Annotated in this window: 47 protein-coding genes and 2 pseudogenes; 29 read left to right on the top strand and 20 right to left on the bottom strand. The window is 73.3% G+C overall.

Annotated elements, in window-relative coordinates; genetic code table 11:
- The 4 genes from ABT129_RS11595 to ABT129_RS11610 all read right to left on the bottom strand — a co-directional run.
- The coding region (locus ABT129_RS11595; RefSeq protein WP_351899671.1) for a chaplin family protein at window positions 1-425 on the bottom strand (425 nt) is incomplete at its 3' end.
- 231 nt (window positions 426-656) lie between these two features.
- Window positions 657-938, bottom strand: coding sequence for a hypothetical protein (locus ABT129_RS11600; RefSeq protein WP_351899673.1), 282 nt, complete (start codon window positions 936-938; stop codon window positions 657-659).
- A 222-nt stretch (window positions 939-1,160) separates the two neighbouring features.
- Window positions 1,161-1,994 carry a hypothetical protein gene (locus ABT129_RS11605; RefSeq protein ID WP_351899675.1) on the bottom strand — a complete coding sequence of 278 codons (834 nt, stop codon included), beginning with the start codon at window positions 1,992-1,994 and terminating at the stop codon, window positions 1,161-1,163.
- 273 nt (window positions 1,995-2,267) lie between these two features.
- Window positions 2,268-2,507, bottom strand: a complete 240-nt coding sequence (locus tag ABT129_RS11610; protein ID WP_351899678.1) for a chaplin — start codon at window positions 2,505-2,507, stop codon at window positions 2,268-2,270.
- A gap of 403 nt (window positions 2,508-2,910) precedes the next feature.
- Here ABT129_RS11610 and ABT129_RS11615 point away from each other — a divergent pair, with 403 nt between their 5' ends.
- From ABT129_RS11615 to ABT129_RS38040, 10 genes are all read left to right on the top strand, one after another.
- Entirely contained in the window at window positions 2,911-3,945 is a 1,035-nt protein-coding gene (locus ABT129_RS11615) for a DUF3344 domain-containing protein (protein ID WP_502981724.1), read from the top strand.
- A complete protein-coding gene (locus tag ABT129_RS11620; RefSeq protein ID WP_351899683.1) occupies window positions 3,911-5,083 on the top strand; it encodes a glycosyltransferase in 1,173 nt (390 codons plus the stop codon). Before ABT129_RS11615 ends, ABT129_RS11620 begins: the two co-directional genes overlap by 35 nt.
- Window positions 5,080-6,528 (top strand): exopolysaccharide biosynthesis polyprenyl glycosylphosphotransferase, encoded by a 1,449-nt coding sequence (locus ABT129_RS11625; protein WP_351899685.1) that lies wholly within the window; start codon window positions 5,080-5,082, stop codon window positions 6,526-6,528. Before ABT129_RS11620 ends, ABT129_RS11625 begins: the two co-directional genes overlap by 4 nt.
- Window positions 6,529-6,531: 3 nt before the next feature.
- Window positions 6,532-7,845 (top strand): O-antigen ligase family protein, encoded by a 1,314-nt coding sequence (locus ABT129_RS11630; protein ID WP_351899688.1) that lies wholly within the window; start codon window positions 6,532-6,534, stop codon window positions 7,843-7,845.
- A 346-nt stretch (window positions 7,846-8,191) separates the two neighbouring features.
- Complete coding sequence (gene murJ, locus ABT129_RS11635) at window positions 8,192-9,877, top strand: murein biosynthesis integral membrane protein MurJ (RefSeq protein WP_351899768.1); 1,686 nt, start codon at window positions 8,192-8,194, stop codon at window positions 9,875-9,877.
- The gene (locus ABT129_RS11640) at window positions 9,774-10,577 is read left to right on the top strand and encodes a polysaccharide deacetylase family protein (RefSeq protein ID WP_351899690.1); all 804 of its coding nucleotides are present in this window, start codon (window positions 9,774-9,776) and stop codon (window positions 10,575-10,577) included. The genes murJ and ABT129_RS11640 overlap by 104 nt, the downstream gene beginning before the upstream one ends.
- Window positions 10,574-11,707: a glycosyltransferase gene (locus ABT129_RS11645; RefSeq protein ID WP_351899693.1), complete on the top strand. Its 1,134-nt coding sequence runs from the start codon at window positions 10,574-10,576 to the stop codon at window positions 11,705-11,707. Before ABT129_RS11640 ends, ABT129_RS11645 begins: the two co-directional genes overlap by 4 nt.
- 14 nt (window positions 11,708-11,721) lie before the next feature.
- A complete protein-coding gene (locus ABT129_RS11650) occupies window positions 11,722-12,393 on the top strand; it encodes a YveK family protein (protein WP_351899695.1) in 672 nt (223 codons plus the stop codon).
- A 92-nt stretch (window positions 12,394-12,485) separates the two neighbouring features.
- Complete coding sequence (locus ABT129_RS11655; protein ID WP_502981727.1) at window positions 12,486-13,613, top strand: GNAT family N-acetyltransferase; 1,128 nt, start codon at window positions 12,486-12,488, stop codon at window positions 13,611-13,613.
- Between the two features lie 126 nt (window positions 13,614-13,739).
- Window positions 13,740-14,120: a hypothetical protein gene (locus tag ABT129_RS38040; RefSeq protein WP_502981728.1), complete on the top strand. Its 381-nt coding sequence runs from the start codon at window positions 13,740-13,742 to the stop codon at window positions 14,118-14,120.
- A 557-nt stretch (window positions 14,121-14,677) separates the two neighbouring features.
- Here the strand turns inward: ABT129_RS38040 and ABT129_RS11660 are convergent.
- Window positions 14,678-15,343 (bottom strand): annotated as a pseudogene (locus ABT129_RS11660) (glycoside hydrolase family 26 protein); the annotation flags it as partial.
- Window positions 15,344-15,501: 158 nt separating this feature from the next.
- Here ABT129_RS11660 and ABT129_RS11665 point away from each other — a divergent pair.
- A complete protein-coding gene (locus ABT129_RS11665) occupies window positions 15,502-16,839 on the top strand; it encodes a carboxylate--amine ligase (RefSeq protein WP_351899697.1) in 1,338 nt (445 codons plus the stop codon).
- 26 nt (window positions 16,840-16,865) lie between these two features.
- Window positions 16,866-18,122: an FAD-dependent oxidoreductase gene (locus ABT129_RS11670; RefSeq protein ID WP_351899773.1), complete on the top strand. Its 1,257-nt coding sequence runs from the start codon at window positions 16,866-16,868 to the stop codon at window positions 18,120-18,122.
- A gap of 66 nt (window positions 18,123-18,188) precedes the next feature.
- Here the strand turns inward: ABT129_RS11670 and ABT129_RS11675 are convergent, their stop codons facing one another.
- Window positions 18,189-18,422: a chaplin gene (locus ABT129_RS11675; protein WP_351899700.1), complete on the bottom strand. Its 234-nt coding sequence runs from the start codon at window positions 18,420-18,422 to the stop codon at window positions 18,189-18,191.
- 169 nt (window positions 18,423-18,591) lie between these two features.
- A complete protein-coding gene (locus ABT129_RS11680) occupies window positions 18,592-19,005 on the bottom strand; it encodes a rodlin (protein ID WP_351899701.1) in 414 nt (137 codons plus the stop codon).
- 218 nt (window positions 19,006-19,223) lie between these two features.
- On the opposite strand from ABT129_RS11680, the gene ABT129_RS11685 reads away from it, so the two are divergent.
- The 3 genes from ABT129_RS11685 (at window position 19,224) to ABT129_RS11695 (ending at window position 21,583) form a co-directional block, all read left to right on the top strand.
- The gene (locus ABT129_RS11685; protein ID WP_351899704.1) at window positions 19,224-19,634 is read left to right on the top strand and encodes a rodlin; all 411 of its coding nucleotides are present in this window, start codon (window positions 19,224-19,226) and stop codon (window positions 19,632-19,634) included.
- Window positions 19,635-20,040: 406 nt separating this feature from the next.
- Window positions 20,041-21,081, top strand: coding sequence for an LCP family protein (locus ABT129_RS11690; RefSeq protein ID WP_351899706.1), 1,041 nt, complete (start codon window positions 20,041-20,043; stop codon window positions 21,079-21,081).
- Between the two features lie 94 nt (window positions 21,082-21,175).
- On the top strand, window positions 21,176-21,583 hold the full coding sequence (locus tag ABT129_RS11695; RefSeq protein WP_351899708.1) for a rodlin: 408 nt from the start codon (window positions 21,176-21,178) through the stop codon (window positions 21,581-21,583).
- 79 nt (window positions 21,584-21,662) lie between these two features.
- Here the strand turns inward: ABT129_RS11695 and ABT129_RS11700 are convergent, their stop codons facing one another.
- The 3 genes from ABT129_RS11700 to ABT129_RS11710 form a co-directional block, all read right to left on the bottom strand.
- Window positions 21,663-23,684, bottom strand: a complete 2,022-nt coding sequence (locus tag ABT129_RS11700) for a thioredoxin domain-containing protein (RefSeq protein WP_351899710.1) — start codon at window positions 23,682-23,684, stop codon at window positions 21,663-21,665.
- 94 nt (window positions 23,685-23,778) lie between these two features.
- Window positions 23,779-25,329 (bottom strand): hypothetical protein, encoded by a 1,551-nt coding sequence (locus ABT129_RS11705; protein ID WP_351899713.1) that lies wholly within the window; start codon window positions 25,327-25,329, stop codon window positions 23,779-23,781.
- Window positions 25,326-25,958 carry an ABC transporter ATP-binding protein gene (locus tag ABT129_RS11710; protein ID WP_351899715.1) on the bottom strand — a complete coding sequence of 211 codons (633 nt, stop codon included), beginning with the start codon at window positions 25,956-25,958 and terminating at the stop codon, window positions 25,326-25,328. The genes ABT129_RS11705 and ABT129_RS11710 overlap by 4 nt, the downstream gene beginning before the upstream one ends.
- A 270-nt stretch (window positions 25,959-26,228) precedes the next feature.
- Between ABT129_RS11710 and ABT129_RS11715 the strand changes: the two are divergent.
- Window positions 26,229-26,595 (top strand): annotated as a pseudogene (locus ABT129_RS11715) (hypothetical protein); the annotation flags it as partial.
- 57 nt (window positions 26,596-26,652) lie between these two features.
- Here ABT129_RS11715 and ABT129_RS11720 read toward each other — a convergent pair.
- Together ABT129_RS11720 and mca are read right to left on the bottom strand one after the other, a co-directional pair.
- Complete coding sequence (locus ABT129_RS11720; RefSeq protein WP_351899717.1) at window positions 26,653-26,886, bottom strand: hypothetical protein; 234 nt, start codon at window positions 26,884-26,886, stop codon at window positions 26,653-26,655.
- 1 nt (window position 26,887) lies between these two features.
- Entirely contained in the window at window positions 26,888-27,769 is an 882-nt protein-coding gene (gene mca, locus ABT129_RS11725) for a mycothiol conjugate amidase Mca (RefSeq protein ID WP_351899720.1), read from the bottom strand.
- Window positions 27,770-27,867: 98 nt separating this feature from the next.
- Here mca and ABT129_RS11730 point away from each other — a divergent pair, with 98 nt between their 5' ends.
- The 4 genes from ABT129_RS11730 (at window position 27,868) to ABT129_RS11745 (ending at window position 34,004) form a co-directional block, all read left to right on the top strand.
- Complete coding sequence (locus tag ABT129_RS11730) at window positions 27,868-28,269, top strand: DUF4307 domain-containing protein (RefSeq protein WP_351899722.1); 402 nt, start codon at window positions 27,868-27,870, stop codon at window positions 28,267-28,269.
- Between the two features lie 189 nt (window positions 28,270-28,458).
- Window positions 28,459-28,956 (top strand): transcription elongation factor GreA, encoded by a 498-nt coding sequence (gene greA, locus ABT129_RS11735; RefSeq protein WP_351899724.1) that lies wholly within the window; start codon window positions 28,459-28,461, stop codon window positions 28,954-28,956.
- 140 nt (window positions 28,957-29,096) lie between these two features.
- On the top strand, window positions 29,097-31,646 hold the full coding sequence (locus ABT129_RS11740; protein ID WP_351899727.1) for a serine/threonine-protein kinase: 2,550 nt from the start codon (window positions 29,097-29,099) through the stop codon (window positions 31,644-31,646).
- Between the two features lie 33 nt (window positions 31,647-31,679).
- The gene (locus ABT129_RS11745; protein WP_351899728.1) at window positions 31,680-34,004 is read left to right on the top strand and encodes a protein kinase domain-containing protein; all 2,325 of its coding nucleotides are present in this window, start codon (window positions 31,680-31,682) and stop codon (window positions 34,002-34,004) included.
- 13 nt (window positions 34,005-34,017) lie between these two features.
- On the opposite strand, the gene ABT129_RS11750 is transcribed toward ABT129_RS11745, so the two are convergent.
- The 3 genes from ABT129_RS11750 to ilvA form a co-directional block, all read right to left on the bottom strand.
- Window positions 34,018-34,863 (bottom strand): ABC transporter permease, encoded by an 846-nt coding sequence (locus tag ABT129_RS11750; RefSeq protein ID WP_351899775.1) that lies wholly within the window; start codon window positions 34,861-34,863, stop codon window positions 34,018-34,020.
- Window positions 34,864-34,868: 5 nt separating this feature from the next.
- Window positions 34,869-35,897, bottom strand: coding sequence for an ATP-binding cassette domain-containing protein (locus ABT129_RS11755; RefSeq protein WP_351899730.1), 1,029 nt, complete (start codon window positions 35,895-35,897; stop codon window positions 34,869-34,871).
- Window positions 35,898-36,019: 122 nt separating this feature from the next.
- Window positions 36,020-37,249: a threonine ammonia-lyase gene (ilvA, locus tag ABT129_RS11760; RefSeq protein ID WP_351899733.1), complete on the bottom strand. Its 1,230-nt coding sequence runs from the start codon at window positions 37,247-37,249 to the stop codon at window positions 36,020-36,022.
- A 149-nt stretch (window positions 37,250-37,398) separates the two neighbouring features.
- Between ilvA and ABT129_RS11765 the strand changes: the two genes are divergently transcribed.
- From ABT129_RS11765 to ABT129_RS11780, 4 genes are all read left to right on the top strand, one after another.
- Window positions 37,399-37,983, top strand: a complete 585-nt coding sequence (locus ABT129_RS11765; protein ID WP_351899735.1) for a MarR family winged helix-turn-helix transcriptional regulator — start codon at window positions 37,399-37,401, stop codon at window positions 37,981-37,983.
- Window positions 37,984-38,014: 31 nt separating this feature from the next.
- A complete protein-coding gene (locus ABT129_RS11770) occupies window positions 38,015-38,494 on the top strand; it encodes a sigma factor-like helix-turn-helix DNA-binding protein (protein WP_351899737.1) in 480 nt (159 codons plus the stop codon).
- Entirely contained in the window at window positions 38,491-38,742 is a 252-nt protein-coding gene (locus tag ABT129_RS11775) for a hypothetical protein (protein ID WP_351899739.1), read from the top strand. Before ABT129_RS11770 ends, ABT129_RS11775 begins: the two co-directional genes overlap by 4 nt.
- Window positions 38,743-38,971: 229 nt before the next feature.
- Entirely contained in the window at window positions 38,972-39,163 is a 192-nt protein-coding gene (locus tag ABT129_RS11780; protein WP_351899741.1) for a DUF1059 domain-containing protein, read from the top strand.
- Between the two features lie 121 nt (window positions 39,164-39,284).
- On the opposite strand, the gene ABT129_RS11785 is transcribed toward ABT129_RS11780, so the two are convergent.
- Complete coding sequence (locus tag ABT129_RS11785; protein ID WP_351899744.1) at window positions 39,285-40,442, bottom strand: cystathionine gamma-synthase; 1,158 nt, start codon at window positions 40,440-40,442, stop codon at window positions 39,285-39,287.
- 71 nt (window positions 40,443-40,513) lie between these two features.
- Between ABT129_RS11785 and ABT129_RS11790 the strand changes: the two genes are divergently transcribed.
- From ABT129_RS11790 to abc-f, 3 genes are all read left to right on the top strand, one after another.
- On the top strand, window positions 40,514-41,620 hold the full coding sequence (locus ABT129_RS11790; protein WP_351899745.1) for a hypothetical protein: 1,107 nt from the start codon (window positions 40,514-40,516) through the stop codon (window positions 41,618-41,620).
- 130 nt (window positions 41,621-41,750) lie between these two features.
- Window positions 41,751-42,410, top strand: a complete 660-nt coding sequence (msrA, locus tag ABT129_RS11795; protein ID WP_351899747.1) for a peptide-methionine (S)-S-oxide reductase MsrA — start codon at window positions 41,751-41,753, stop codon at window positions 42,408-42,410.
- Window positions 42,411-42,651: 241 nt separating this feature from the next.
- Window positions 42,652-44,304, top strand: a complete 1,653-nt coding sequence (gene abc-f, locus ABT129_RS11800; protein WP_351899749.1) for a ribosomal protection-like ABC-F family protein — start codon at window positions 42,652-42,654, stop codon at window positions 44,302-44,304.
- On the opposite strand, the gene ABT129_RS11805 is transcribed toward abc-f, so the two are convergent.
- Window positions 44,287-44,643 (bottom strand): DUF1330 domain-containing protein, encoded by a 357-nt coding sequence (locus ABT129_RS11805; RefSeq protein ID WP_351899750.1) that lies wholly within the window; start codon window positions 44,641-44,643, stop codon window positions 44,287-44,289. The two genes, abc-f and ABT129_RS11805, sit on opposite strands and share 18 nt — an antisense overlap.
- A 76-nt stretch (window positions 44,644-44,719) precedes the next feature.
- The gene (locus ABT129_RS11810; protein ID WP_351899753.1) at window positions 44,720-45,772 is read right to left on the bottom strand and encodes an NAD(P)-dependent alcohol dehydrogenase; all 1,053 of its coding nucleotides are present in this window, start codon (window positions 45,770-45,772) and stop codon (window positions 44,720-44,722) included.
- Between the two features lie 128 nt (window positions 45,773-45,900).
- Here ABT129_RS11810 and ABT129_RS11815 point away from each other — a divergent pair, with 128 nt between their 5' ends.
- Window positions 45,901-46,773: a helix-turn-helix transcriptional regulator gene (locus tag ABT129_RS11815; protein WP_351899755.1), complete on the top strand. Its 873-nt coding sequence runs from the start codon at window positions 45,901-45,903 to the stop codon at window positions 46,771-46,773.
- A 77-nt stretch (window positions 46,774-46,850) separates the two neighbouring features.
- Here the strand turns inward: ABT129_RS11815 and ABT129_RS11820 are convergent, their stop codons facing one another.
- Both ABT129_RS11820 and ABT129_RS11825 read right to left on the bottom strand, forming a co-directional pair.
- Entirely contained in the window at window positions 46,851-48,119 is a 1,269-nt protein-coding gene (locus ABT129_RS11820; protein ID WP_351899758.1) for a L,D-transpeptidase, read from the bottom strand.
- Window positions 48,120-48,312: 193 nt separating this feature from the next.
- On the bottom strand, window positions 48,313-48,651 hold the full coding sequence (locus ABT129_RS11825; RefSeq protein WP_351899760.1) for a hypothetical protein: 339 nt from the start codon (window positions 48,649-48,651) through the stop codon (window positions 48,313-48,315).
- A 111-nt stretch (window positions 48,652-48,762) separates the two neighbouring features.
- Here ABT129_RS11825 and ABT129_RS11830 point away from each other — a divergent pair, with 111 nt between their 5' ends.
- Window positions 48,763-49,032, top strand: coding sequence for a hypothetical protein (locus ABT129_RS11830; protein WP_351899762.1), 270 nt, complete (start codon window positions 48,763-48,765; stop codon window positions 49,030-49,032).
- Window positions 49,033-49,138 lie beyond the last annotated feature (106 nt).

A 49,138-nucleotide genomic window follows, 5' to 3' on the forward strand; every position in this document is an offset into this window, starting at 1 on the left:
GGCGGAGTCGTCGGCGGCTTCGTCGGAGGGGTCGTCGGCGGCTTCGTGGGCGGAGTCGTCGGCGGCTTCGTCGGAGGCGTGGTCGGCGGCTTCGTCGGCGGGTGCGTCGGCGGCTTCGTGGGGGGCTTCGTGGGGGGCTTCGTCGGCGGGTGGGTGGGTTCACCCGGCTCGTCCCCGTAGCCGCCGGGCCCCTCCGCCTGGGCGCAGAGGTCACCGACGGCCGCGGCCACGTATCCGCCCAGATCCATGGTCCTGCCGCAGACGTCCGCCGGCAGGGGGGCCTGGACGTGCCCGCCGCCGACGGGGCCGGGACCGTCGCCCGTACCGGCATAGGAGTTCGCGGCCAGGGCGAATCCGCCGCTCAGCGACAGGATGCCGGTCGCTGCCGCCGCGGTGAGTACTTTCCTGCTGATGATGGACCGCATACCGCTCTTCCTCTGGATAAAGGGAGAGGCCGGCGAGGATCCCCCCTCGCTCCGACCGGCCTGACCCACGCAACGTTCGCGTGGGAATGGCCAGAGGGTATGGGTCGGCGCACCCCGCGCGAGGGGGCCACACGGCAGCTGATCAGAAAATCATTCGATCAGCCGACCGTGGGAAACGGCGGTACGGAACGCGCCGCAAGTGCCCCGGAGGGCCCGTGTGCTGAGGTGGCGTCAGCCGCCGAGCGGCAGACCGCCGGGGACCGGCAGGCCACCGAGAAGCGGGGCGCCCTTGGTGGTGTCGTTCAGCTTGGTCGCGGTGTCCGTGACGGTCTTGACCGGGGAGCCTTCCGTGGTGCTGCTCAGCACATCCGACTTCAGCCCATTGGCGGCGATCGCTTCGAGACCACCGTTGAGGCTGGTGGGGGTCAGCGCCTCCGTGGCCATGGCGGGCGCGGCGGCACCCAGCGCCATCAGCGAACCGGCGACGACCGCGGCGACCTTGGTGGGCTTCATGGGGTGAATCCTTCCTCTGTACTTCAAGTCACTTACAGCACAGGGCTCTTGGGCGAATCCCGTACTTTGTTCTGCTTCTGTAACGAGAGGTGCGCTCCCCGGAAACTCCGGGAGGAAGGATTTCTCGACACTGCACCCGATCGATGCGGGCCGGTGCTATTTGCCGATCGCACGCCTGTACCGGCCCGGCGGGTGCCGGGCCGGTACAGGACCTACGGGTGACTACCGGACCGGCAGCGGGAGTCCGACCGGCAGGTCGGGCACGTCGACCGGTGCGTCCGCCGGCGGGGCGACGGGGAGCTGGGGCGGGGCGACGGGCAGCTCGGGCGGCTCCACCGGCAGCGCCGGCGGGGTGACCGGCAGCGCCGGCAGCGCGGGCAGCCCTGCCAGGTCCGGTGCGGGCAGACCGCTGCCGAGGACGGTGGCGACGGCCAGGTCGACCAGCGAGGTCAGGGTCGCCGTGACCTGCGGCACGACTCCGCCGGCGTCGCCGGAGGTGACGGCGGCGAGCAGGGCGGCGACGGCCTTCTCGACGGTGGCGAGGGCGTCGTCCACGACGTCCGCCGGGGCCGCCGCCTTTCCGGCCCACGCGGCCTTCGCGCCCGCCGTGACGGGCAGACCCGCGGGCGGCTTCACGGGGAGGTCAGCCGCGGGCGGGGTCACCGGGAGGCCGGCGGGCGGCGTGACCGGGAGGTCGGCGGCGGGCGGCGTGGCGGGCGTGTCCGGCAGCGGGGCCGGGGCGGTGCCCTCGGCCCGCTCGACGGCTGCCGCGATCTCGGCCTTGAGGGCCTCGGCGTCGGCCGCCGGGATCTGACCCCCGTCGGCCTTGAGCGCGGCCTTGACGAGGTCGGTCACGGGGGTGGTCACCGAACCGAGCCCGCTGAGCGCCTCGGCCTGGGTCAGCAGGGCGGCGGCGTCGGGCAGGGGCGCGCGGGCAGCTCGGTCGGCCGCGGTGGACGGATGGTGTTCGCCGGCGACGGCGGGTCCCGCCGTACCGAGGGTGATGACGGCGGATATCGCCAGGGCGGTGATGCGGCGTGTAGCCAGGGGACGCATATGTGTTCCTTTTCCTTATGCGTCGGACAACTGCTCTCTCACCGTGCCTGCGGGTATAGCGCTCCGCAACCGTAGAACTACGGAGCGCCACACCCCCGTTCGAGTGAATCCTCCCGTCGAACCCGCCCTCCTGGGGGCGTACGCCGTTGCACCGGACGGCGCACGAGGGTGCGGCCGAACGAGTAACGGCCCCATGACGGCAAGGAAAAAGCCGGTGCGCCCACTCCGGGAGTGGGCGCACCGGCTTCGGAAGGACGGACCAGGCGTGTCGGATCAGGCGTTGACGCAGGCGTTGCCGAAGGTCGGGTTCAGCGCACCGATGACGCTGACGGTGTTGCCGCAGAGGTTGACCGGGATGTGGACCGGGACCTGGACGACGTTGCCGGAACCGACGCCGGGGGACTTCACGGCCGCACCCTCGGCGATCGAGTCGGCGGCGGCGGCACCGGCGGCACCGGCGACGGCGGCGGCGGCACCCACGGTCAGGACAACGGCCTTGGCGATACGGGACATGGAGAGGTGCTCCTCGATCGAAATTCAACGTGGACTGCGCGGACTGTTCGGCCCGGCTCCCTCAACAACGTCCCGGCTTTTCATCGGTTGCTCTCCCGAACGGGTGACGTTCAACCGATCTTTGGGCCATAGGAGGGCCATTGGAGGGACTGGGCGTGGAATGGCGCAACACGCTCAACGAGGAACCCGGCCCGTGGATACGGGAGTTAGCGTTTCCGGGCATCTAATGCGTACTATCGCCCCGCGCCGGGGTTATAACGTTCCCGAACGTTGCTTCCGGGCCCGCCGCGCGTTCACCCATTTCGTGCGGACGACACCTTCCCCTCTCCCGGCCTTCACGGGTCTTCCCTTCCTTCTCTCATCAAAGCGGAGAACCTGTATGCGGAATTCAGCGGTTCTTGCTGTGCGTCGCAGCGCGTTGTGCGCCCTGTCGTGTGCGGCGCTGTCCGCCGCGCTGCCGGTCGCCTCCGCCGCCGCACCCCAGCCGCGCGAGGCGAGCCGTGTCCCCTTCGCCGCGCGCCACCAGGCGGTGCAGCACGGTGGGATCGTGCGCGCCGCCAACTCCTCGGCGAGGGGCGTGGAGGGCACCGAGGCGGTCAACGACGGCGCGTCGATCGCCTACGTCGACGTGGACAGCGACCCCAACACGTACAACTCCAGCCGCGCCGAGCTCGCCGTGCCCGCGGGTGCCCGGGTCAGCTGGGCCCGTCTCTACTGGGGCGGCAACCTGCGGGTGGGCGAGCAGAAGCCGCCCGAGGACAACGGCCGGGTGCTGATCGCCGAGCCCGGCGGTCAGTACAAGGCGCTGCTCGCCGACACCCTGATCGGGCACCGCACGGCCGAGGGCGCCGACGCCTTCCAGGCCTCGGCCGACGTCACCGAGCTGGTCCGCTCGTCCCGCTCGGGGCAGTGGACGGTCGCTCAGGTCAACGTCGCCATGGGCCGTTCGGCTGTCGGCGGCTGGGGCGGCTGGACGCTCGTCGCCGCGTACGAGAAGGCCTCGGAGCCGCTCCGCAGGATCGGTGTCTGGGACGGATTCGAAACGGTCGGTCCCGGTACCGGCGAGCTTCGCGTCCCGCTCGACGCGAACCGTTACGGCAAGGCGACGGACGGCCGTCTGGGAGTGATCGCCTATGACGGCGACCGCGGTACTTCCGGTGATTACCTGGCGGTGGAAACGCGCCGCGGGAAGAGCACCCGGCTCTCCGATTCCGCCAATTCCGCGAACGACGTGATGAACTCCAGCATCACCGAATTCGGCACCGGCGGGCCGGTCCGATCTCCCGATGGTACGAACACCCTGGGGTACGACTCCGACGTCTTCGATCTGCGGGGGGCACTGCGCGATGGGGCCGACCGTGTCCACGTCCGGTCCGGGAGCCGGAAGGACACCGTCTGGCTCGGTGCGCTCTTCTTCCAGGCGGACGTCCGGCGCTGACGTGCTGTCATCACTCGACGCGGACCTCGCGTCCGTCACCGTCCTGCACGCGGTCCAGCCCGACGACGGCGGGGTCGCCCGCGTCGTCGTCGACCTCGTCCGCGCCCAGCTCGCCGCCGGCCTGCGGGTCGCCGTCGCCTGCCCGCCGGGCACCGTCCTCTCCGCCGCCGTCCGCGCCGAGGGGGCCGAGACCCACGACTGGCGGGCCGGCCGGAACCCCGGGCCCGGACTCGTCCGCGAGACGAGGGAGCTGACCCGGGTCATCCGTACCGTCCGCCCCGGACTCGTCCACGCGCACAGCGCCAAGGCCGGGCTCTGCGCCCGACTCGCCCTGCGCGGACGCATTCCGACGGTGTATCAGCCGCACGCCTGGTCCTTCGAGGCCGTCGAGGGCACGACCGCCGCGCTCGCCCGCCGCTGGGAGCGGTTCGGCGCCCGCTGGGCGGACCGGATCCTCTGCGTGAGCGAGGCCGAGCGGCGTACCGGCGAGGCCGCCGGGGTCACGGCGGACTGGTCCGTCGTCCACAACGGTGTGGACGTGGCCCGGTTCGCGACCGACGGTCCGCCCGGCAACCCCGCGCCCACCGTCGTCTGCGTGGGCCGGCTCTGCCGCCAGAAAGGACAGGACGTGCTGCTCGCCGCCTGGCCCGCCGTCCTCGCCGAGGTGCCGACGGCCCGTCTCGTCCTGGTCGGCGACGGCCCCGACGCCGAGCGGCTGCGGGCCGCCGCCGGGCCCTCGGTGCGGTTCACCGGGGCCGTCGACGACACCGTCCCCTGGTACCGGGCCGCCGACGTGGTCGTCCTGCCGTCCCGCTGGGAGGGCATGGCGCTCGCTCCTCTGGAGGCCATGGCCAGCGGCCGGCCCGTCGTCGTCAGCGACGTCGACGGGGCCCGCGAGAGCCTGCCGCCCGCCCATGAACCCCTGTGCCTGGTCCCGCCCGAGGACCCGGCCGCGCTCGCCACCGCTCTCGGCCGCCTCCTCGGCAGGCAAGAGCTCCGGCACCGCCTGGGCCGCGAGGCCCATGAGCACGTACTCAGCAGTTTCGATGTCCGGCGCACCGGCGCGGCCGTCGCGGACGTCTACCGCGAACTGGTCGTCGTGCGAGGCACCGAGCACAGAGAGCCGATTGCGCAGTGACCACCGAAAGCACCAGCATCCCCTCCTCGCCGGGCCCCTGGCCCACGGCCGGCCAGGCCTTCGGCCTCGCCTCCCTCGCGCCGCGCCGCGGCACGACCGACCGGCTCGCGCCGCCGCGCCGCCCCGCGCGGCCACGCTTCGGCGTGCTGCCGCTCGTGGCCGTCGACTGCCTGGCCGTCCTCGCCGCCGCCGTGCCGCTGAGCGCGGCGCACCACGACGCCCGGCTCCTGCTGCCGATCGTGGCGCTCGTCCTGCTCCTCGACGGGCACGGCGGCCTCTACCGGCCGGCCGCGCACACCCGGGCCCTCGACGAGCTGCCCGCGCTGGCCTCCCGCGCCGGTGTCGCCTGGTGTCTGGCGGCGGCCGGCGTCGCCGCGTACTCCCCGACGCTCGCGATCGGGCCCCTGCGGATCTGCGCCGCCTACGCCACCCATGTCGGTGTCGTGAGCCTGGTCCGCGCCCTGCTGCTCGCCCGGCGGCGCCGGATCGCGCGGGCCCACCCGAGGTCGGCGCTCGTCGTCGGCGGGGCGGGGGCCGCGCGCCGGTTCGCCGCGGCGGCCGTCCAGCACCCCGAGTACGGGGTACGGCCGGTCGGCATCGTCGGCGTGCCCGAACAGGGCGGCGCTCCCCGGACGGCCGGGGAGGCCGGGCTCCCGGTGCTCACCACGACCGAGGAGATCCACCGGGCCGTCATCCAGAACACGGTGCGCGACGCGGTGTTCCTCGACGACGACCCGGCGCTCGTGACGCTCTTCCAGCACTACGGCTGCGTCACCTGGAGGGTCGGCGCGCGCCAGCAGGCCGGCCCCATGGGCGAGCACATGTGGGGGTACGCCTGGCACCGCGTCGTCCCGCTGGGCGAGCGGCGCGGGCTGACCGCCAAGCGCGCCCTCGACATCGCCCTGGCCGCCCCCGCCATGGCGGTCGCGCTGCCGATCCTGCTGCTCTGCGCGCTCGCCGTACGGCTCTCGGACGGTCCCGGGGTGCTGTTCCGGCAGGAGCGGGTGGGCCAGCACGGACGCCTCTTCACCCTGCTCAAGTTCCGTACGCTCCGCCCCTCCGACGACACCGAGTCGGCGACCCGCTGGAACGTGGCCGGCGACCGGCGGATGAGCGCGGCCGGGAGCTTCCTGCGGAAGAGCTCGCTCGACGAGCTGCCGCAGCTGTGGAACGTGCTGCGCGGCGACATGAGCCTGGTCGGCCCGAGGCCCGAACGCCCTTACTTCGTCGCCCAGTTCAGCAAGATCCACACCGGATACGCGGCCCGGCACCGGATGCCGGTGGGGCTGACCGGTCTGGCGCAGGTGCACGGGCTGCGCGGCGACACCTCGATCGAGGACCGCTGCCGCTTCGACAACCACTACATCGACCACTGGTCGCTCTGGCAGGACGTCTGCATCCTGCTGCGCACGGCCGCCGGGCTCGTCCGGCCCACGGGGAGCTGAGGGATGGCCACGGCCGTGACGGTGCCGGCGATCGCCCCGGACGACGTACGGGACCTCGCCCGCAGGGCCGGGGTCCTCTCCCCGGTCCTCGCCGTGATCGCCCTGCTGCTCGTTCCGGGCGGCGGCGGCGCGGAGGGCGGCACCGGCGGTACGGGGACGGTCGCCGACGCGGCCTCCGGCCTCCTCGTCCTGATCTGTCTCGTCCGGGTGCTGCGCGGCGGCGCCCGGCCGCTGACCCGGGCGGCGGCCGTCGTCCTCGGTCTGCCGGTCCTCGGGATCTGCCTGGCCGCGATCGCCTCGAACGACCCGGCGGCGAGCCTGCCGGGCGTCGCCCGCTACCTCCAGGTCTTCGTCCTCGTCCCGGCCGCCGTGCTCCTGACGATCCGCGACCGGCGGGACTTCGCCGTGGTCGCCTGGGGCCTGGTCGGGCTCGCGCTGATCCAGGGCGCGGTCGGCGTCGCCCAGTACCTGACCGGTACGGGCGCCTCGTACATGGGTGAGGACATCCGGGCCGTCGGCACCTTCGGGCCGACCGACGTGATGGGCATGGCGACCGTCGTGTCGTACGGGCTCGTGGCCGTCACGGGCATCGCGCTCGGCAGCGGCCCCGGCCGGACGCGGACGGCGGCGCTCGTCTGCGCCGGGCTGCTCTTCCCGCCGCTCGTGCTGTCGTTCAGCCGGGGCGCGTGGATCGCGACCGTGCTCGCCTGCGGGATCCAGCTGCTCCTCTCGGGTCCCCGCAGGGCGGCCCGGGTGGCACTCGCGGCGGGCGCGCTCGGGGTGGTCCTCGTCGGCGGTCTCGGTATCGGTTCCGCGATGGTGAAGGAGCGGGTCGCCAGCATCACGCAGGTGACCGCCGCGCCGGACCAGTCGGTGACGGACCGGTACACGATGTGGGCGGCGGCCGGGCGGATCTGGAGCGCGGAGCCGGTCACCGGCGTCGGCCTCAAGGGCTTCCCGCTGTACCGCGACTCGAACGCCTCGCTCGCGCTCTCCTCCGGAAGCGACACGGCGGGCGCGGGCGCCGCCTTCCAGCGGCAGCCGCTGCTCTCGCCGCACAACATGTACCTCCTGGTCCTCAGCGAGCAGGGTCTGTTCGGGCTGCTCGCCCTGGTGGGCAGCTGGCTGGCGCTGCTCGTCGGCGCGCTGCGGCGGCGGCGCCTCGGCGCGGACTGCGCGCTCGTCGCGTCGGGGCTGCTCGCCTGGCAGCTCATCGACTTCTTCTACGCGGACATCGGCGGCCCCTCGACGGTCCTCATGTCGGTCGTGCTGGGCCTCGCGGCCTGGTGGGCACTGGCGGAGGTGAGGCGTGCGTGACCCGTGGGCCGGGGAACCCGAGCCCACGGACACCCCGCGGGCCGGTGAACCGCGCCCCACGGGCGGCCCACCCCGCGGCCTCCCGCTGACCGACCCCTGGCCGACCGCGCCTCCGGGCCCCACGGACTCCCCGTGGGCCCCGGAGGCCGTCGTGCTGACGGGGGCGGGGCCGACTCAGGCGCGGGGACCCGCGCCGGAGGAGACGGCGCGGGAGGGGGCGGAGGGGAAGGCCGAGGCGGTGCAGGAGAAGGCGAAGACGGACGCGGAGGAGGGAGGGGCGAAGGACGGGGCCGAGGCCGTCGCGCCACGCGTCCCCCGTCCCTCCGGCCGCCGCGCCCACGCCCGTGTGCGGGCCCCCCGCACCGGCGCGCCCCAGGGCGGGGGCTTCCTGGCGAAGGCCGCCGCCGTGACCGCCGGGCTCACCGCGATCGGCGCGGTGCTCGGGCTCGTACGCGACCAGATCCTCGCCGGGTACTTCGGGGCCGGGGCCGAGACCGACGCGTTCCTGGTGGCCTGGACGGTCCCCGAGTTCGCCTCGACGCTGCTCATCGAGGACGCCATGGCGCTGATCCTGGTGCCCGCCTTCTCCCGCGCCCTGGCCCGCCGTTCCGGCGCCCTCTTCGGCGACCCGGTACGGGAGCTCGTACGCGGCACGCTCCCCCGGCTCACCCTCGGCGTCGGCGTGGTCGCCACCCTCCTCGTCGTCGGCGCGCCGCTGATCGTCTCCGCCCTCGCGCCCGGGCTGCCCGATCCCGCGCTCGCGATCGACTGCACCCGGCTGACCGCCACCTGTGTGCTGTCGTTCGCCCTGGTCGGCTACTGCTCGGCGGCGCTGCGCGCCCACGGCTGCTTCCTGCCCCCGGCCGCGATCTACGTGGCGTACAACGCGGGCATCATCGGCACCATCGTGGTCCTGCGCGAGCCGTGGGGCGTGCGCTCCGCCGCCGCGGGCGTCGCGGTCGGCGGGGTCCTGATGGTCCTCGTCCAGGCCCCCTCGCTCCTGCGGGAGCTGCGGACCCGCCCCGTACCGACGCGGGAGCCCGAGGCGCTCGCGCCCGCGTCCACGGGGGACGGCCGCGTCCTGGTCCTCGGTCTGATCGCGCCGGTGGTCGCGTTCTCCCTCTGCCGTCAGTCCCAGACCCTGATCGAGCGCTTCCTCGCCTCGCCGCTGCCCGCCGGCGCCATCTCGCATCTGAACTACGCGCAGAAGGTCGCGCAGATGCCGATGATCCTCTCCCTGATGCTCTGCACGGTCAGCTTCCCCGTGGTCGCCCGCGCCCTCGCGGCCGGCGACACCGAGGCGGCCCGCCGCCGGGTCGAGCGGGACCTGCTGCTCGCCGCCGTCGTCGTCCTCGTCGGCGCGTCGACCGTGATCGCCGCCGCGCCCCGGATCGTCGAGCTCCTCTTCGAGCGCGGCGAGTTCAGCTCCGCCGACACCACCGCGACCGCCGCCGTCATGCGCGTCTACGCCCTCGGCCTGCTCGGCCAGACCATGGTGGGGACCCTGGTCCGCTGCTACTTCTCCGCCGCCCGCCCCCTCTGGTACCCGGCCGCCGCCATGGGGGCCGGGCTGGTCACGACCGCCGCCGCCGGAGTCCCCGGCGCCCACTACTGGGGTGCCGTCGGCATCGCCGGGGCCAACGCCCTCGGCATCACCCTGACCGCCGTGCTGCTGCTGCGCGGCGCGCACCGCCAGGCCGTCCCGGTCCGCGTCGACCGGCTGGGCGAGGGGCTGCTCCGGCTCGCCACCGCGGGCGCGTGGGCCACCGGGGCCGGCTGGCTGTCCTCGCTCGCGATCGGCCCCGCCGCCCTCGCCGTCGCCGTGTCGGGCCTGGTCGTCGTCGGCGTCTTCCTGCTCTTCATCGCCTGCGCCGCCAAGGCGCCCGAGATTCCGCCCCTTCCCCGCTCCGCCTACCGGAGGACCCCCCATGCCCGCCGCCACCGCGCTGCGTCGACTGCTGCCGAAGCCTCCCCTGTGGGTGAAGCCCCCCCTGTGGGTGGCGATGTACCACTCGATCACCGACACCGCTGACGATCCGTACCGGGTGACCGTCTCCCCCGTGCGGTTCGCCCGGCAACTGCACTGGCTGGCCGACCGGGGGCTGCGAGGGGTCTCGGTGGGGGAGCTGCTCGCGGCCGCGGCCGAGGGGCGCGCCAAGGGGCTCGTGGGCCTCACCTTCGACGACGGGTACGCGGACTTCGCCGACTCGGCGCTGCCGCTGCTGCGCCGGCACGGCTTCACGGCCACGGTGTACGTCCTGCCGGGGCGGCTCGGCGCCGAGAACACCTGGGACACGGCGGGGCCGCGCAGGTCGCTGCTGACCGAGGACGGCATCCTGCGGATCGCCGGGGCCGGCATGGAGATCGGTTCGCACGGGCTGACGCACGTCTCGCTCGCGGGGGCCGACGACGCGACGCTCGCCGCCGAGACCCGCCGGAGCCGGGAGCTCCTGGAGGAGATGACCGGCCGTCCCGTCGAGGGCTTCTGCTACCCGTACGGGCAGGTCGACCCGCGCGCGATCCACGCCGTCCGCAAGGCCGGCTACCGCTACGCCTGCGCGATCGACCCGGGCCCGCACACCGGCACGTACGCCCTGCCCCGGGTCCACATCGGCGAGGCCGACACCTCGTGGCGGCTCACCGCCAAGCGCGTCCTGCACCCGCTGCGCCGCCGCCACCCCGCCGACCTGGTGCCCGCCCGGTACGGACCGGCCGTGGTCGGTGCCTCGTGAAGGTCCTGCACGTCATCACCGGGCTCGGCATCGGCGGCGCCGAGCAGCAGCTGCGGCTCCTGCTGCGGCACCTGCCCGTGCGGAGCGAGGTCGTCACGCTCACCAACCCTGGCGCCGTCGCCGCGGGCATCGAGGCGGACGGCACCCCCGTCACCCATCTGGGCATGGCGGGCAACCGTGACCTCGGCGCGCTCCCCCGCCTCGCCCGGATCGTCCGCCAGGGCCGCTACGACCTCGTGCACACCCATCTCTACCGGGCGTGCGTGTACGGCCGGACGGCGGCCCGGCTGGCGGGGGTGCGGCGGGTCATCGCGACCGAGCACTCCCTCGGCGAGACCCAGATGGAGGGCAGGCCGCTCTCCGCGGGGACCCGCGCCCTCTACCTGGCGTCGGAGCGGCTCGGCACCTCCACCGTCGCCGTCTCGCCCAGCGTGGCCCGCCGGCTCGCCGACTGGGGGGTGCCCGAGGACCGCATCCGGATCGTCCCGAACGGCATCGAGACCGACCGCTTCGCCTTCGACGCCGACGCCCGTCGCCGCGCCCGGGCCGTCCTCGGACTGCCCGAGGACGCCCATGTCGTGGGCGGGGTGGGACGGCTGACGCCCGGGAAGCGGTTCGACCGGCTGGTACGGGCGGTGGCCTCGGTCCCGGAGGCCCGCCTGCTCCTGGTCGGCGAGGGCGAGGAGCGGGCGGAGCTGCTGCGGCTGGCCCGCGCCTGCGGGGCCGCCGACCGGGTGCTGCTCGCCGGGGCCTGCCAGGACCCGCCGGCCGCCGGCTCGCCGGGACCGTCGCTGCCCGAACTCCTCGCCGCCATGGACGTCTTCGTGTCCACCTCGCCCGACGAGACCTTCGGACTCGCCGTCGTCGAGGCCCTCGCCGCCGGGCTGCCCGTGCTGTACGTCGCCTGTCCGGCGATCGACGACCTGGCACCGGACGCGGCACCGGGCGCCCGCCGGATCGGCGAGTCCGTGCCCGAGCTGATCTCCGCGCTGCGCGGAGTCCGGGACACCCGGCTCACCCGGCTGCCCCTGCCTGCGGCCGCCCGCCGCTACGACATCGCCCACAGCGCCGGGCAGTTGATGTCCCTCTACGACCAGGCCGTCCACGGCACCCCCTCCCCCGCGAAGTGAGAGAACCCGCCCCCATGAAGACCATCCCACCCCGCGCCTCCCTCCCCGCCGGTCTGCGCAGGCCCGGCCGCTGGGCGGTCCTGCCCGCCGCCGTCCTCGCCGGAGCCGCGCTCGGCGGCGGTTACGGGGCCCTGAAGACCCCGCAGTACGCGGCCACCAGCTACGTCATCGTCGTCCCCGCCGAGAAGTCCGACCCGGCGGCCGCGCTCGGCTTCGCGCAGGCGTACGGGCGGGTCGCCACCGACATCGCGGTGACCGGCGACGCGCAGGTGTGGGCGGGCGTCTCCGCCGCCACGCTGCGCAGGAGCGTGCAGGCCGCGACCTCCCCGGACGCCCCGATGATCTCCATCACCGCCCAGGCCGACCAGCCCGCGAAGGCCGTGTCCATGGCCGACGGCGTGGCCCGCGCGCTCGTCCTCAACAGCACGCACGTCGCGGGCAGCACGGGCGTGAAGGTCGTCCAGTTCTCCCGCGCCACCGAGCCGGTCGCCCCCGTCTCCCCCTCCGCGCCGCTCTCCGCGCTCGTCGGCGGCTGTGCGGGCGGTCTCCTCGGCGGCCTGGCGCTCCTGGTCCGCCCGAAGCGCGCCGCCTCGCGCGGCGAGGCCCGGCACTCCCGGCAGGCTTCCCCGACCGCGGCCGCCGTGCCCGCGCCGGCGGCCGCCGCCCACCAGCCGGAGGCGGTGTGACCACCAGAACCGCGCACCCCTCGACAACCCCGAGAGCCCCTCGTGTCCGACGTACCCAGCGCCCCCGGGGACCCCAGCGAGCCCTACGGGCCCTGCGGACCGAGATCTGCCGTGACGAGGAGGGGTTCGGGCGGCTGGCGGCCGAGTGGACGGCGCTGTACGGACGCTGCTCCACCGTCACCCCCTTCCAGTCCCACGCCTGGCTGCACTCCTGGTGGCTCTCGTACGGCAGGCCCGGTGCGCTGCGGGTGGTGCTCGTACGGCGCGCGGACGGCGAACTCGTCGCCGCCGCGCCCCTGATGCGGGCCGGCGGGCCGCTGCCCGTCCTCACCCCGCTCGGCGGCTCCATCACCGACTTCACGGACGTCCTGCTCGACGACGGCTGCCCGGAGGCCGCCCCCGCCCTGGCCGGGGCGCTCGCCCGGGCCGCCCGGGGCGCGGTGATCGACCTGCGGGAGGTACGGCCCGGGGCCGCCGTCGAACGGGTCTTCGCCTTCTGGCGGGGTCCGCGCCGCCGGCTTCCCGACTCGCTCTGCCTGGAGCTGCCCGCCGTCCCGATGGAAGGGCTCCTCGAACGGATCCCGTCCGGGAAGGCCCAGCGGGTCCGCGCCAAGCTGCGCAAGCTGGACGCCCTCGGCATCGACGCGCGGGTCGCCGGCGGGGACGAGGTCCCCGCCGCCCTCGACCGCCTCCTGAGGCTCCACCAGCTCCAGTGGCAGGGGCGCGGGGTCACCGCCGAGCACACCAGCGAACGGTTCGCCCGGCACCTCACCCGCGCCGTACGGCCCATGGTGGAGCGGGGGGAGGCGATGGTCACCGAGTTCCGGCTCGCCGGGGAGGTGGTCGCCGCCGACCTGACCCTGACGTCCCCGCGGCTCGCCGGCGGCTATCTGTACGGGGCCGACCCGGCCCTGCGCGCCCGCAAGGTCGACGTCGCCACCATGCTGCTCCGGCACGGGGCCGGGGAGGCCGCCACCGGCGGCCGGGCCACGCTGAGCATGCTGCGGGGCACCGAGGCCTACAAGGGGCACTGGCGGCCCGAGACCGTCGGCAACCAGCGGCTCATGCTGACCGGCCGGGGTACGGCTCCGCTGCTCTGGCTCCGCGCGGGCGCCGCCGACGCGCGCCGCTGGGCGGCCCGGCAGGCGCGGGAGCGGGCCTGGGTGGGGCGGGCGCTCGGCCGGCTCACGGGGCGGACGCCGCACGGCGACGGCGGATGATCTCCGCCGCCGCCGTGTCCGACCGGTCCGGCAGGTCAGAAGGGCCAGACGCCCTTCAGCGCGTCCTTCCAGTCGAGGTCGACCTCGTCCTTCCAGGAGTCCTTCGGGACGCAGACGGGCCCGCCGATCCAGCTCTCGACCCATGAACCGAGGTTCACGGTCCAACAGGCGGGCACGGGCTGCGGCACGGGCACGGGCTCCGGCACGGGCACGGGCACGGGCACGGGCACGGGCTCCGGTTCCGGCTTGGGCTCGGGCTTCGGTTCCGGCTTCGGTTCCGGCTTGGGCTCGGGCTTGGGCTCGGGCTTGGGCTCGGGCTTGGGCTCGGGCTTGGGCTCGGGCTTCGGCTCAGGCTTCGGCTCGGGCTTCGGCTCAGGCTTCGGCTCGGGCTTCGGCTCAGGCTTCGGCTCGGGCTTCGGCTCAGGCTTGGGCTCGGGCTTGGGCTCGGGCTTCGGTTCCGGCTTCGGTTCCGGCTTCGGTTCCGGCTTGGGCTCGGGCTTCGGCTGAGGTGCGGTCGGGTCCGTGGGCTCGGTCGGGTCCGTGGGCCCCGTCGGGTCCGTGGGCTCGGTCGGCTCCGTCGGGTCCGTGGGCTCCGTCGGCTCCGTGGGCTCCGTCGGGTCCGTGGGCTCCGTCGGCTCCGTCGGCTCCGTCGGCTCCGTCGGCTCCGTCGGGTCCGTCGGGTCCGTCGGCTCCGTCGGCTCCGTCGGCTCCGTCGGGAGTTCCGGTTCCGTGCCGAACAGCATCTGACGGAACATCTGCGACGACCGCGGATTGTCGTCGCACTGCCAGACGCCGTGCGGGCAGTAATCGGTGATCGTGTGATACAGCGGCTTGTGCTGCTTCATCCACTCCAGCATGCGCCGCATGTATTCGGGGTTGTCGCCGTTCCGGAAGAGACCCCATTCGGGATAGGAGATCAGCTTTCCGTGTTCGGCCGCGAAATCGACCTGCTTCTGGAGTCCGTACGGCTCGCTGACGTGCTGGTCGAACCGCGAGCCCGGCGGCTGGTCGTACGAGTCCATTCCGATGATGTCGACGACGTCGTCGCCCGGGTAGCACTCGGTCCACGGAACGGCGTCGCGGCCCCGGCTGGGATTGAAGTCGAAGCGGAACTCCTGCCCGGGAACGGAGCGCATCGCGGTGACGATCCGGTTCCAGTACTTCTTCCACGCGGTGGGGTCGGGCGCGCAGCGGTGGGTGTAGGTGGTCCCGTTCATCTCCCAGCCGAGGACGACGACGGTGTCGGTCGCGCGGAGCCGTACGAGACGTTCGGCGAGGGCCTTGAAGTGGTGGTCGAAGTACCCGGCCGCGCCGAGCTGGAGCTGGCGGCGGACCTCGGCGTCGGAGACGCCGGCCTCGTTGCGTTCCAGCATGGGCACGTTGAGGACGAAGAGCCGGTCGGCCTTGGCGTTGCGCCAGTTCGCCCAGGCGTCGAGGAAGCCGGGCGGGCCCTCGATGTTCTTCCAGAGGTCGCCGGGGAGGTAGGTGTGGCCGACACGGAGTTCGCGTCCGCCGAGCCACCGCTCCAGCTCCGCGATGCGGGAGACCCCGAGATGGCCCGAGTCGAGGAAGGCTCCCATGGCGCTGGAGAGAGACGGTCCGGGGTCGCTCGCGGTCACGGATTCGGTGGCGTGGGCGGGGGACGACAGCACGACTGAGCCCGAGGCGAGGAGACCGGCAGTGAACACCCCCAGCCACACGCTCGAAGTTCTCCGGTGTGTAGCCGCCATGGCCGCTCCTTCGCGTCGTACGCCTTTTGATGGTCCGTCAATCCGATACTCCGAAAGTATTCCTAATGAGCCGACCGTGGACTCGACTCGCCTCTGATCGGTAGTCCATTAGAGGATTTCATCGCCCAGTTGGGGCACCCGAGATGAAGGGGCATGCCGTGCCGCGCCGTCAGAGTTTCGACACCCGCGTTCCCACCGTCCTCGTACGACTCGACCGGAATCCCTTCCATCACGGCACGCTCGGCGCCGCGCGCTCGCTCGGCAGGGCGGGAATTCCGGTCCACGCCGTCGTCGAATCCGGGGCCGGTCCGGCCGCCCGGTCCCGATATCTCCGCTCGACCCGCGCGAGCCCCCCGGCGGCCTCCGCCACCGAGCTGGCCGCACTCCTGCACCGGGTCGCGGACGAGATCGCGGCCGCGGACCGGGACGGGACGGGCGGCGCGACCGGCGACGCGTCCGACGACACGTCAACTTCCGTCCTCGTCCTCCCCCTGGACGACGTCAGCGCCCTCGCGCTGGCCCGCCACCGCTCCGCGCTCTCCCCGCGCTTCCTCCTGCCCGCGCAGACCGAGGAGCAGCTGCTCCGGGTCGCGGACAAGGCGGCGCTCGCCGAGACCTGCGCGGCCCTGGGCCTGCCCCACCCCCGTACGGAACTCCCGACCGGCACCGACGAGGCCGCCGCCATGGCCTGGTCGCTCGGCCTTCCGGTGGTCGCGAAGTGGAGCCGCCCCTGGCTCCTTCCGGCCGGCCGCGGACTGCGCAGCACCTCGATCGTGCGGTCGCTCGCCGAGGTGCGGGAGCTGTACGCCCGCACCCCGGAGGCCGGCAGCCGGCTGCTGCTCCAGGAACTGCTCCCGGCGGGCCGGGACCTGGACTGGTTCTTCCACGGGTACGTGGACGCGGAGGGGCGCTGTCCGACGGGGGCGACCGGCCGCAAGGAGCGGTCCTGGCCGGACGGGGCCGGACTGACGGCCGTGGGCCGGTGGGCGGTGAACCCGGCCGTGGACCGCACCGCCCGCGACCTGTTCGAGGCGCTCGGCTACCGGGGCGTGTGCGACCTGGACTTCCGGCTGGACCCGGCGACCGGCGCGTACCACCTGCTCGACTTCAACCCCCGGCCCGGCGCGCAGTTCCGGCTCTTCGCCGACCCGGACGGCCTGGACGTGGTGCGGGCGCTCCATCTGGACCTCACCGGGCGTGCCGTGCCGCCGCACTCCCCCGCGTACGGCCGCCGGTTCGTCGTCGAGAACTACGCGGCGCTCTCGTTCCTCGCCTCCCCGCGCCGCCGGTCCGCCGAGGAGGCCGGGGAGCGGCGGACCGAGTGGGCGTGGTGGGCGGCCGACGACCCGCGGCCCGCGCTCGCGATGGGCCGCGCCTGGCTCGCCCACCTGACGCGCAAGGCCCTGACGGCGTTCCGCGGGCTGTTCGGGTCGCGCCGGCAGGCGCCCCGGGTGCCCCCGGCCCGCAGCTCCTCCCACCAGCTCACCCCACGATGAAGGCGGAAGGCACGATGTCGAAGTCGATGTACGACCTGGTGGTCGTCGGGGCCGGACCCTACGGTCTGTCCGTGGCCGCGCACGCGGCCGCCCACGGGCTGCACCTGCGGACCTTCGGCCGCTCGATGGAGTCCTGGCACGCCATGCCCTCGGGCATGTTCCTGAAGTCGGAGCCCTGGGCCTCCCATCTCTCCGATCCGGAGGGGGCGTACGGGCTCGACGCCTACGCCGTCACGCGCGGCGTGCGCGCCGCGCACGGGGTGCCGCTGCCGGTCGACTTCTTCGCCGCGTACGGCGACTGGTTCGCCCGGCAGGCCGTGCCCGCGCTCGACGAGCGCCTGATCGGTTCGGTCGCGCCCGCCGCCGAGGGCTTCGAGGTGGTCACCGAGGACGGCGAGGCCCTCCGCACCCGGACGGTGGCGCTCGCGGTGGGCGTCCTGCCCTTCATGGAGGTCCCCGGGCCGCTGCGGGGACTGCCGAGGAGGTACGTCACCCACTCCAGCCACCACGGCGAGCTCGACCGCTTCGCCGGCCGGGACGTCACCGTCGTCGGCGCCGGGCAGGCCGCCCTGGAGACGGCCGCGCTCCTGGTCGAACGGGGCGCCGCGGCGGTCCGGATCCTCGCCCGGGCGGAGCGGCTGCGCTGGAACACGCTGCCCCCGGCCCTCGACCGCGGGGTGTGGCCCGCCCTGCGCGCCCCGCACACGGGGCTCGGCTGCGGCTGGCGGAACAGGCTCTACGCGGACACGCCCGGGGTCTTCCGGCGTCTGCCGGCCGCCACCCGGGAGCGGATCTTCGACTCGGCGCTCGGCCCGGCGGGTGCCTGGTGGCTCCGGGAACGCTTCGCGGCGGTCGGTGACGTCCGCCTGGGGCAGCGGATCACCTCGGCGACGGTGACCGGGGACGCGCGGCTCCGGCTCGACGTGGCCGGGCCGGACGGGACGACGGTCCTGGAGACCGACCACGTCGTCGCGGCCACGGGCTTCACGCCGAGCCTGGACCGGGCCGGGGTGCTGTCGCCGGAGCTGCGCGGCGCGCTGCGGACGGTCGGCGCCGGGGGCGCCCCGGAGGTCGGCGGCCTCTTCGAGTCCTCGTGGCCGGGCCTCTTCCTCGCCGGGCTGCTCACGGCTCCCTCGTACGGTCCCTCGATGCGGTTCGTCTTCGGCGCCGGGTACACGGCGGGCCGTCTGGTGCGAGGGGTGCGGCAGCGGTTGCGGTCGGATGCCCGGGGCGGGACGGTGGGGCGGCCCCGTACGGGCGGGCGGGCGCCGGTCTCGGCATGACGGAGGGCCGGCCCCGGAGAGCGGTGCTCTCCGGGGCCGGCCCCTTACCTACGTGCCGCTGGGGACTCAGGCGTTGACGCAGGTGTTGCCGATGGCCGGGTTCAGCAGGCCGATGATGTTCACGCTGTTGCCGCAGACGTTGATCGGCACGTGGATCGGGACCTGGACGACGTTGCCGGAGAGGACACCCGGCGAACCGATCGCCGCACCGTGGGCGTCCGCGTCCGCGAAGGCGGGCGACGCCGCACCCATGGCCATGACGATTCCGGCGACGACGGCCGCAGCCTTCTTACAGTTCATTTCGTCTGGATCCTTTCTGTGACGGAAGACATTTCATGAAACACAACGAACATCCGGCAGGAAGGAAACCGCAATATCGACGAGTTCCGTTCTTTCACTCCATTGCGCGCACGGAACAGGGCCGGAGGGAACTCGACGTTCCCTCCGGCCCTGTCGTGCGCGATACGGATCAGCCGTTGTAGGCGCCGTTCCCGGAGAGGACCGGGATGTCCTCCAGGATGTGCGACAGCGGCTCGTCGCCCTTGGCCTGGGTGGAGTTCTCCGCGCACTGCTGGTTCTGCGGGGAGGACAGGACGTTGATGTCCTGGACGGCGACCGGGACGAGGACACCGACGACCGAGCCGACGTTGCCCTTGACCGGGACACCCAGGCAGAGCTTGTTCAGCGAGCCCTGGACGGCCGAGAACTGGGGGCTCGCGTCACCGGCGGTCTCGGAGTTGCCGAACGCCTGGCGCGCGCCGTTGCCGCTGAGCGAGGTCGTGCCGCCGTCGTCGGCGATGGCGAGCGCCGGGGAGGCCGCCGCAGCAGAAGCGCCGACAACAGAGGCCGTAACAGCCGCAGCCGCCATAATCTTCTTGATCACGGTGATTCCGTTCCTGTTCCCACCAATCGACCTGATTGATGCGACCGGATCAACTGCGCGCGGGGGCTTTGGTTCCGGCGCTTCACCCGTTCGACTGGCCCCCTGTTTCGCGCTGCCGCGCGCGCTCCGCCAACGGGGTGACTGGGCGGAACCCCTGCGTCCGAAGCCAGTTGATCAGGGCGCTCCCTGCACGGAGCAGGTTCTAGAAGGGAACTCCCGTGATCAAGAAGGTTATGGCCACCGCGGCCGCGGCCGTCTCCATCGTCGGCGCCACCGCCGCCGTGGCCTCCCCCGCGCTCGCCATCAGCAACGACGGCGGCACCACGTCGCTCAGCGGCAACGGCGCGCACCAGGAGTACGGCAACTCCGCCACGTACGGCAACATGAGCCCGCAGTTCGCGCTCGTCCAGGGCTCCCTGAACAAGCCCTGCATCGGCCTGCCGGCCAAGCTCAACGCCGGTTCGCTCGTCGGCGCGATCCCGATCGCCGTCCAGGACGTCAACGTCCTGTCCTCCCCGCAGAACCAGCAGTGCACCGAGAACTCCACCCAGGCCAAGGGTGACGAGCCGCTCTCGCACATCCTCAGCGACATCCCGGTCCTGTCGGGCAACGGCGTCGGCAACAACTGACGTTCCGCCTCCGCGTAGCGACGTTCACACGTCAGGGGCCGCCCTCCGGGGCGGCCCCTTTCGTGTCGGTCCTCCGCGTCGTTACCAGGTCGGCCAGACCGGAGTCGCCATCAGGCGTTCCCACTCCCGGTCCGGCGTCCCCGGCACCGTCCGGCCCGCCTGCGCCCACTGGGCGACCAGTGCGGAATAGACCGGGAATGGTGTCCGGTCCGGCGGGGGCGGGTCGCTCACATATCGGCTCTTCGGAATGAAGGCCATCCGTTCCCATTTACCGGGATCCGGCGCCATCTTCGCTCCTTCCGCTGCGATTCCCGCATCATTCCACAGGCGCCGCAGGAGAGTGATTCGTCCTGTTCATGTCGCGTCGGGTACCTGTGTGCGAGCGTGATCGAATTACCGTGCGGGCATGAAATTCCCGCGTGCACGGCGGCCACGGCGTCCGCTGCTCGTCCCGGCGGCGCTCGCCGCGTTCGCCGCCCTCGCTCCCGGCGCCCTCGCCGCCGCCCCCGGCTCCTTCCCGACCCCCGAGCGGGGCCTGAACCTCCTCGTGGTCGGCATCGACACCCGCAAGGGCGTCAGCGCGGAGGAGAAGGCGCGCTTCAGGCTCGGCGGCAAGGAGTGCGACTGCACCGACGTGATGATGCTCGTGCACGTCTCGGCGGAGAACGACCGGGTCGACGTCGTGAGCCTGCCGCGCGACTCGCTCGCCTCCTTCCCCGACCAGCACCGCGACCGGCGCACCGGGAAGGTGCACGCCGCCCACCAGGCGAAGATCAACGGGGCCTGGGCGGAGGGCGGCTCCTCCTTCACGGTGGAGACGGTCGAGTCGATGACCGGACTGCCCGTCCACCGCTACCTGGAGATCGACTTCCGGCGCTTCATGGACACCGTGGACCGCGTCGACGGCGGGGTGCCCGTCTGTACGGAGAAGCCCCTCAAGGACACCGTCACCGGCATCGACCTGCAGCCCGGGACCAAGCCGGTCGGCGGCGGAGAGGCGCTCCAGTACGTACGGTCGCGGCGGGCGGACGGCCAGATGGACTTCGGCCGGATCCGGAAGCAGCAGAAGTTCGTGGTGAACACCCTGGAACGGCTCCGCGAGGGGATCCTGGGCGACCACACGCGGCTGCGGGACCTCGCGGAGACCCTGCGCGGGACGGCCGCGACCGAACGGGGGGTCTCCATCGGGGAGCTGCTCGTGCTCGCCGCGCGGCTGCGGGACCTTCCCCCGGGCCGCATGACGTTCGCGACCGTGCCCGTACGGGGATTCAACGCCGCCGTCGCGGGCGTCGGGTCCACGGTCGGCTGGGACGAGGCGGGGGCGGCGAAGGTCTTCGAGCGGCTGCGCGAGGACCGGCCGCTGCCGGCCGCCGAGGAGGTCGCGCCGGGCGAGATCCCCGTCGCCGCCTACCGCCCCGCTTCGGGGGCTTCGCTCATCTGCCCGTAGTCCGTCCGGTGGACTTCGCGGAACCTCCGCCTCCCCGACCAGTTGATCAGCACGGCTCGGCACTCAGCGGGCCAGTATCCGAAAGGCCTGAACAATGAAGAAGCTGTTGGCTACGGCTGCTGTGGCCGCGTCGGTCCTCGGCGCGACGGCGGCGGGTGCCGGACAGGCTCTCGCGATCGCCGACGACGGTGGCACCACCTCGCTCAGCGGCAACGGTGCCCACCAGGAGTTCGGCAACTCGGCCACCCACGGCGACATGAGCCCGCAGTTCGCGCTCGTCCAGGGTTCCCTGAACAAGCCGTGCGTGGGTCTGCCGGCCAAGGTCAACGCCGGTTCGCTCATCGGTCTCATCCCGATCGCGGTCCAGGACATCAACGTCCTGTCCTCCCCGCAGAACCAGCAGTGCACCGAGAACTCCACCCAGGCCAAGGGTGACGAGCCGCTGTCGCACATCCTCAGCGACATCCCCGTGCTGTCCGGCAACGGCGCCGGCAACAGCTGAGCGACGACGCTCGGCACGGTGCGGCCCCGCCGCCCCTCCTCGGAGGGGTAGCGGGGCCGTCCCCGTTCCGGCGGAGGCCTCAGAGCCTCCGGCGGAGTTCGGCCGGGTCGGTGACCGGCGCGTCACAGGTGAAGTGACGGCACACGTACGCGGCGGAACCACCGGCCACCAGCGGGCGGTCCCTCAGCAGCGGGAACTCCTCGCTGTCGGGGGCGCCGCACGCGACCACCGCCCCGGGGGCGGTCGCCGCCAGGGCGGTACGGCGCAGCTCCCGGAAGGTCTCGTCGCCGGGGGCGCCCACCACCGCGATCTCCCTGGGCCCGTCGAGGAGGGCCTCGGAGACGGCCAGGCCCCAGCCGATGAAGCGGGGTGCGCGGGGGCCCAGCGCCTTGACGACGCCGAGGGCTCCCTCGGCGGCGGCGCGGTGGGCGTCCGAGCCGGTGTGCGCGGCGTAGGAGAGCAGCGCGCCGGCGGCGGCGGTCCAGCCGGACGGGGTGGCGTTGTCCGTGGGGTCCTGCGGGCGCCGGATGAGGGCCTCGGCGTCGTGGGCCGTGTCGTACAGCGCCCCGCCCTCGGCGGTGAAGCGGTCGAGGACGATGTCCAGGAGGAAGCCGGCGAAGTCCAGCCAGGCGCCCTCGCCGGTGACGGCGGCGAGGGCGAGGAAGCCTTCGGCGACGTCGGCGTAGTCCTCCAGGACACCCGCGTTGGTGCCGGCCCGGCCGTCCTTGGACGTACGGGTGAGGCGGGCGGACTCGTCCATGTGGACCCGGACGAGCAGGTCGGCGGCCTCGGTGGCGCGCTCGACGAGGTCGGGGCGGTCGAAGAGGGCGCCGGTCTCGGCGAGGGCGGCGATCGCGAGGCCGTTCCAGGCCGCGACGACCTTGTCGTCGCGGCCCGGACGCTCGCGTCCGGCGCGGGCGGCGAGGAGCCGGGCCGCGATCGGGGCGATCCGGTCGGCGTCCGCCACTCCCGCGTCCTGCGGCAGCTGGAGCACGGAGCTGCCGTGCTCGAAGGTGCCGTCCTCGGTGACGCCGTAGTGGGCGGCGGCGAGGGCGGCGTCCTCCGGGCCGAGGACCTCGGTGAGCTGCTCCGGGGTCCACACGTAGAAGGCGCCCTCGACGTGCCTGCCGTCGCCGTCGTCGCTGTCCGCGTCGAGCGCGGAGGCGAAGCCGCCCTCGGGGGTGCGCAGTTCGCGGACGAGGAAGTCGGCGGTCTCCAGGGCGACCCGGCGGGCCAGGTCGCTGCCGGTGGCCTTCCACAGGTGCGCGTACACCCGGCAGAGCAGGGCGTTGTCGTACAGCATCTTCTCGAAGTGGGGCACGACCCAGTCGCGGTCGACCGCGTAGCGGGCGAAGCCGCCGGCGAGCTGGTCGTAGATGCCGCCGCGGGCCATCGCCTCGCAGGTGTCGGCGGCCATCTGGAGGGCGCCCTCGGAGCCCGTACGGGCGTGGTGGCGGAGCAGGAACTCCAGGGCCATCGACGGCGGGAACTTGGGGGCGCCGCCGAAGCCGCCGCGGGTCGCGTCGTACTCGCGGGTGAGGCCGAGGAGTGCCTGCGCGAGCTCCTCCTCGCCGGGGACGCCGTCGCCGCCGTAGGCGAGGGAGCGGCTCGCGAGGTCCTTGACGATCCGGTCGGCGACCTCGCCGACCTCCTCGCGCCGGTCGGACCAGGCGTCCTTGACGCCCTCCAGGACCTCGGAGAAGGAGGGCATGCCGTGGCGCGGCTCGGGCGGGAAGTACGTACCGAAGTAGAAGGGGGCGGCGTCGGGGGTGAGGAAGACGGTCATCGGCCAGCCGCCCTGGCCGGTGGCGGCCTGGACGGCCTCCATGTAGACGGCGTCGACGTCGGGGCGCTCCTCGCGGTCGACCTTGACGGCGACGAAGTGCTCGTTGACCAGGGCCGCGGTGGCGTCGTCCTCGAAGGACTCGTGCGCCATGACGTGGCACCAGTGGCAGGAGCTGTATCCGACGCTGAGCAGCACGGGGACGTTTCTGCGGCGGGCCTCCTCGAAGGCCTCGGCCGACCACGGCCACCAGTCGACCGGGTTGTCGGCGTGCTGAAGGAGGTAGGGGGAGGTCTCATGGGCCAGTCGGTTCGGCATGGTGCCCATCCTGCCCTGCCGTCCCGGACTCACGCGGGATCCCTCCCCCGTCGGGCCGGGGCCCCGCGAGCCCGGCCCGGTCCGAAGGGCCGTCCTACACCCGGCCGAGGCGGCTGAGCAGGGAGCGCGGGGTCCAGCCCGTGCGGCGCAGGCCCGCCCAGAGGCAGCAGATCGCGAGGGACAGCGCGGTCAGGGCGGCGCCCGGGGCGGAGGGGATCCCGTTCATCACGAGGACGCCGAGCAGGACGACGACGATTCCGTCGAACTGCCACACGAAGACCCGGAGGGCGGAGAGGTCGCCCAGCGGCGTGATGACGGGGAGGAGCAGTTCGACGGGCAGGTTCGTCTTCATCTCGCGCAGGAACCTGGCGCCGAGCACGAGCACCACCGTCCCCGCGGCGAGCAGCGCCGCGTCGGCCGGACCGGCGTCCCGGAGCGGCCACCGGGCCAGGACGGTGACACCGCTCGACAGCCCGACGGTGACCCCCACCGCGACGACCGGCCAGGCCAGGGTGCGGGCGAGGGTCCCGCCCCACCGCTCGCCGAGCAGCGGGGCCAGGGTCAGCTCGTCGCGCAGGCTGCGCCAGCTCTCGCCGACCCAGCCGGACCCCCAGTACACACCGGCGGCGCCGACCACCCGGGCCGTCGTCGCCGGGCCGCCGTCCGGCTCCAGGACGCCGAGCGTCAGCAGGACGCCGCCGGCCGGCAGGAACACCGCGGCCGCGACCGCGCGCCCCCGGGTGCGGAGCGCGCGGACCGCTCCCTGGGCGAGGTGGCCGCGCAGGCGTCCGTCCGGACGCGTCAGGGCCGAGGTGAGTCCGCGCGGCTCCGGCCGGTACAGGTCGAGCGCGTGGTGGAGCGTGCCGGTCCAGGCGAAGGTCTGGGCCTCGGCGGCGCGCGCCGACTCGCGTGCGAGCCGGGTGAGGTCGACCGTACGGACGGAGCGGAAGGCGGACCGGCCGAGCAGCGCCGCGGCGACCGCCAGCACACCGGTGACGAGCCACAGGCCGCCGCCGTCCGGGAGGGCGGACCGGCCGAGCAGCGCCACGGCGACCGCCACGGCGGCCACGGCGGAGGCGAGCAGGACGTTCTCGCGCACCGTCCGGACCTGGCCCCACAGCCAGGCCACGGGGGCGACGGCGCCGATGCCCGCCGCGACGGCCACGCCCTGCGGGACGAGCCCGCTGTCCGCGTGGTCGAACAGGTCGGTCGCGAGGAACGCCGCCGTGCACACCGTCAGGAGCGTGCCGAGTCCCGCGTACACCAGGCGGCGGCGGGCGATCGTGCCGAGGTACTCGGTCGGGGACAGGTCGGTGCTCATGAACACGTGCAGCAGGAACGGCTTGAGCACGAGCGGTCCCCAGAACCGGCCGGTGAGCTGGGCGCCCCAGACGGCGGCCGCCGCGACCAGGCACGCCACCGGCGCCGCCGTCCCGGGCGACTCCAGTGCGAGGAGCGCCTCCGAGGTGCGCGCCAGGTGGACGACGGGCGCCACGTAGACGGCGCCGAGGATGACGGTGAGGTAGACGGTGTACGCCCGGTCCCGTGCCGTGACGCGCTCTCCCCGGTGGGCGTACCGGTGGCGTACGGCGTGGACGCGGTCCCTGGGGCCGGCCCCGGCCGCGGTGAGGGTGTCCGTCGTCATCCCAGCTCCGTGACGCCGTCGCAGGCCTCCACCACGGCGGGCTCATGGGTGGCGACCAGGAACGACGTGCCCTGTGCCGCGCGCTCGGCGAGCAGGGTGGCGACGAGGCCGACGCGCTCGGTGTCGAGGTGCCGTTCGGGCTCGTCGAGCAGGACGACGTCGGCGGGGCGGACCAGGGTCAGCGCGAGGTTGAAGAGCTGGAGCTGGCCGGAGGAGAGCTGTGAGGGGAACCGCTCGCCCAGGGCGGTGAGGCCCAGTCGCCCGATGATCCCGTCGGCGCGCTCGGCGGTCGCCGTCGTGTTGCCGTACCAGGAGGCGGCGACCAGGGTCACCTGCTCGCGGAGGGTCATGTCCCGTGCGACGGGTACGGGTTCGACGAGGGAGGCCACGAACCGCCGGTGGCGGGGCCGGGCCATGTCGACGGTCTCGCCGCGCACGAGGACGGCGCCGCCCGTGAGCCTCCGGCTCCCCAGGAAGGCCCGGAGGAGGGTCGTCTTCCCGGAGCCGTTGCTCCCGGTGAGGCACCGGAGTTCGCCCGGCAGGACCGTGAACGTCGTCGGCGCGAGGAGCGTGGTTCCGTCCAGGACGACCGTGGCGCCCTCCGCGGCGATCGCGGGCACGTCGCTCACCGTCGCTCCGGAACGGCCGGCTTGGCGCGTGAGCGCGCGGAGCGGCGCTCCTTCCCGTACGACCCGTCCACTCCCGTGCCCTCCCGACCCGCGATCCGCGCCACCGGCCGGATCTCCGCCAGCGTAGTCCAGGCGGATCTCCGCGGGACGCGGCGGATTCGGGAAGCCCGCGCAGCGGGGCGGGACGGCAACCTCCTTGCCGGTGGCCCCACTTCGGCGCCCGCGTGTCCGTCGCGTCCGAGCCGGGTCCTCCTTCCTCCGCGCCATCCGATGTTCTCGCGGATGCGGGACGTGTACGGGCTGGCGGGCGCCCGGCACCACTCGGGTCGGGTCACCCGTGACCAGCTGGCGGCCCGCACGGGCGGTCTGCGGAACTCGGGCTTCGCCCGGCAGCTGCTCGTGGAGGCGCGGGCGGACTTCCAGCCCGGAGCCGGGGACGGCGACGGCCCGCGAGGAGCTCGCGGGCCTGGTCGCGGACCGGCATCCGGCCCGCGACCCGCGCCTCGACGACTGCGCCGAGGCGTACGGCGTGCTCCTGGAGCGGGGCGTCCACCCGTCGACGCCGTGGCAGGCCTGGGACCTGGGCATGGTGCCGGACCGGCACGCCCGGGAGGTGCTGGGGGTGCCGGCGGGGTAGGCGTACGGACGCCCCCTGTCCCGTACCGCCGGGGGTACGGGACAGGGGGCGTCGTCGCTAGGTGCGGGGGGCGGCGGAGGCGGCCGGGGTGCTCGCGGCGGCCTCCGGGTCCGGGGCCTCCTCGAAGTCGACCTTGCCCATGTGGCGGTTCATCGACTTCATCAGCTGCCAGACGGCCAGGGCCATCACCGCGAAGACGACGAAGCCGAGGACGCCGGGTGTCACCTTGTTCTTGTCCAGCTCTTCGGCGGCGAAGGGGACAAGCTGGGTCAGTGCCAGGTGTGCGCTCATGTCAGGCATTGTCGCGGATGCCCGCGAAGAGATCTTCCTCGGGGAGGGAGGTCGGGACCAGCGCCTTGCTGAGCTCGTACTCCTCCGTCGGCCAGACCTCCTTCTGGATCTCCATCGGGACCCGGAACCAGCCGCCGTCGGGGTCGATCTGGGTGCGGTGGGCGATCAGGGCCTTGTCGCGGATCTCGAAGAACTCGGCGCACGGCACGTACGTGGTCAGCGTCCGCTCCTTGCGCTCGAACTCCTTCCAGCGCTCCAGCCACTCCCCGTACGGCGACTCCAGGCCGCGGGCGAGCAGCGCCTCGTGCAGGGCGGTGGTGCGGGGACGGTTGAAGCCCTGGTTGTAGTAGAGCTTCAGCGGCTGCCAGACCGGGCCGAACTCGCTCTCCGGGAACTTCTCGGCGTCGCTCGCCCCGTCGAAGGCCACCATCGTGATCTTGTGGGTCATGATGTGGTCGGGGTGCGGGTATCCGCCGTTCTCGTCGTAGGTCGTGACGACCTGCGGACGGAAGGAACGGATCTTGCGGACCAGCTCACCGGCCGCCTTGTCGACGTCCTCCAGGGCGAAGCAGCCCTCGGGGAGCGGGGGCAGCGGGTCGCCCTCGGGAAGGCCGGAGTCGACGAATCCCAGCCATTCCTGGGAGACGCCGAGGATCTCGCGGGCCTCGTCCATCTCCTTGCGGCGCACCTCGTGGATGTTCGCCTCGATGTAGGGGTCGCCCTGGAGCTGGGGGTTGAGGACCGAGCCGCGCTCGCCGCCCGTGCACGTCACCACCATGACGTCCACCCCCTCGGACACGTACTTGGCCATCGTGGCCGCACCCTTGCTCGACTCGTCGTCGGGGTGGGCGTGAACCGCCATCAGTCGCAGCTGGTCAGTCAAGACTCGATCCTCAGTGATTCGACGCGGAGGGTGGTCTCTATAGTGACGGAATCGGGGGAGTGAAAATTCCGCCACCCCCGGCTTCGAGAGGATCCAGCATGAGCGCGGTGCGAGAGCAGCTGCCCGAAGGGCGCTACGGGCGCTCCGCGGACGAGGCGGCCGACCGCAAGCTCAGGATCATCGGCGCCGTGCTCGGTGTCCTCTTCCTCGGCGTCCTCGGCTGGTTCGGCTGGTACTACGTCGTCGACAACAGGATCAGCGCCGAGATGATCAAGTTCGACGTGGTGAGCCCCACCGAGGTCCAGGTGCACCTGGAGGTCCGCAAGGACGAGGGCGTCAAGGGTGTCTGCACCCTCCGCTCGCGCGCCGAGGACGGCGTCGAGGTGGCGCGCAAGGACGTCCGGATCGACGACCCCGCGACGAGGGTCGACAGCGTGTTCACGCTCCGCACGACCGCCCACGCGACGAGTGCCGAGCTCGTGGGGTGTACAGCCCGGTAGCGGTGGGTAGGGACCGGGTGTCGAGCCCCGGCGCGTCACCGCGGTGACCTGGTGTGACGCCATCCCGATGGTTATGTCCTCCCGCTTTTCGCCACTCATTGTTAGGCTCGTGGTTTCGCCCACCCGGGACAGCACAGCTCTCCCGTGTAGGGCGATGCTTTGTATTCCCAGTACCTACGAGGAGCACCCGTGACCCAGACCAGCGACAACGTCACCTGGCTCACCCAGGAGGCGTACAACAAGCTCAAGGACGAGCTTGAGTACCTGTCTGGTCCCGCGCGTACCGAGATCACCGTCAAGATCGCCGCGGCACGCGAAGAGGGCGACCTGCGCGAGAACGGCGGGTACCACGCGGCCAAGGAGGAGCAGGGCAAGCAGGAGCTCCGGATCCGCCAGCTCACCCAGCTGCTCCAGCACGCCAAGGTCGGCGAGGCCCCCGCGGACGACGGCGTCGTCGAGCCCGGCATGGTCGTCACGATCGCCTTCGACGGCGACGAGAACGACACCATGACCTTCCTGCTCGCCTCCCGCGAGTACGCGAGCGGTGACATCGAGACCTACTCGCCGCAGTCGCCGCTCGGCGTCGGCGTCAACGGCAAGAAGGCCGGTGACGACGCCCAGTACGAGCTGCCGAACGGCAAGAAGGCCGCGGTGAAGATCCTCAGCGCGAAGCCGTACACCGGCTGAGCCACCCGCGTCCGACGAAGGGCCGGTCCCCAGGGGGACCGGCCCTTCGCGCTGCCCGTCCGTGACCGACTGCCCACGGTGCGCTCTACATGCACATGCAATGATGCGGCCTGACATCGCGTCACACGGGGGAGGGCGAAGTGCTGGGACCACTGGGCGCCGGTGCGCCACGCAGGATCGGACCGTACGAGGTGCTCGCCCGGCTCGGCGCGGGCGGCATGGGCGAGGTGTTCCTGGGACGGGACGACGGGGAGCCCGGCGCCGTCACGGACGGCCCGGCGGGGCCGGGGGACGGCTCCGGGGGCGGTCCGGGGGGCGCCGGTTCCGGGGCCGGGCCGGCGGGGGACGGGCCGGGGGACGGCGGCTCCGGCGGCCGGGACGCGGGCGGGCCCGCCCGCGGGACCTTCGTCGCCGTGAAGACCGTGCGGCGGGACGTCGCCGGAGACCCCGCCTTCCGCGACCGGTTCCGCCGCGAGATACGGGTCGCCGCGCTCGTCGACAGCCCGTACGCCGCCGCCCCGCTCGGCGGCGACGCCGACGCCGGGACGCCCTGGCTGGCCACCGCGTACGTCCCGGGCCCCAGCCTCTCCCAGGCCGTACGGCGCGGCGGCGCCCTCCCCGTCGCGACCGTCCGCGCACTCGGCGCCGACGTCGCCCGCGCCCTCGCCGACCTGCACCGGGCCGGGGTCCTGCACCGGGACCTCAAGCCCGGCAACGTCATGCTCTCCGTCGACGGCCCCCGCCTCATCGACTTCGGCATCGCCCGCAGCAACACCGCCACCACGATGACCGCCACCGGTCTCATGGTCGGCACCCCCTCCTTCATGTCCCCCGAGCACGTGGCCGGCGCCCGGCGGGTGACCGCCGCCTCCGACGTCTTCTGCCTCGGCTCGCTGCTCTGCTACGCGGCGACCGGCGAGGACCCCTTCGGCGACGGGCCGCTCGCCGCCGTCCTGTACCGGGTCTCCCAGGCGGAGGCCGACCTCACCCGGGTCCCCGAGGAGCTGCGCGGGACCGTCGCCGCCTGTCTGGCCCTGGACCCGGCGGAGCGGCCCGCCCCGGAGGCGCTCGCGGAACTGCTCGGCGGCGCCGGAACGCCGAGGGTCTTCCCGTGGCCGGAGGGCGTACGGGACCACATCGGCGAGTACGGGACGGAGCTGGCCCAGCTCGTCGCCTCCGGCGGACCGCTCCTGGAGACGGCCCCGGCGGCCCCGGGGCCGGTCGTCACCCCCGCCGTACCCGGGCTGCACTCCGTACCGACGCAGGTGCCGGTCCCGTCGGCCGACGGGACCGGCGCTCCCCCGCGCGGCCGGCGGCGGGGGCGGCTGGTCGCGGGCGTCGTCGCCCTGGCCGTCGTGGCCGGTGGGGTCGGCGCGTACGTCCTGTGGCCGGAGGAGGAGACGAAGAAGCCGCAGGCACCGGCGAAGGCCGCCCCGCCCGCCGCGCCGAGGATTCCGGGCGTCGACGACCGGGGCCTCGCCGACGCCTCCGGAGTCGTCCCGCAGAACGCGGCCCAGCGGCCGGCCGGCTGGAAGCCCTGGCAGGGGAAGCTGAGCGCCCCGGCGTTCGGCTGCTCGGCCGGGGAGAAGGTGCTGGTGTGCCGGATGACGGACGGGCGGTACGAGGCGCTGGACACGGCGAGCGGGAAGAAGCTGTGGGACGTGCCCTGGCCCGAGAACACGCCCGGCGACACCTACATCAGCGGCACGGGGCAGCCCTTCCCCGCGGGTGCCGCCACGCGTCCCACCGTCCACGACGGGAGCGTGGTCCTCGTCTCCGGCTACACCCTCCAGGTGCGCGACGCGCGCACGGGCAAGGTGCGCTGGGAGAAGCCCGCCCTGGGGCCGCAGGACTTCTGGGGCACGCGTCCGGTCGTCGCCGACGGGATGGTCTTCGCCGCGACGGAGGCGGTCGAGGACGGCACCGGAGCCCCGGTGGACCTCACGGCGTTCTCCCTGGCCGACGGCGAGAAGCTGTGGTCGCACGGTCTCACCAACGGCGAGGTCTCCAAGGCCGAGGCCGCGGCGTACGAGCCGGTGGCCTACGCGAAGGGAATCGTCTACGCGCTCAGTCAGGGCGGGCTCGTGGCGTACGACGGCAGGAAGGGCACCCAGGTCGGGCAGGTCGACCCGGACGCCAAGGCGTGCCGGGAGATCAAGGTGCTGGGCGTGTCGGCGTACTGCGTCGGCTCCGGGTTCCGCGCCGACGCCGACACGGACCTGCACGTCCTGGACGCCCGCACCCTCGCCTCGAAGGGTTCGCTGCCCGGCGCGCTCACCGCGACCGCCCCCACGGCGATCGGTCCGCGCGCTGTCGTGACCTGGGACAAGGGCCTGCGGGTCCTCGATCCGCGTGCCGGCGAGGTGCTCGCCTCCTTCCCGGCGAAGGCGGCTCCGTCCGGTCTGGCCCAGAGCTGGTCCGCGCCGCTGCTCGCGGGCGACCAGGTCGTGTACGCCGACTACTCCTCGCTCCACACCGTGCGGCTCGGGCCGGACGGCACGCCGGGCGCGCAACGGGTCACGGCGGTGCCGGGGGCGCCGGGGCCGCGCGCCGAGGAGGAGGCGTACGACCCGGCCTTCGGCGAGTTCGAGCGCAAGAAGATCCGCGCGCCCGAGGTGCTGCCCGTGGGCGGGATCGCCTATGTCGTCTACGACAAGGGCGTCGTCGCCTCCGTCGAACTCCCCCGATGATCCCGCTCATGACGCCCTGAAAGGACGTGTTCGGTGCTGGAAGCCCTTCCCTCGGGACAGCCCCCGCGGCTCGTCGGGCCGTACCGGCTGCTCGCCCGTCTCGGCGCGGGCGGCATGGGCGAGGTGCACCTCGCCTGCCGGGCGGACGCGCCGACGGCCGACCCGTTCCGGATGGTCGCGGTGAAGACCGTCCGGAGCGACCTGGAGGTCGACGGGGACTTCCGGACCCGCTTCCGGCGGGAGATCGCGGCGGCGCGGACCGTGGACGGGCCGGGCGTGGCGCGGCTCGTGGACGCCGACGCCGACGCGCCCTCGCCGTGGCTGGCGACGGAGTACGTGCCGGGTCCCTCGCTCGCGGAGGCGGTCGTACGGGCCGGAGCGCTGCCGGTGCCGGTGGTGCGCGCCCTGGGCGCGGCGCTCGCCCGGGCCCTGGAAGAGGTGCACCGGGCCCAGGTGCTGCACCGGGACCTCAAACCCGCGAACGTCCTGCTCGGCTCCGCCGGGCCGAAGCTGATCGACTTCGGCATCGCGCAGGCCTTCGAGGCGACGGCGCTGACGTCGACCGGTCTGATCGTGGGCTCGCCGGGGTTCATGGCGCCGGAGCACCTGGTCGGCAGCCGGGCCGTGGTGCCCGCCTCGGACGTGTTCTGCCTGGGCGCGGTGCTGGCCTTCGCGGCGAGCGGCCGGGGGCCGTTCGAGGACGACGAGATGGCGGCCGTGATCTTCCGGATCAGCCGGGCCGACGCCGAGCTGTCCGGGGTGCCGGAGGAGCTGCGGCCGGTGCTGGAGCGCTGCCTGCGGCTGGATCCCGCCGAGCGTCCCTCGGCGGGGGAGCTGGCCGCGCTCCTGGGCGGCGACGGGGTTCCCGAGGTCTTCCCGTGGCCGAGCGGCGTCCTGTCCCTGCTCGCCGAGAGCGGGGAGGCGGCCCGGGCGGTCGGAGAGGCGGCGGCCTCGGGCGCGGGCGTGGCGGACCTGCCGACGCTCGGCCCGGTGGTGCCGTACTCCCCCACCGCCATGACCGACCGGCCACCGGCCCCGGCCTCTCCGGTGGCACGGCGGCGACGCCCCTGGGGCGCGCTCGTCGCGGGCGCGGTGGCGGTGGCGGTCCTCGCGACCGTGGGTGTCGTGCTCCTGAACCGTGGGGAAGGGACGGGCGGAGCCGCCGGGCCGAGTGCGAGCGGCTCCCCGGGCGCGAGCACGTCCCCGGGCGCCTCCGGTGATCCGGCCCCGGAGTCGCTCAGCCGGGTCGTGCTGCCGTACGGCGGCGAGGGCCGCACCAACGACTTCGGCGCGGCGGCGGACGACCGGGCCTTCCGCCCGGCCGGCTGGTCGCCCTGGATGACGCGGACCGAAGCCGCCGACGGCGCCTGCGCGCTCTCCCCGAAGGTGCTGGTCTGCGCCGGTTCCGGCGGCGCGCTCGTGGCGCTCGACGCGGCCGACGGCCGTGAGCTGTGGAAGGTGCGGGCCCGCACGGATGCGAACGGGGTGCAGAGTTCGCCCAAGTACCCGGCGATCGTCGGCGACCGGGTGTACGCGACGACGGGGACGGACGGCCTGGTCGTGTACGGCCTCCGGGACGGCGGGAAGCAGGGGACGATGCCCGGTCCCGGCGGCGGGTGGGCGGCCAAGGGAACCGACTTCGCGGACGGCGTCCTCTACACCACGTACGTCGACCCGGTGGACATGGAGGCCGGTGGTCTCGCGACGGCGGTGAGGCTCGGCGGCGAGGGCCGGGAGGTCGGCGAACTGCTGTGGCAGGAGCCCCTCGACCACCCGCCGGAGGCTCCGGTGGCGGCGCACGGGCGCGTGTACGTGCCGCTGGGGGTGGTCCCGGTGGCGCTGGACGCGCGGACCGGGAAGAAGACGGCGAGCGGCACGGCGGAGTGCTACGGCTTCACCGTGCACGAGAAGAGCGGCAGCGTGCTCTGCGCGCCCTCCGGGGGGTCCGTGACCGTCCTGGACGGTGCCTCGCTGCGGCGGAAGGGGAGCTTCGGCTCGGGGGTGACGGTCGGCCCGGCCGTGAACGCGGACGGTCTCGTCGCCGTGGTGAGCGGTCAGGGGGTGGTGGCGTACGACCTGGAGAGCGGCAAGGAGCAGTGGAGCGCCGACGCCCCGGTGTACCTGGGTGAATCCGGGCGCGTCTACTTCGCGGGCGACCGGGTCCTGACGGTGACGGACACGGCCGTCATCTCCTTCCCGGCGGACGGCCCCACCTCCTCCGGCACGGGCTACGAGACGTACCAGCCCAACCTGCCCGACGGCTTCAGGGCCCAATCCGTCGGAGAGGCGCTGGCCGCCGGAGGGGCGGTCTTCCTCGCCCTCCCCGACGGCCTCGTCGTCTCCGGTTACGTGCCCTGACCGGCGGGCCGGGTCACACCGTCGCCGAGCGGTACTTGCGGACCGCCAGGGTCCGGAAGACCACCAGGATGATCAGCGAGAAGATGATCGACGCCCAGATCGAGTTCCGCATCGGCCAGGCGTCCGAGGTGACCACGCCCGGGTTGCCGAAGAGCACGCGGCAGGCCTGGACGGTGGCGCTGAAGGGGTTCCACTCGGCGATGTGGCGGATCCACGGGGTCATGCCCTCCGTGGGCACGAACGCGTTCGAGATGAACGTGACCGGGAAGAGCCAGATCAGGCCGCCGGAGGTGGCCGCCTCCGGGGTGCGGACGGAGAGGCCGATCAGCGCGCCGATCCACGAGAAGGCGTAGCCGAGGAGGAGGAGCAGGCCGAAGGCGGCCAGTGCCTTGGGGACGCCCTCGTGGATCCGCCAGCCGACGAGGAGCGCGACGATGGCCAGGACCACCAGGGTGAGGGCGGTCTGCACGAGGTCGGCGAGGGTGCGGCCGGTGAGGACCGCGCCCCGGGCCATCGGCAGGGAGCGGAACCGGTCGATGAGGCCCTTGTGCATGTCGTCCGCGATGCCCGCGCCCGCGCCGGCCGTGGCGAAGGTGACCGTCTGGGCGAAGATGCCCGCCATGAGGAACTCGCGGTACTCCTGCGGGCTGGTGCTGCCGTCGACGACCATCGAGCCGCCGAAGACGTAGCTGAACAGCACCACGAACATGACGGGCTGGATGAGCCCGAAGATGACCATCTCGGGGATGCGGGTCATCCGGATGAGATTGCGCTTGGCGACGACCAGGGAGTCGCCGATCGACTGGGCGACGCCGCCCCGCGGCTTCGGGGCCGGCGGGGCCTTTCTGTCCTCGGTCAGGGTGGTCACGCCGTCTCCTTCGCGCGCTTGCGGCCGTGGCCGCCCTTCTCCTCCGGCCCGCCGTTCTCCTCCTCCGCCCGCTCGGCCGCGTGGCCGGTGAGGGAGATGAAGACGTCGTCGAGGGTGGGGCGGCGCAGTCCGATGTCGTCGATCTCGACGCCGACGGCGTCGAGGTCCCTGATGACCTCGGCGAGCAGCTTGGCGCCGCCGGCGACGGGGACGGTCAGCTTGCGGGTGTGCTCCTCGACGGAGACCTCGCCGCCGCCGGTACCCGCGATGCCGTAGCGGGCGAGGACGTCCCGGGCGCCGGTGATCATGCCCGGTGCGTGGACGACGACCTCGACGCGCTCGCCGCCCGTCTGGGCCTTGAGCTGGTCGGCGGTGCCGCGCGCGATGACCTTGCCGTGGTCGACGACGCAGATGTCGTGGGCGAGGTGGTCGGCCTCCTCCAGGTACTGGGTGGTGAGCAGCAGGGTCGTACCGCCCGCGACGAGTTCCTTGATGACCTCCCACAGGCCCTGCCGGTTGCGGGGGTCGAGGCCGGTGGTCGGCTCGTCCATGAACATGACCGGCGGGGAGACGACGAGGGCGGCCGCGAGGTCGAGGCGGCGGCGCATGCCGCCGGAGTACGTCTTGGCGGGGCGGTCGGCGGCGTCGGCGAGGTTGAAGCGGTCGAGGAGTTCGCCCGCCCGCTGCTTCGCCGCCTTCGCCTTCATCTGGTAGAGCTGGCCGACCATCTGGAGGTTCTCGCGGCCGGTGAGGTACTCGTCGACGGCCGCGAACTGGCCGGAGAGCCCGATCGAGCGGCGCACCTCGTTGGGGTGCTTGAGGACGTCGATCCCGGCGACGACGGCCCGGCCGCTGTCGGGCTGGAGGAGGGTGGTCAGCACGCGCACGGCGGTCGTCTTCCCCGCGCCGTTCGGGCCGAGCAGACCGAGGACCGTGCCTTCGGGCACGTCGAGGTCCACTCCGTCCAGAGCTCGTACGTCACCGAAGGTCTTCACCAGACCTTCGGCGTAGATCGCGCCTGGCATGTGGGTTCTCCCAGGAAATGGGGGCGTTTCCCACCGATCCTAGGTTTGCGGGGCGCACCTCGCCCAGTGAATTTGTGACCCGCGCCACATGATCTTGTTCGGGGGCGGGTGGTCCGGGTCGATCAGTCCAGCACCGTGTACCCGGCGTCCCGCAGCGCGTCCGCGACCTCCCGGCAGTGCTCCGGTCCCTTCGTCTCCAGGTGCAGTTCGACCTCCGCCTCGGTCAGGCCGAGTCGCGGGTCGGTCCGTACGTGGCTGACGTCCAGGACGTTCGCGTCGGCCACGGTGAGGACCGCGAGCAGGGTCGCGAGGGCGCCGGGCCGGTCGGTGACCCGAAGCCGCAGGCTCAGGTAGCGGCCGCCCGCCGCCATGCCGTGCCGGAGGATCCGCTGGAGCAGCAGCGGGTCGACGTTCCCGCCGGACAGCACCGCGACCACCGGCCCCCGGAAGGCCTTCGGGTCGCTGAGGAGGGCCGCGACCGGGCTGGCGCCCGCCGGTTCGACGACCAGCTTGGCCCGTTCCAGGCAGAGCAGGAGGGCGGAGGAGAGCGCGTCCTCGGAGACGGTGACGATCTCGTCGACGTACTCCCGGACCAGCGCGAACGGCACGTCGCCGGGCCGTCCCACCTTGATGCCGTCCGCCATCGTCACCGGCGACTCGACGACGACCGGGTGTCCGGCCGCCAGGGAGGGCGGATAGGCGGCCGCGCCCTCCGCCTGCACGCCGATGACCTTCACGTCCGGTCGCACCGACTTCACCGCGAGCCCGATGCCGGCCGCGAGCCCGCCGCCGCCGACGCCCACGAGGATCGTCCGGACCTCCGGGCACTGCTCCAGGATCTCCAGGCCGACGGTGCCCTGCCCGACGATGATGTCGGGGTGGTCGAAGGGGTGGATGAAGACGGCCCCGGTCTCCCGCGCGTACCGCTCCGCCGCCGCGAGCGTCTCGTCCACGACATGGCCGTGCATCCGGACGTCGGCGCCGTACTCCCGGGTCGCCGCGACCTTCGGGAGCGGGGCGCCGACCGGCATGAAGACGGTGGCGTGCACGCCGAGCAGTCGGGAGGCGAGCGCCACGCCCTGCGCGTGGTTGCCCGCCGAGGCCGCGACGACCCCGGCCGCCCGCTCCTCGGGCCGCAGCCCGGCGATCCGCACGTACGCCCCGCGCAGTTTGAAGGAGCCGGTCCGCTGGAGGTTCTCGCACTTGAGGTGCACGGGCGCCCCCACCAGCGACGACAGATGGCGGCTCCCCTCCATCGCCGTCGTCCGGGCCACCCCGGACAGCATCTTCTGCGCCCCCCGCACGTCGTCGAGCATCAGCCGGTGCAAGGGGTCTGGCGTACGGAAGCTCATGACAGCAAGTCTCGCAGCTCACGGCCCTGGTGGCCGCCCGGCCGACAGGTGCTCCAGCGGGTTTGCGCAGCCCCGGTACGGACCTCCCCGGGGCCGCGTACTCTGTCCCCCACCAACCGACCACCCCCGCACGAGAGAGACCCACAGCCATGCCCACATCTCAGGACATGACGACTGAGCTCGACCCCGGTCTCCTCGATGCCCTCCAGCACCAGGTGGCCGTCTTCGCCCGCCGTGCGGAGCAGACCCGCCTCGGCGGCACCGGCCAGCTCCGCAACTCGATGGACCGCGCCGCCTACCTCCTCCTCAACCGGCTCGACCAGGAAGGCCCGATGGGCGTCAAGGCGCTGGCGGCGGGCATGGGCATCGACTCGTCGACCGTCACCCGCCAGGTCGCCCCGCTCGTCGACACCGGCCTGGTGAAGCGGACTTCGCACCCGGAGGACGGGCGCGCGGTCGTGCTCCAGCTCTCGGCGCGCGGCCTGGCCCGGCTGGAGGAGGTGCGTTCCTCGCGCCGTCAGCTGATGGTCGAGGTCACCGAGGGGTGGACGCCGGACGAGCGCGCCTCCTTCTGCACCCTGCTGACCCGCTTCAACACCGCGCTGTCCGCACGGCAGTCGGCGCACGCGGGCCAGCTGGGCCACGCGGTGGCGGAGTCCCCGGTCGCGTCCGACGACACGGCGGCGGCTCCGTCCGCGCACGAGGGGCCGGGCGAGTCCGTACCGGCCTCTTGACCCCGGCCCCGCGCTGTCCTCAGATGAGGACGTGACAGGTCGGCGGAGCGGACGGGACGTCCAACACGCCTACCGCGCCCGGGAGTTCGAGGCGTTCGTGGCCGGGGCGGCGGGCCGGCTGCTGCACGCCGCCACCCTCCTCACCGCCGAGACCCGCACCCGCAACCCGCACGCCCAGGCCCTCCTGACCGGCGCCCTCGCGCACACCTACGCGGTCTGGGACCGGACGCGCCACGAGGACCCGTACGAACTCACCCGGCGCGAGCTCGCCGCCCGCTTCGCGCGCACCGCCCGGCGGCATCACGGCGGACACGGCGGCGTGCTCTCCGCGCTCACCCCGCGGGAGCGGCTCGTGGTCGTCCTCCGGCTGTACGAGGGGGTCGCCGAGGAGCAGGTCGCGGCGCTGCTCGGACTCTCCGAGGCCCGGGTCCGCGCCGTCCGCGCCCGCGCGGTGGCCACGCTCAGGGCCGCCGCCCGGCACCCTTCGGGCGGACGGGGGTCCGCCGCGTGACCCGGCACGAGGACAAGGAGGCCGCGGTCCGGCGGCTCCTCGACACCCCGCACCCGCCCGTCCCCCGCGACCTCGCGGCGCGGGCCGCGGCGCGCGGGGCCCGGCGGCTCCGCCGCGCCCGGGGGGTGCGCCGGGCGCTGTGGGTCCTGGGCGTGATCGCCGCGCTCGCGTTCCTGGTGTGGGCGTCGGCGGTCCACCCCTGGGAGGCTCCTCCGGCCGGGACGACACCGCCGCTCGAAGGCTGGTGAGAACGGACCTAGGGCCTGTCGTCACCTTCCCGTCGTCGCCCGGAGGGCGGCCTCTCGGCGTCTGGTGCGTGCTCTCGGTGTGCCGGGCGGAAGTCGGCGTACTGGACGTACTCGGGCTTTCGCCCGGTGCGGCGAGAGCGCGTGCCAGGCGTCGCGGGGCAGACGGGAAGGTGACGACAGGCCCTAGGCTGGAGGGACGATGGCACCTCCAGGTGCCGAGGAGGCTGACATGACCAGGAAAGTCGCCGACTGCCGCAGTACACCGAGCGTCATGAACTGCACCCTCACCATCAGCGGTGAGGAGGAGGAAGTGGTGAAGGCCGCGGTGGATCACGCCGTCTCCGTCCACGGCCACGCGGACACCCTGGAACTGCGGTCCGAGGTCCGCGCCGGCCTGGTGGACGAGAAGGTCCCCGCCTGACCCGCGCGCCCGGCACCGGTGGCCGACGCACACCGCGGGCAGACACAGCGGGCAGACACGGCGGGGCCGGGCGGACGCCCCGTAACGACGGGAACGTCCGCCCGGCCCCGTACCGACCGTCCTACTGGCCCAGCGCCTGGCGCAGGTCCGCCAGCAGGTCGTCGACGTTCTCGATGCCCACCGAGAGACGGACCAGGTCGGCGGGGACCTCCAGGGCCGAGCCCGCGACGCTCGCGTGCGTCATCCGGCCCGGGTGCTCGATCAGCGACTCGACGCCGCCCAGCGACTCACCGAGCGTGAAGAGCTGCGCGCGGTTGCAGACCTCGACCGCCGCGTCCTCGCCGCCCTTCACGCGGAAGGAGATCATGCCGCCGAAGGAACGCATCTGCTTGGCCGCGATCTCGTGCCCCGGGTGCTCCGGGAGACCCGGGTAGAGGACCTGGGTGACCTTCGGGTGCTGGGTCAGCATGTCGGCGATCTTCGTCGCGTTCTCGCTGTGCCGGTCCATGCGGACCGCCAGGGTCTTGATGCCGCGCAGCACGATCCACGAGTCGAAGGGACCGGCGACCGCGCCCATCGCGTTCTGGTGGTAGGCCAGCTCCTCGCCGAGCGCCTCGTCGGCCGTCACCAGCGCGCCGCCGACGACGTCCGAGTGACCGCCCATGTACTTCGTCAGGGAGTGCACGACGACGTCCGCGCCGAGCGCCAGCGGCTGCTGGAGGTACGGCGAGGCGAACGTGTTGTCGACGACGAGCTTCACGCCGGCCGCGCGGGCCACGCCCGCGACGGCCTCGATGTCGGTGATGCCGAGGAGCGGGTTCGACGGGGTCTCGACCCAGATCAGCTTCGTACGGTCGTTGACGGCCGCCCGCACCGAGGCGATGTCCGAGGTGTTCGCCACCGAGAAGTCCACGCCCCAGCGCTGCACGACCTTGGCGAAGAGCCGGAAGGTGCCGCCGTAGGCGTCGTTCGGGATGACCACGTGGTCGCCCGGCGCGAGGAGCGCGCGCAGCAGGCAGTCCTCGGCGGCCAGGCCCGAGGCGAAGGCGAGACCGCGCCGGCCGCCCTCCAGGGCCGCCAGGTTCTCCTCCAGGGCGGTACGGGTCGGGTTGGCGCTGCGGCTGTACTCGTAGCCGCCGCGCAGCCCGCCCACGCCGTCCTGCTTGTAGGTGGACACCTGGTAGATGGGCGGGACGACCGCGCCGGTCAGCGGGTCGGCGGTGTTGCCCGCGTGGATCGCGCGGGTCTCGAAGCTCTGGTGGGTGTGCTGGTCGCTCATGGTCAGGAGCGTAGTGCCGCACGGCCCCCGTCGCCTCGTTCGTCTCATCGGGTGTCCTGGACAATGGACACATGGAGATTCTCTGGTTCCTGATCGCGCTGGGGCTGCTGTTCGCCGTCCTCGGCCCCTACCTGATGCGCCGGCGCGGCGGCGGGATCCGCCAGGTCGCGCCCGGCGCGCCGGACGCGGCGGATCCGGAGGCGTACGGGTTCGTCCGGCAGGAGGACCAGGACGTACGGCTCCCGGGCGCCGACGACGAGCTCCTGCACGTCCTCGACGTCGTCCAGGCCACCCAGGACTGGCGGGCCGCCTCGCGGCTGCTCGCCGCCACCGACAAGGACGGCGAGGTGCGCTGGCAGCGCGTCCAGGCCTTCGCGGGCGCCGCGTCCCTGGAGCTCCAGGAGCGGCCGGGCGTCGGCGGCGCGTGGCTGCGGAGCTGGCGGGCGGACGCCCCGAAGGACGCGGGCGGCGCGGCCGTGCACGCCGAGTTCCTGGTGCAGCAGGCCTGGCGCTCCTCGGCGGCCGGGACCGACGACTTCCGGATCATCCTGGAGGAGGGGCTGAAGGTCACCGAGGAGGCGGCGCTGCTCGCTCCGGGCGACCCGGTCCCGTACATCACGCAGCTGGCCGTGGCGCGCGGACTCGGCTACGGGCACGAGCAGTTCGACCAGGTGTGGGCGAAGGTGATCGACCGGGCGCCGCAGCACATGGGCGCGCACCTGGCGGCCCTGCACTACTGGTGCGAGAAGTGGCACGGCTCGCGCGAGGAGGCGGACCACTTCGCGACGACGGCCGCCGCGCGCGCCCCGCGGGGCTCGCTGCTCGCGGCGCTGCCGCTGTTCGCGGTGTACGAGCACGTCCCCGACGTGGTGCTCGTGCAGGACTTCTTCCGTACGGCGGTGGTGTCCAAGGCGATGGACGGCGCGCTGTACGCGGTCCACTCGGCCCGGCCCGACGACCCGATGCTGGCGCACGTGCGGCACCTGCTGGTCTGGTTCCTGGTGCGGGGCGGACGCTGGACGGAGGCCATGCACCAGCTGGTGCGGGTCGACGGGCACGTGGGCGCGGTGCCGTGGACGCTGAGCGGTGACCCGGCGGCGGAGTTCACGGTCTTCCGGAACCTGGCGGTGGCGGGGTACGAGGCGAACGGCGGGAACCCGGCGTCGCTGCCGCGCTGACCGACCGACGGGGCGCACCGCGGCGGGCGGCGCCCGGGCGGGCCGCGCGGGGCTTCTCGGGGGCTCCCGGGGAATCCCCCACCGCCCGCCGGCGTTGTGACCACTGCCGACCGTCGAGGAGAGATGCAGCATGTTCCTGTCCCGCACCCCCGTCCTCCCCACCCCCGAGCAGGCCCTGCGCGGCCGTCCCGAGCCGGAGTTCTCGGTCCCCGAGCGCCACACCGTCCTCGGCAACGCGCTCCTCGGCCCCTACCCGGAGGGCCTGGAGGTCGCCGACTTCGCCCTCGGCTGTTTCTGGGGCGCGGAGCGCAAGTTCTGGCAGACCGACGGCGTCTGGACGACCCTCGTCGGCTACCAGGGCGGCTACACGCCGAACCCGGCCTACGAGGAGGTCTGCTCGGGCCTGACCGGCCACACCGAGGTCGTCCGGGTCGTCTTCGACCCGTCGAAGGTCTCGTACGAGTCCCTCCTGAAGCTCTTCTGGGAGTCCCACGACCCGACCCAGGGCTTCCGCCAGGGCAACGACGTGGGCACCCAGTACCGCTCGGCGGTCTACACCCACACCCCGGCCCAGGCGGCGACGGCGGAGTCCTCCCGCGAGGCCTACCAGAAGGTCCTGACGGGCTCCGGCTACGGCACGATCAGCACGGAGATCCTCCCGGCGGAGGGCCGCGCCTTCTATCCGGCGGAGGGGTACCACCAGCAGTACCTGGACAAGAACCCGGGCGGCTACTGCGGCATCGGCGGCACGGGCGTCTCGTGCCCGATCGGTGTGGCGAAGGCCGGCTGACCCGCCCGGAGCGCACGCGTGGCCCCTGGGGGCCGGAGGGGCCCGCCCGGGCCGAAAATCGATCGGCCCGGGCGGGCCCCCGCGCATAGACTCGGGCCCATGGGTTCGTTCCACTTCTTTCTCTGATTCCGGCCGCGGACGCGGTCCGACCCGCTGATCCGGCGCCCTCGGGGCGTGGCGGTGGTGGTCCCGTCGTCCCTTCCCCGGCCCGAACGCACCCCAGCACCCAGGGAAAGACCCCATGCGCGACCGCGCCCAGCTGACCTTGAAAGACGTCTCCAAGTCCTACGGGGACCGCTCCGTCCTCGAACAGCTCACGCTCACCGTCCGGCCCGGCGAGAAGGCCGCCGTCATCGGCGAGAACGGATCCGGGAAGTCCACCCTGCTCCGGCTCCTGGCCGGGGCGGACGCGGCCGACGACGGGGAGGTGACCGTCAGGTTCCCCGGGGGCGTCGCGCATCTCGCGCAGACCCTCGCCGAGACCTTCGGACTCGGGCCCGGGCACACCGTCCGGGACACCGTCGACGCCGCCCTCGCCGAGCTCCGCGCCATGGAGCGGGAGATGCGGGCGGCCGAGGAGACCCTCGGCTCCGCGACGGCCGGGGACCTCGTCGCCTACGGCGAGCTGGCCGCCCGGTACGAGGAGCGCGGCGGCTACCGGGCCGACGCCGAGGTCGACGCCGCACTGCACGGCCTCGGCCTCGGCCGGGTCGGCCGCGGGCGCCGCGTCGGCACGCTCTCCGGCGGCGAGCAGTCCCGGCTCGCCCTCGCCTGCGTCCTCGCCTCGGGCGCCGAGCTGCTGCTGCTCGACGAGCCGACCAACCACCTCGACCGGACCGCCGCCGACTGGCTGACGGAGCGGCTGCGCGCCCACCGCGGCACGGTGGTGGCGGTCACCCACGACCGGGACTTCCTGGAGGGCATGGCGACGACGATCCTGGAGGTCGACCGGGACAGCCGCACGGTGACCCGGTACGGCGACGGCTGGTCCGGCTACCTCGCCGCGCGGGCCGCCGCCCGCCGCCGCCGGGTGCGGCGGCACGAGGAGTGGCGGGAGGAGCTGGCCCGTACGGAGGAGCTGGTGGCCGCGGCGGGGCAGCGGCTCGCGGGGTCCGGGAGCGACCCCCGGCAGGGCTTCGGCAAGCACCGTCGTTCGCACGAGAACAAGCTGTCCGGGCAGGTCAGGGCGGCGCGCGTACGGCTCGAACAGCTACGGAGGACGCCGGTGCAGGCCCCGCCGGAGCCGCTGCGGTTCACGGCCCGGATCACCACGACCGGCACCGGCGGCGCCACGTCGGCGGGTGGGACGGGAGGCCCCGACGGTCCTCTCGCCGAGCTCTGCGACGTCGTGGTCGGCGACCGGCTGCGGATCGACGGCCTCCGGGTCGCGGCCGGGGACCGGCTGCTCGTCTCCGGCCCGAACGGCGCCGGCAAGACGACCCTGCTCCGCGTCCTCGCCGGCGACCTGCGTCCCGACGGCGGCACGGTCGTCCGCCCGGCCTCGATCGGCTACCTGCGCCAGGAGCTGCCCGCCGTCCCCTCCCCGGAACCGCTGCTCGCGGCGTACGCGGCGGGCCGTCCCGGCCCGCCCGAGGAGCACGCGGAGGAGCTGCTCGGCCTCGGTCTCTTCCGGGAGGAGGACCTGACCGTGCCGGTGGCCCGGCTCTCGGTGGGTCAGCGGCGCCGCCTCGAACTGGCCCGGCTGGTGACCCGGCCGGCGGATCTGCTCGTCCTGGACGAGCCGACCAACCATCTGGCGCTCTCCCTGGTGGAGGAGGTCGAAGCCGCCCTCGCCGCCTTCACGGGCGCGGTGGTCGCGGTCTCCCACGACCCCCGCTTCCGCGCCGGCTTCGGCGGCACGCGGCTGGAGCTGTCCTCAGGCCGGGCCGGCTGACGCGGCCCGCATCAGCGCGGCCGTCGCCGCCGGGTCGTAGGGCTCGGCGACGCCGTCGACCAGGAGGATGTCGCCCGCCAGGTGGCGGGTGCGGAGGGGGATCAGCTCCTGGTAGGCGGCGGAGTCGTACCAGGCGCGGGCCTTCTCGTACGTCGGAAAGGCGATGAGCACGACGGCGCCGGGCCAGTCGCCCTCCAGGACCTCGCGGTGGGGTGCGCCGTGGATGAGGAAGCGGCCGCCGAAGGGGTCGAGGGTGGACTGGATGCGCTCGATGTACACGAAGACCTCCTCGTCGGGGACGGGCTTCGGGTGCAGGTTTCCGATGGCGTATGCGGTCATGACGCAAGAATGCCGGGGCATGCCCCTCGGGGTCGATTACCCGGAAGGTCATGCCCCGGCGACCGGGCCGGGAGGGTCAGATCGTCGACGCGTCGATCACGAAGCGGTAGCGGACGTCGCTCGCGATGACCCGCTCGTACGCCTCGTTGATCCGGTCCGCATCGATCAGCTCGATCTCGGCGCCCAGTCCGTGCGAGGCGCAGAAGTCGAGCATCTCCTGCGTCTCCTCGATGCCGCCGATCGACGAGCCGGCGAGCGTCTTGCGGCCGCCGATCAGGGAGAACAGGCCGATCTTGACCGGCTCCTCGGGCGCGCCCACGTTCACCAGGGCGCCGTCCGTCTTGACGAGGCGCAGGTAGGCGTCGAAGTCCAGCGGCGCGGAGACGGTGGAGATCACCAGGTCGAAGGTGCCGGCGAGCTCGGTGAAGGTCTCCGGGTCGCTGGTCGCGTAGTAGTGGTCGGCGCCCAGCTTGAGGCCGTCCTCCTGCTTGCGGAGCGACTGGCTGAGGACGGTCACCTCGGCGCCGAGCGCGTGGGCGATCTTGACGCCCATGTGGCCGAGGCCGCCGAGGCCGACGATGGCGACCTTCTTGCCGGGGCCGGCCTTCCAGTGGGCGAGCGGCGAGTAGAGGGTGATGCCGGCGCAGAGCAGCGGGGCGGCCTCGTCGAGGCCGATGCCCTCGGGGATGCGCAGGGTGTAGTTCTCGTCGACGACGATGTGGCTGGAGTAGCCGCCGTAGGTGGGCTCGCCGTTCTTGTCGACGGCGTTGTACGTGGCGGTCATGCCCCGCGCGCAGTACTGCTGCAGGCCCTGGAGGCAGTAGGCGCACTCCCGGCAGGAGTCGACGAAGCAGCCGACGCCGACGCGGTCGCCGACCTGGAACTTCGTGACCCCGGGGCCGGTCTCCGTGACGATTCCGGCGATCTCGTGGCCGGGGACCATCGGGAAGATGCCCTCGCCCCAGCCGTCGCGCGCCTGGTGGATGTCGGAGTGGCAGATGCCGGCGTACTTGATGTCGATGAGGACGTCGTGCTCGCCGACGGGGCGGCGCGGCACGGTGGTGCGCTCCAGCGGGGCGTTGGCGGCGGGTGCGGCGTAGGCGGGGACGGTGGTCACGTTCGTGGTCATGGCTCCAGCCTGTGGGAGTGCGCCGATTTCACCCAGCCACCTGTTCTGCCTACGTCCAGCGTGCCTACCACTGGCAGGGACAGGAAGACCCGTCCGTCACGGCGTACGACCTGGGATAATCGGGACGCATGGATCCCAGTGCCGAACTCAGTGAATTCCTGCGCTCGCGCCGGGCCCGGCTGAAGCCCGAGGACGTGGGTCTGCCGGACTTCGGGCGCCATCGCCGGGTGCCGGGGTTGCGCCGGGAGGAGCTCGCGCAGCTGGCCGGGGTGTCGGTGGCGTACTACACGCGGCTCGAACAGGGCAACGGGCGGAACGTCTCCACCGAGGTGCTGGACTCCATCGCCCGGGCGCTCCGGCTGAGCGACACCGAGCGGGCGCATCTGACGCACCTCGCGAAGCCGACGGTGAAGAAGCGGCAGCGGGCGGCGATAGCCCGTCCGCAGCGGGTCCGTCCGGGCCTCACGCATCTGCTGGACTCGATGGACGGGGTGCCCGCCTTCCTGCTGGGCCGCCGCCTCGACGTGCTGGCCTGGAACCGGATGGCGCGGGCGCTGATGGGCGACTTCGCGGCGTGGGAGCCGGACGAGCGGAACATGGCCCGGATGGTCTTCCGGGATCCGAACGCGCGCGACCTGTACGTCGACTGGGAGTGCAAGGCGGTCGAGGTCGTGAGCGTGCTGCGGCTGTACGCGGGCTGCTATCCGGACGATCCGCAGCTGCTGGCGCTCGTCGGCGAACTGTCCGTGAAGAGCGAGGAGTTCCGTTCGCTGTGGGCGGCGCACACGGTGACCGACAAGGGGCACGGCACGAAGCGGCTGCGGCATCCGCTGGTGGGTGAGATGACCCTGTCGTACGAGTCGATGCGGGTGGCCGGCGACGATCCGGACCTGGTGCTCGTGACGTACCAGGCGGAGCCGGGGACGGCCTCGGCGGACGCGCTGCGGCTGCTCGCGCAGTGGGGCGTGGACGAGAACGTGGACCTGGACGCGCGGAAGTAGCCGTGCACCCGGCCCGCTGACGGAAGCGGCCCCCTCCCGGTGGGGAGGGGGCCGCTTCCGTGTGTTCCGGTGGTGGATCAGACCGCGGAGCCGGCCTTCCACTCCGCCCAGCCCATGTTCCAGCCGTTGAGGCCGTTGTCGGGGGCGATCGTCTTGTCCTTGGAGTGCTTGACGATCACGACGTCACCGACGATCGAGTGGTCGAAGAGCCAGGCGGCCTGCTGGTTCGGGTCGCCCGCGCCCTTGGCGTCGTTCAGGCCGACGCAGCCGTGGCTGGTGTTGGCCGAGCCGAAGATCGAGTCCGGGCCCCAGTAGTTGCCGTGGATGAACGTGCCCGACGTGGACAGGCGCATCGCGTGCGGCACGTCCTTGATGTCGTACTCGCCCTTGCCGTCGTCATCGGTGAAGCCGACGGTGGCGCCGTTCATCCGGGTCTCCTTGAACTTCTCGGAGATCACCATCTGACCGTTGTAGGTCGGGTTCTCCGGGGAGCCGGCGGAGATCGGGATGGTCTTGATCGTCTTGCCGTCCTGGGTGACCGTCATGGTCTTGGTGGCGACGTCGACGGTGGAGACCTGGTTGCGGCCGATCTTGAAGGTGACGGTCTTCTGCTGGACGCCGAAGACACCGTCGGCGCCCTCGACGCCGTCGAGGTCCAGCTTCAGGGTGACCGTCGAGCCCTCGGTCCAGTAGTCGTTCGGGCGGAAGTCGATGCGCTGGGAGTTGAACCAGTGCCCGACGACCTCCTGACCGCTGCTGGAGGTGACGGTGATGCCGCCCTGGACGGCCTTCTTGTCGGTGATCGCCTTGTTGAAGTTGATCGAGACCGGCATGCCGACGCCGACGGTCGAGCCGTCCTCCGGCGTGAAGTTGCCGATGAAGCTGTTGGCCTTGGAGACCGTGGTGAACGAGGAGTTCTCGTGCGCCTCGAGGCCCTCCGCGTCCGTGGCGGTGGCGGCGATCTTGTAGACCGTGGCCCGGTCGAGCTGGCCGCTGGGCTTCCAGCTGAGGCCGTCGGCCGCTATCTCGCCCTTGACCTCCTCGCCCTCGGCGGAGGTCATGGAGACCTCGGTGAGCTTGCCCTCGGCGACGGTGACCTTGGCGTCGTTGTTGATGGAGGCGTTCTGCGTGCCGTTCTTCGGCGAGATGGTGATCTGCGCCTTGGAGGTCTTCTGCGCGGCCGCCTCGTCGACCTGGGCCTGTGACTGTGGTGTCGCGGAACCGGAGGCGCCCGCGCCCTTGTCGCCGTCGCTGCACGCCGAGAGCACCAGCACACCGCCGAGCACCGCGGCCGCGGCGGCCAGGCTCCTGCGGTGCTTGCCGTCCGTCATCACACGCTTCTCCATCGTCGCCGATTCCCTGCCAACGTCTTCTATGAACCCCATGACACCCCGTCCGGTTCCGGGAGCGGGGCGTTTGTGGGGAATGCCACTGTTCGACACGCGCCTCTGGTCCATCCGGTTCCCGGATCGGACCGACGTACACACCACAGGCCCCGGGACGCCGTCCCGGGGCCTGCGAACAGGGCGGATACCGGTCCTACGACCGGTCGTCGTCTTCCTCCGCCCCATCCTCCTCGCCGAGGTCCCACTCCAGCGCATCGGGGTCGTACTCGATCTCCTCACTGCTCCAGGAGGCCTGGACCATCTCGATGCCGGGGACGTCGCGGATCAGGTCGAAGGGCTCGACGAGGTAGGCGAGGGCCTCGGCGCTGTCCTCGCGCACGGCGGCGCGGGCGGGCACCCGCTCCTCCTCGGGCATGAACTCGTCGGCGCCGATCCGGGCCTCTGCGGCCTCGGCCAACTCGGCCGGTCCGTCGATCTCCAGGACCACATCGACCCGAAGACGTACATAGCGTGCGGTGTCAGAAGTACTCATGTGTCGGAGCGTAGGCGGCGGCGGGGCCTCGGCTTTCCCACGACCCGCTGTGTTCATTAGCATCGGCGCACAGACCAATTCGCGGTTTCCGCAAGGGGGATCGAAATTTCCGTGTCCGCCGCCCGACGCCCACTGCTGACCGCGACCGCCGCGGGGACGCTGCTGTGCGCCCTGTGGTTCGTGCCGTCCGCGAACGCCACCGACGAGGGGGGCGGGGTGCGGATCGGGGTGATCCAGGACGGCCCCGCCGCGGACGACGGGCGGCTCGCCGAGACCGGGGGCCTGGGCACCACGCCGTACCTGCTCGGCGGGACGGGATTCCTGGGCGTGGGGGCGGGGTTCGTGGCGCTGGCGATGCGACGGCGCGGCCGGGCCTACTGAGCCCCGTGACGACGGGAGAGGGCCCGCCCCGCCGAGGCCGAGGCCGAACTGCGTGCCGCACAGGCCCAGCGGCTCGCCCGCGAGGCCATCGCCCGCGAGATGCACG

This window comes from Streptomyces sp. NPDC002057 (assembly GCF_040296665.1).
Lineage (GTDB): Bacteria > Actinomycetota > Actinomycetes > Streptomycetales > Streptomycetaceae > Streptomyces.

Coding starts and splice junctions, on each gene's coding strand:
- ABT129_RS11600 (WP_351899673.1), bottom strand. CDS start 938: ATGAAGCCCACCAAGGTCGCCGCGGTCGTCGCCGGTTCGCTGATGGCG.
- ABT129_RS11605 (WP_351899675.1), bottom strand. CDS start 1,994: ATGCGTCCCCTGGCTACACGCCGCATCACCGCCCTGGCGATATCCGCC.
- ABT129_RS11610 (WP_351899678.1), bottom strand. CDS start 2,507: ATGTCCCGTATCGCCAAGGCCGTTGTCCTGACCGTGGGTGCCGCCGCC.
- ABT129_RS11630 (WP_351899688.1), top strand. CDS start 6,532: ATGGCCACGGCCGTGACGGTGCCGGCGATCGCCCCGGACGACGTACGG.
- ABT129_RS11640 (WP_351899690.1), top strand. CDS start 9,774: ATGCCCGCCGCCACCGCGCTGCGTCGACTGCTGCCGAAGCCTCCCCTG.
- ABT129_RS11650 (WP_351899695.1), top strand. CDS start 11,722: ATGAAGACCATCCCACCCCGCGCCTCCCTCCCCGCCGGTCTGCGCAGG.
- ABT129_RS11670 (WP_351899773.1), top strand. CDS start 16,866: ATGTACGACCTGGTGGTCGTCGGGGCCGGACCCTACGGTCTGTCCGTG.
- ABT129_RS11675 (WP_351899700.1), bottom strand. CDS start 18,422: ATGAACTGTAAGAAGGCTGCGGCCGTCGTCGCCGGAATCGTCATGGCC.
- ABT129_RS11690 (WP_351899706.1), top strand. CDS start 20,041: ATGAAATTCCCGCGTGCACGGCGGCCACGGCGTCCGCTGCTCGTCCCG.
- ABT129_RS11695 (WP_351899708.1), top strand. CDS start 21,176: ATGAAGAAGCTGTTGGCTACGGCTGCTGTGGCCGCGTCGGTCCTCGGC.
- ABT129_RS11700 (WP_351899710.1), bottom strand. CDS start 23,684: ATGCCGAACCGACTGGCCCATGAGACCTCCCCCTACCTCCTTCAGCAC.
- ABT129_RS11705 (WP_351899713.1), bottom strand. CDS start 25,329: ATGACGACGGACACCCTCACCGCGGCCGGGGCCGGCCCCAGGGACCGC.
- ABT129_RS11720 (WP_351899717.1), bottom strand. CDS start 26,886: ATGAGCGCACACCTGGCACTGACCCAGCTTGTCCCCTTCGCCGCCGAA.
- ABT129_RS11730 (WP_351899722.1), top strand. CDS start 27,868: ATGAGCGCGGTGCGAGAGCAGCTGCCCGAAGGGCGCTACGGGCGCTCC.
- ABT129_RS11755 (WP_351899730.1), bottom strand. CDS start 35,897: ATGCCAGGCGCGATCTACGCCGAAGGTCTGGTGAAGACCTTCGGTGAC.
- ilvA (WP_351899733.1), bottom strand. CDS start 37,249: ATGAGCTTCCGTACGCCAGACCCCTTGCACCGGCTGATGCTCGACGAC.
- ABT129_RS11765 (WP_351899735.1), top strand. CDS start 37,399: ATGCCCACATCTCAGGACATGACGACTGAGCTCGACCCCGGTCTCCTC.
- ABT129_RS11780 (WP_351899741.1), top strand. CDS start 38,972: ATGACCAGGAAAGTCGCCGACTGCCGCAGTACACCGAGCGTCATGAAC.
- ABT129_RS11785 (WP_351899744.1), bottom strand. CDS start 40,442: ATGAGCGACCAGCACACCCACCAGAGCTTCGAGACCCGCGCGATCCAC.
- ABT129_RS11790 (WP_351899745.1), top strand. CDS start 40,514: ATGGAGATTCTCTGGTTCCTGATCGCGCTGGGGCTGCTGTTCGCCGTC.
- msrA (WP_351899747.1), top strand. CDS start 41,751: ATGTTCCTGTCCCGCACCCCCGTCCTCCCCACCCCCGAGCAGGCCCTG.
- abc-f (WP_351899749.1), top strand. CDS start 42,652: ATGCGCGACCGCGCCCAGCTGACCTTGAAAGACGTCTCCAAGTCCTAC.
- ABT129_RS11805 (WP_351899750.1), bottom strand. CDS start 44,643: ATGACCGCATACGCCATCGGAAACCTGCACCCGAAGCCCGTCCCCGAC.
- ABT129_RS11810 (WP_351899753.1), bottom strand. CDS start 45,772: ATGACCACGAACGTGACCACCGTCCCCGCCTACGCCGCACCCGCCGCC.
- ABT129_RS11815 (WP_351899755.1), top strand. CDS start 45,901: ATGGATCCCAGTGCCGAACTCAGTGAATTCCTGCGCTCGCGCCGGGCC.
- ABT129_RS11820 (WP_351899758.1), bottom strand. CDS start 48,119: ATGGAGAAGCGTGTGATGACGGACGGCAAGCACCGCAGGAGCCTGGCC.
- ABT129_RS11825 (WP_351899760.1), bottom strand. CDS start 48,651: ATGAGTACTTCTGACACCGCACGCTATGTACGTCTTCGGGTCGATGTG.